Below are 57,671 nucleotides of genomic sequence, written 5' to 3' on the forward strand. Positions count from 1 at the left end.
TGTTGAATATCTTCTTCAACAACTATTTCTTCCTTTATTTCCTCTATTTTAACTTCAGGAACAATAGTTTCTTCTACTACTGTTGCAGCTATTTCTTCTTCAAATTTTTCTTCACTTGAAGAACTTATATTAAATACACTTTCTAATTCAGTTGCATCTGTAACCTCTTTTATTTCTAAACTTTCTAAGAACATAGTTTCTTTTATGCATTGTTCTATCGACTCTTTTTCCTCTTGTGTACTTAAATATATTCTAAATCCATCATTTATTATTTCATTATCACATTCAACTTCTAAGTTTTCGGGAATTGTTTTTATAAATGAACACTTACTTTCTATCATAGCAAGTACTCCTAGAGCCCTAATTCCCTCCATGCCGCAGCCATTTTCAAATGAAACTTTAGCATAAAACTGTTTTTCTCCATCCTTAGGCATTTTTATCTCAATTTTTTCTTCTAACTCACTACTTTGTGCTATATCTTTTTCTTCACTTTCAGACTCTTCTTTTAATAACCCGCCTACTCTTTCAAGTAGTTCATCTATACTGGCTTCTGGAAGTAATCCATCCTGAACATTTAATATTTCTTCCTTTAAAAAATCTATACTTACTAAAACTACATCAACTAGTTCTTCCCACTTATTGTTAGAAAGTTCTCTTCCATTTCGTATTTCATCAAAAACATCTTCTATGCTATGTGTAAGCTTAGTTAAACTATCATATCCCATCATAGCTGAAGACCCTTTAATAGTATGCATTGCACGGAAAATTTCTTCAATTTCTTCTTTTCCTAATTTTCCTGTATCAGATTGCCCAACAAGTAGAATTTCTTCTAATTGTTCTAGTAATTGCATATTTTCATGAACATAAAATTCATTTAAAGAATCCATTCCGCTCATACTCTGTCTCCTTTATTAATTAAACTTTTAAATTTTTAATCATTCTTAGCAAAATAATTTACTTCGTTTTTGTTAAAATCTATATTTTTATTTGAATCTCTTAAAACAAACTTATCTATAAGTGATTTTAGCATTTGAGCTTGTCCACTTAATTCTTCACTTGCTGCTGCACTTTCTTCTGATGTTGCTGAATTTGTTTGTACAACTTCAGAAATTTGATCTACACCTACTGTAACTTGAGCAATTGAATTAGCCTCATCTTCAGATGCTTTTGCTATATCATTAACTAGTGCAGTAGTTTTGCTTGTTGTATTTATTATTTTTTGAAGCGACTGAGCTGTGTTATCTACAATTTTTGTTCCATTTTCTACTGCTTCTATTGAATTTTCAATTAATGTAGATGTATTCTTCGCTGCTTCTGCTGATTTTGCTGCAAGATTTCTTACTTCATCTGCAACTACTGCAAATCCTTTACCAGCTTCTCCTGCTCTTGCAGCTTCTACTGCTGCGTTTAATGCTAATATATTAGTTTGGAATGCTATATCATCTATTGTTTTTATTATTCTTCCTATTTCATTAGATGTAAATGATATATCTTCCATTGCTTTAACCATTTCTTTCATTTGCTCATTACCATCTTTAACTTGATTAGCTGCATTTAAAGTTAATGAGTTAGCTTTTTTTGCATTTTCTGCAGTTCCTTTTATTTTTTCAGATATTTCATTTATAGTAGAAGATAATTCTTCAATTGCACTTGCTTGTTCTGTTGCTCCTTGTGATAACATTTGAGATCCACTAGCAACTTGATCCGATGCAGCTCCAACCTCTTCAGATGCTATGTTTATTTGTTCCATTGTTTCGCTTAAATCATTTGTTATCTTATTTATAGATTTTTCAATATATTTAAAAACTCCTATATATTCAGCTTTAGTATCTGTATTGAAATTTCCCGATGAAACATCACCTAAAACTCTAACAGTATCTTCTATAATATCTTTTATTTTATTGCTCATTTGAGTCATGCTATTTGATAAAACCCCTAATTCATCCTTTGACTCATAATTTAAATCAATATCAAAATCTCCAACAGCCATTTTATTAGCAGCTACTTCTAATTCTTCAATTGGTTTTTTTAAGCTCTTTGTAATGTAAATACATATAATAGCTCCGGATACTATACTAATCACATTTAAAGTTGTTGATATAATTTGTGAAGTTTTCACTGATGCAGATACATCCTTATCAAAATCATTCCCTATTTTTTCAGCCTCTTTAAAAAGATTTTCTGATGTTTCTGTACATGCAGTAAATACTTGTGCATATCCAGTAAGATCTATTTCAGTCATAGGTCCTTTAAAATTTGGTTGTTGAGTTGTATTATATATTTTTTCATACTCTTGCTTTAATTGTTTTGCATCTTCCTCGATACTATCAAGATATTGACTAATTTTTTTATTTTCTATAGCTTTTTCAGGTCCACTTCTTATATTTTGAATTGTTTTTTCAAGACTATCAAACTCTGCTAAAACTAACTTTCTTGTTTCTACGTGCTCATTATCTGCAAATCCGCCATTTATTCTTCTTGAAATTCCAACTAAATCTCTACGTATTCCCATGGCATCAGTTGTTAATTCATATGGTCCTTCAAATAATTCATGGCTTACTCTCCCTGCTTCTTTCAAATTATATAATGTATATAAATTTGAAACTGTTGTAAGCACTAATAAAATTACAAAACAGATACCTAACTTTTTACCTATTTTTAAATCCTTCATGTGTATGCCTCCCCGTACTTCATTTTGAATAAAGTTAATAAAATTAGTTCATTTAATAAAACAGTTTATCTTATTTTTTATACGGATAAATACATGCATACTTTAGAATATAATTATATAAATAAAAAATTTTTTCACTTTAAAATTAATTTTTCTATTCGCAAAAATAGAAGCCTCAAAGCTTCTATTTTTTAAAATATTTATTAAGAATATCTAATTTTTAATATTAATTTCGAGCTAAGCTTTGCTCATCATCTCTAGAAAAACTTATATTATTCTTAAGTTTATTTTCATCCTTTATTTTAAAATTCTCTATTAAAGATTTTAACATTTGAGCTTGTCCATTTAACTCTTCACTTGCTGCTGCACTTTCTTCTGATGTTGCTGAGTTTGTTTGTACAACTTCAGAAATTTGTTCAACACCTAATGTAACTTGAGATATTGAATTAGCTTCTTCTTCAGATGCTTTTGCTATATCATTTACCAATTTAGCTGTTCTATTTGCTGTATTTATTATTTTTTGAAGCGACTCTGCTGTATTATCTACAATTTTAGTTCCATTTTCTACTGCTTCTATTGAATTTTCAATTAATGTAGCTGTATTTTTTGCTGCTTCTGCTGATTTTGCTGCAAGATTTCTTACTTCATCTGCAACTACTGCAAATCCTTTACCAGCTTCTCCTGCTCTTGCAGCTTCTACTGCTGCATTTAATGCTAATATATTAGTTTGGAATGCTATATCATCTATTGTTTTTATGATTCTTCCTATTTCAGTTGATGTAAAGGTTATATCTTCCATAGCTTTAACCATTTCTTTCATTTGGTCATTACCTTCTTGAACTTGTTTTGCAGCATTTAAAGATAATGAATTAGCTTGCTTAGCATTTTCAGATGTATCTTTAATCTTTTCAGATATTTCAGAAATAGTTGAAGATAACTCTTCAATCGCACTTGCTTGTTCTGTTGCTCCTTGTGATAACATCTGAGATCCACTTGCAACTTGATCCGATGCAGCTCCAACTTCTTCAGATGCTATATTTATTTGTTCCATTGTTTCACTTAAATCAGTTGTTATTTTATTTATAGAGTTCTCAATGTGTTTAAAAACTCCTATATATTCTGTATTTGTCTCTGTATTAAAGTTACCTGATGCAACTTCGCCTAAAACTCTAACTGTATCTTCTATAATATCCTTTATTTCATTACTCATTTTAGCCATACTTCTCGATAAAGTTCCTAATTCATCTTCTGATTCATAATTAACATCAATATCAAAATCTCCACTAGCCATTTTATTAGCAGCTACTTCAAGCTCTTCTATAGGTTTTTTTAAACTTCTTGTTATATATACACATATAACCACACCTATTATTACCGAAATAATATTTAATGCTATAGATATTGATCTTGAAGTTGACGATGTTTCTTTGACACTTTGATTAAATTGAGTTCCTAATGTTTCTGCATTTTCATATAAATTTACAGATTGATCTATACAAGAACTATAAATATCCCAATACTTTGTACCTTGTGCTGTCATTTCTTCAGCATGTTTATAATCCTTTTTTTCTAAAAAGGCATAAACTTGTTCATATTCATTTTTTAAGTTGTCAATTGAACTTCTTAAATTATCAATTGATGTTTGGCTCTTTTTTGCAATTTCACTTTCTTCACCTGAAAAAGACTTTTCAATTAAATCAATTCTTTTATTTACACTATCAAAATCTTCTAAGATTGTCTTTCTATACTCTACTGGTTGTTCTCTAAGAATTGAATTTCCTATATTTCTGCCTATCGAAACCAAATCTCTACGAATTCCCATACTCTCTGTAGTGACCATATAAGGTCCTTTAAATAAATCATCATTTAGATTTTCAGCTTTTTTTAAGTTTGATATAGAGTAAATATTTGCAGCTACTGTAACTAATAGTACTGCAATAAAAGACAAACTTAATTTTTTACCTATTTTTAAATTTTTCATACATAACCCTCCTTGCTTTAACCTTGCTGATATTACAAATCAAAATAATTTGCTTAATCTTTATACGGATAAATATATGCATGCTTTAGAATTTAATTACCATAAATCATTTTTATTAAACATTAAAATCTTTTTATTCAATAACTTTTTTCTTTCAACTAGATACTAAGCCTGTAAACACTATGGATTTTAAGTAACAAAAAAAGAAGCTATAAAGCTTCTTTTTAAAATGATTTTATTTAATAATTGTTAAATGCTAATTCATTTTCTTCATCTTCATTAAAATTCATATCGCTATTTAGTCTATTTAATTTTTTCAAACTAAAGTTATCTATAAGTGATTTCAACATTTGTGCTTGTCCATTTAACTCTTCACTTGCTGCTGCACTTTCTTCTGATGTTGCTGAGTTTGTTTGTACAACTTGTGAGATTTGGTCTACACCTAACGTTACTTGATTTATAGAGTTTGATTCATCCTCTGATGCTTTTGCTATGTCATTTACTAAAGCAGTAGTTCTATTAGTAGTACTTATTATTTTTTGAAGTGATTCCGCTGTATTATCTACAATTTTTGTTCCGTTTTCTACAGCTTCTATAGAATTTTCAATTAATGTAGCTGTATTCTTTGCTGCTTCTGCTGATTTTGCTGCAAGATTTCTTACTTCATCTGCAACTACTGCAAATCCTTTACCAGCTTCTCCTGCTCTCGCTGCTTCCACTGCTGCATTTAATGCTAATATATTAGTTTGGAATGCTATATCATCTATTGTCTTTATTATTCTTCCAATTTCATTTGATGTAAATGTTATATCTTCCATCGCTTTAATCATTTCTTTCATTTGATCATTACCTTCTTGAACTTGTTTTGCCGCATTTAAAGTTAAAGAGTTAGCTTGCTTTGCATTTTCTGAAGTTCCTTTTATCTTTTCAGATATTTCATTTATAGTAGAAGATAATTCTTCGATTGCACTTGCTTGTTCTGTTGCTCCTTGTGATAACATTTGAGATCCACTAGCAACTTGATCTGATGCAGCTCCAACCTCTTCAGATGCTATGTTTATTTGTTCCATTGTCTCACTTAAATCAATTGTTATTTTATTTATAGAGTTTTCAATATATTTAAAAACCCCTATGTAATTTGCATTTGTCTCTGTGTTAAAGTTACCTGATGCAACATCTCCTAAAACTCTAACTGTATCAGTTATAATTTCTTTTATTTCTCTACTCATTTTATCCATACTAGTTGATAAAGTTCCAAGTTCATCTTTCGATTCATAACTTACAGAAATATCAAAATCTCCACTAGCCATTTTATTAGCAGCTATTTCAAGTTCTTCTATAGGTTTCTTTAAACTTCTTGTTATGTATATACATATTATTATCCCTACCCCTATAGCAAAAACACTACTAGCTATTGATATCGCAGTAGCTTTTGAAGAAATTTCTTTTACTTCTTTATTAAATTCTATTCCTCTAGCCTCTGCCTTTTCATTAAGAGCTGTTGCTGTTTCAACACATTTGTTATAAACTTCCCAGTATGGTGTATTTTTTTCAGTTATTTTTATAGCACCAGTGTAGTCCCCTCTTTCCATAGCAGATTGAACTATTTCAAATTGTTCCCTAAATTTTACAATAGATGATTCAATGTCATCTATTAACTTTTTATCTCCATCAAATGAACTTCTAAGCAACTTTATATTTTCCTCAACGCTATCAAAGTCTTCTCGTACTATCTTCCCATAATATTCTGGACTTTTTTCTATCATTGCATTTCCCATATTCCTACCAATAGAAACTAAATCCCTACGAATTTTCATAGTTTGATTTGTTGATTTATAAGGTCCTTCAAATAACTGATTACTTAGCTTTTCTGATTTTTTTAGGTTATTTATGGCATAAAAATTTGCACATGCTGTAATAATTAATAAAATACCAAAAGATATAATTAATTTTTTACTTATTTTCCAGTTTCTCATAAACGTATCTCCTTACCCCTTAATTTTTAATTTATTTGTAATTATGATACGGACAAACGTTTTAACACTTTAGATTTTATTTATCAAATAAAAATAAAAAAGGCTTATAAAGCCTTTTTTATTTTTTTCTCTATTTAGTTTTTATTCCAAAGAATTCTTTTGTATCATTCATAAATTTAGTAAAATCTGATTTTACATTTTCATCAACTTTTAATGTATCACTTAGTCCTTGTCTAAATTCAACTTCTGATTTAGACATTAAATCACTTGGTATTTCACCTAATTTTTTAATTCTAGTATCTAATTCTTTACTTAATTTTTCTGATTCAGATATTAGTTTATCATTCATTTCTTTTACTTTAGGATCTTTAGTATCCACTTTTTTTAGTGATGTTGTAAATTCATCGACTTGTTTCTTGCTTTCTTCATAATCTTTCTTTAAATCTGCTACATATTTTTCATTTCCTGGGTAATCTTTTGTAGCTTCATCTACTCTTATTTGCTCATAACCATTGTAGTTGTCTAATCTAGCCATATTAGTTTGATATAATTTACCAAACTCTGTTTTGTAATTTTCTAAAGTCATATCTGTATATTTTTTGTCTGAATTTTCAGTTGTTGATTGTGTTACTTTTTTTTCTTCTGTTTTTTCTGCTGTTTTATTTGTACATCCTACAGCTCCAAAAGTAAGTACTCCTATTAATCCTAGCATTACCAGTTTTGAATATTTCATGATTTACCTCCAAGTTTATTTGTTTAATTCTATATTTAAATAACTTTTTATACTTTTTATAGAATTTTCAAACTTATCCGTAATTCTTTCAGATATTTGAAAATTGGATTCTATATATTCTATAAAGTTCTCTGAATCTAAAGAATGTTTTTCGCTGGGGATGGATTCCAAAGCATTTATCTTACTATTTATTTCACTTATTAAAGTATTGCTATTTTCTACTAAATCATTATTCATATCAGTGAGCTTTAAATCTTGCATTACCAAATTATTCATATCTTTCTTAAATCCTGATATATGCCTTTCACATATTCCTAATAAATTTTTGTATTCATCAAGATAGTCTGCATTACTTGTTAGTTCTTGATTTTTTAAAAATTTTTCAGCATTATCAAATTCTTCTATATACAAAGGTTCTATATATTTTTTATATGAATTAGTAAATTGCTCATTATACTCAAAGATGCTTAATCCATTTTGATTAACACTTTCATTATTGTTTGAATTATGATTAGTACTTTTATAAAAACTACATCCACCTAATAAAACATTACCAATTATGATACAAATCATTGATAATATTTTAATATTCCGCATAAAAATTCTCCTTCCAACAGACTACATTCATATTATCCCTATAAAATCAAATTTTATTTATCTAAATGAAATATTTATTTTTTTACTTTAACAAAGTACTTTGTATGAAGAAGTTCATGTGCCTTATGACTCAATGGTTTTCCTAAATATTTATCATAAATAGCTTGTACCGCTGGGTTTTCCTTTGATACTCTTAAATCAGATGATTTATCTATGTTGTTTAATCCCTCTGCTCTTTTTTCTATACTTTCAATTCTTTTTTTAGCTTTAGGTTGACCTCCGCCACCTACACATCCACCTGGACACGCCATTATCTCTATTGCATGGAAAAATTCTTCTTTAGCTCTTATTTTATCTAGCATTTTACCAGCTTCCTTTAGTCCATATGCAACTCCTATTCTAAGCTTTATTCCGTCTACTTCTAAGTCACATGATCTAAATGAATCCCATCCTCTTAAGCAAGTAAATTCTACATTTTCTAACTTTTTACCAGTCATGTTTTCTATTGCTGTTCTAGTTGCAGCTTCAATTACACCACCAGTTCTTCCAAATATTATTCCAGCGCCTGTATATTCACCTAAAACTTGATCTATTTCTTGATCCTCAATTTCTTTTAAATCAATTCCTGAGTCTTCAAATATTTTTATAAGTTCTCTAGTCGTTATAACATAATCTACATCATAGTTTAGACCTCTTGAAAATTCATGTCTTGATGCCTCATACTTCTTAGCTATGCATGGCATTATAGCCACAGATGTTACTTCATCTCTACTAAGTCCTTTTTCTTCTTTAGCCCACAAATCTTTGGCAACTGTAGCAAACATCTGCATTGGTGATTTTGCACTTGATGGAACATCTAACATATCTCCGTAGTTTTGTTCTATAAATTTAACCCAAGCAGGACAACAAGATGTAAGTATAGGAAGCTTAACATCTTCATCCCCTGCGAAATGTTTTTCTAATCTTTCTTGTAGTTCCGCTGCTTCTTCCATTATTGTAAGGTCTGCTGCCCAAGTAGTATCAAATACATAGTCTACACCTAACTTTCTAAGTGCAGCAGCAATTTTCTTCTCAACATTTATCCCTGGTTCAAATCCAAATGCTTCTCCTATAGCTACCCTTATAGCTGGTGCCATTTGAGTAATTACAATTTTATTAGGAGTAGCTAAATCTCTTAAAAATTTAAGAGTATTATCTCCAGCAGTTATAGCATCAACTGGGCATGATGCTATACATTGCCCACAATGAGTACATCTATTGTAGTCAATATAGTGTTGTTCTTTTCTTTCTCCTACTATACAATCCACAGGACAAGCTCTTTTGCACGCTCCGCATCCTATACATTTACCTGTTATTGTAAGCTTAACAAGATTATTACATTGAGCTGTATAGCACTTTTCATCTTCTATATGTTCTTCTATTTCTCCATAAAACTTATCTATTATTTCTTGCATTATATTGTGTTTTTGATTTAAAGTATCTTTTACTTCATTTGCAAGTTCTCTTAATATGAAAATATCTCTCATATTAGATCTACCTTTACTAATTCTATCTAATATTTTCCACATTTCCATTATTTCGTTTTTAACTTTTGCATATTTTTTAAATTTATCATCTTTCATTTTTCCCATTAAGAAATCTATGTAGAATTTAGCATACTGAACTATACAGTCTTCTTGAGAAAGAATTATTATGGTTCTACTACACTCTGAGTTAAACAAAGTAAAGTCTAGTTCTTTGTCTAAACTATCTTCTGTTAAAAAACCTCCAAATGGAATTCCTAATTGAGCTGCTTTAAAATCCCTATTTTTTATTATTCCTCCAGCTAAATCTATAATATCCTTAAGTGTTGCACTTTCCGGAACTTCTATAATTCCAGGGTTATTTATTTTACCTGAAATAGCAATCTTTCTACTACTATCAGTAATTTGCTTTAGCTCTTCTTCACTAAACACTGTGAAAACAGATCCCAATGAACTTTGAATTATTGTTGATTTATTATCTCCCATTTTGAACTCTCCTTAAATAGAAATTAAATTTACATTATTAATTAACTTCTCCATTATTGTAACATAATATTCCAATTAATTTTTGTAAAAAAAAAGTTAAGTTGAAACATAATGTCTCAACTTAACTTTTTATTATTTATTAAATTTATCTATCTCATTCAACAGCTCTTCAACTAAGTTATCGCCCTTTATTTTTCTGATTATTTCACCTTTTTTAAATAATAATCCTTCCCCTTTTCCTCCTGCAATTCCTATATCTGCTTCTTTAGCTTCTCCAGGACCGTTAACTGCACATCCCATTATAGCAACAGTCATATCCTTATCTACTTTATTGATTTTTTCTTCAACTTCATTTACTACACTTATAAGATCTATATTACATCTTCCACATGTTGGGCAAGATATAACCTTTATTTTATCATTTAGTAAATCCAAGCTTCTAAGTATCTCTTTACCTACTATAACTTCTTCTGTAGGGTCTCCTGTCAGAGATATTCTTATAGTATCTCCTATTCCTTTTAATAAAAGAGCACCTACTCCTATAGAAGATTTTATAGTTCCTTTTTTTACACTTCCTGATTCTGTTATCCCTATATGAAGAGGGTAATCAACTTTTTTAGATATCAGTTCATATGCCTCTATAGTTTTGTAAATATCAGATGATTTAAGCGATATAACAATATTGCAAAAATCTAAATCTTCAAGTATTTTAACATGCCCAAGAGCACTTTCTACAAGAGCTTCAGCTGTAGCAGATCCATACTTTTCTAGAAGTTCTTTTTCTAATGAACCTCCATTTACACCTATTCTTATTTTAAGATTTTTTTCTTTACATTTATTTACAACCATCTTAACTTTCTCTATACTACCTATATTTCCTGGGTTAATTCTAACTCCATCAACCCCTTGGTCAATAGCCTCTAAAGCTAATCTATGGTCAAAATGTATATCTGCAATCACAGGTATATTTACATTTTTCTTAATTTCACCTATATTTTTAGCAGCTTCCATATCTGGAACAGCGACTCTAACTACATCACATCCAACTTCTTCTAATCTTTTAATTTGCTCTATTGTAGCTTTTGCATCCCTTGTATCTGTATTTGTCATAGATTGTATAGATATAGGATTATTCCCACCTATCTTTAAACTTCCTACACTAACCTCTCTACTAAGTCTTCTTTCGTAACTCATAATCTCACCTTCACTTTCTAGTAAAACGTTGCTACATTCCAACTAATCTAACTATGTCTTTATATGTTACAAATAACATAAACACCATTAATGCTCCAAATCCAATTAGATTTACCATACCTTCTTTTTCTGGATCTATCTTTTTCCCACCTCTTAAAAACTCTATAAATAAGAAGAATAATCTTCCTCCATCAAGAGCTGGTATAGGAAGTAAATTCAATACCCCTAAGTTTAAACTTATTACAGCTGCTAAATATAACACATTCATTACACCTACTTTTGTAGCATCTGCAACTATGCTTATTACACCTATAGGCCCTGCAAGTGAACCTTCTACACCACCTGGTAAAGTTCCTGTTATTAACTTTCCTAAGACTGCAATCATTTGACTTAACATAGCTATTGTTGATTTTATAGCCATTCCAAATGATCCCAGAATATCTTTTTTATTTTCTGGATATATACCTATTATATAGTTACCCTCTTTAGACTCTGGCGTAACCTCTACTTCTTTTTCTTTTCCATTTCTGTCAATAGTTAATTTTAACTCTTTTCCCTTAGAATCTTGAATATTTTTGCTTAACTCATTCCAATTTTTTATATCATTACCATTGATTTCAGTTACAGTATCTCCAGCTTGAATACCAGCTTTTTGAGCAACACTTCCATCTATAACTTCTTTCAATGTTGTACTTGGCATTCCTTGATACATATATATACCTGCTAAAATCACAGCTGTAAGTAATATATTAAAAAATGGTCCTGCAAATAATATACTTGCCCTTTGAAGTATACTTTTATTTCCAAATGCTCTTGGATCATGCGAGTCTCCATCTTCACCTTCCATAGCAACATATCCTCCAAGAGGAAGTAGTCTTATGCTATATACGGTTTCACCTTTTTTAAAGCTATATATTTTCGGTCCCATACCAATAGCAAATTCATGAATTCTAACACCTGCTTTTTTTGCAAATAAAAAGTGTCCAAGCTCATGAATAAAAACTATCACACCAAAAGCTAAAATAGCTATTAATATAGTTATTATATTCATATTTTCACCATCCTATTTTATACACTGTTTTACAAACTCACGGCTCCAATTGTCTATATGTAATATTTCTTCTAATGTCGGTTTTTCTATACTTTTATGTGCTTCTAACGTTTTTTCAATATACTTAGGAATATCGTAAAACTTAATTTTATCTTCTAAGAATTCATTTACTAAAACTTCATTTGCCGCATTTAATACTGCACAATATGTACCTCCCATTTTTAAACTATCATAAGCAAGTTTCAAGCATGGGAATGTATTTAAATCTGGCTTTTCAAATGTTAAACTGCTTAGTTTAGAAAAATCTAATCTTTCAAAATCATTAAGTAGTCTATTTGGATATGTTAGAGCATACTGTATAGGTAATTTCATATCAGGGCATCCCATCTGAGCAATTATAGAACTATCTACAAACTGAACCATAGAATGTATTATACTTTGAGGGTGAACCACTACATCTATTTTATCCGGTTCTACATTAAATAACCATTTAGCTTCTATAACTTCTAATCCTTTATTCATAAGAGTTGATGAGTCTATGCTGATTTTTCTTCCCATACTCCAATTCGGATGTTTTAATGCTTCATTTTTAGTTACATGTTGTAGTTCTTGCTTAGATTTACCTCTAAATGGTCCTCCTGATGCAGTTAAAATTATACTATCTATTTCTTTGTTATTTTCACCATTTAAGCATTGAAATATAGCACTATGTTCACTATCTACAGGAAGTATATCTACATTTCTTTTCTTCGCCTCTTCCATTACTAATTGACCTGCTGTAACTAAAGTTTCTTTGTTTGCAAGTGCTATAGTCTTGCCTTTTTTTATTGCCTCAAGAGTAGGCACTAAACCTATCATACCTACTATAGCAGTTAAAAGTACATCTATTTCATCTAAAGATGATATTTGTACCAAGCCTTCCATTCCACTTAAAACTTTTATGTCTATATCGCTTGGTATCATATTTTTTAATGCTTTAGCACTATCTTCATCATATACAGCAACATACTTTGGTTTAAATTCAGTTATTTGTTCTAATAATAAATTTATGCTACTATTTGCAGATATAGCTACTACTTCAAACTTATCTTTATTTTTTCTCACTACATCTAATGTTTGAGTTCCTATAGAACCTGTTGACCCCAATATTGATATTCTTTTCATTGCCTTTGTATTCCTTTCTGATAATTTAAATATTATACAATTAAAGCTTCAGAAACCCCTGAAGCTAAATAAATAAATATATTGCATAATAAACAAATGGTGCTACTAGTATAACACTATCAAATCTATCTAATATACCACCATGTCCTGGTATTAATTTTCCATAATCTTTTATTCCTACGTATCTTTTTATAGCTGATGCAAATAGATCTCCAAATTGTGCTACAATACTTCCTATGCTTCCCACTAAAACCATGTGAGGTATATCTAACTTGAATATATAGCCAAATATTACACAACAAATTGTAGATCCTAAAATTCCACCAATACTGCCTTCGATTGTCTTTTTAGGACTTATTGTAGGTATTAGTTTGTGTTTTCCAAATAAATACCCACTAAAATATGCAAATGTATCTGTCATGAATGATATAATAAATATCAACCATACATAAATTGCACCTAATTTAAAATCATTAATTGTTAAAACTATATAATCTAAGAATATAGGAACATAAAATATTCCTATAAATGTTATAGAAAAATCTATAATATTTTTCTTGCCTGATAAAATATAAATTATTCCTACCAAAAATAGTAAAAATACAATTACATATGTGTATTCATTTTTCAAATTTAAAATATGCTTTAAAGACAAGTATATGGCAAATAAATATCCTAAAATACTTATAGGTTGTATATTTTTACTTTTAAATGCCTTATAAAACTCATCCAATGCAATAATTCCTATAATAGCTTCTGCTATATATAGTGGTAGCCCCCCATATATTACAAATAGTAATAATGGTATTAGCGCTAATGCAGCAATGATTCTTACAACCATAAAATAATCTCCTTACTTAAGTCCACCAAACCTTCTATCTCTACTTTGGTAAACATATATAGCTTTCCTTACTTCATTCCCATCGAAGTCAGGCCAGTATACATCTGTAAAATAAAATTCTGAATATGCAATTTCCCATAATAAGAAGTTACTTATTCTCTGTTCACCACTAGTTCTTATAATTAAGTCTGGGTCCGGTATAGACTTAGTGCTTAAATATTTTGTTATAGTATCTTCAGTTATATCTTCTATATCTATTTTACCACTTTTACAATTTTTTACTATATCTACAACTGCATTTTTTATATCATTTCTACTACCATAATTTAATGCTATATTTAAGTTTAATCCAGTATTATCTTTAGTTATATCAATTGCATTTTTTATAGCATCTAGAGATTTACCAGGTAATACATCTATATCACCAATAGTTGTTATTTTTACATTATTTTTATGTAGTTCTTTAAGCTCTTTGTTTAGATATGTATATAGTAGGTTCATCAAAGCATCTACTTCTAACTTTGGTCTTTTCCAATTCTCTGTAGAAAATGCATATAAAGTTAAGTGCTTTACCCCTAATGCTGAACATTCTTTCGTTACAGCTCTTATAGCTTCAACTCCAGCTTTATGACCCACTGTTCTTGGAAGGAGTCTTTCTTTTGCCCATCTCCCATTCCCGTCCATTATTATTGCTATATGAGTAGGTACGTTACTTAAGTTTATGTCATATATAGTGTTTTTATTCATAAACTACCTCCCAATAAAATTTTCTGACTCCTATTTTAAGGAGTCAGCAAAGTATGTTTGTATTATTTCTATACTATTTCCTACTTTAGATATTTTAATAACTCTAGGAATAATTAAAGTATCTTGATCTTTATAGCCATTTATAGTAGTTATAGTATATTGTTTATTTTCTTTTTTAAAAAAGCTCTCTACTTCTTCAGTATGAAGTCCTAATAAGTTATAATAACTTTCCAATATTATACCGCCATTATATCTTGTTCTTTAGCTTTTAATAACGCATCTACTTCTTTTACAAACTTATCAGTTAATTTTTGAACTTCATCTTGAGATTTCTTTAAATCATCTTCAGTTATATCGCCATCTTTTTCCATCTTTTTAAGTTTATCATTAGCATCTCTTCTTTCATTTCTTAATCTAACTTTAAACTCTTCTGCCACTTTACCAGCTTGTTTAGCTAATTCTTTTCTTCTTTCTTCTGTTAAAGCTGGAACTGATATTCTTATAACTTGTCCATCATTAGTTGGGTTTAATCCTAAATCTGAGTTTCTTATAGCTTTCTCTATTTCAGCCATAGCAGTCTTGTCCCAAGGATTTATCATTAAAGTTCTAGGCTCTGGAACTGATATTGCTCCTACTTGATTTACAGGAGTTGGTGTTCCATAGTAATCAACTCTTATTTTATCTAACATTTGAGCATTAGCTCTTCCTGCTCTTATTGTAGTGAATTCTGCTTTAAGAGCTTCTATTGTTTTGTTCATTTTTTCTTCTAATTGTTTTTTTACTTGTGCGCTCATTATATTTTCCTCCTTAATAGTTTATTATTTTACAGTAGTTCCTATATTTTCACCCATAACCGCTTTTATTATATTCTCTGTAGAAAGTTCAAATACCTTTATTGGTATCTTATTATCCATACATAAAGATGTAGCAGTTGAGTCCATAACTTTAAGTTCTTTTTGTAAAACTTCTATATAACTAAGTTCTGTAAACTTTTTAGCATCCGCATGTACCTTTGGATCTTTATCATATACTGCATCAACATTTTTTGCTAATAATATAACTTCTGATTCCATTTCTGCAGCACGAAGTGCAGCTGCTGTATCAGTTGAGAAGTAAGGATTTCCTGTTCCCGCTCCGAATATAACAACTCTAGATTTTTCTAAGTGTCTAACTGCCTTTCTTCTTATATAAGGTTCTGCTATTTGTCTCATTTCTATAGCAGTTTGCACTCTTGTTAATACATCTATGTTTTCAAGAGCATCTTGTAGAGCCATAGCATTCATAACTGTAGCTAACATTCCTATGTAGTCAGCAGTAGTTCTGTCCATACCTTCTGATGTTCTTCCTCTCCAGAAGTTACCTCCTCCAACAACTACAGCTACTTCTACACCTATACCTTGAATTTGTTTTATAGCATTAGCTATCTCATTTACAACGTCATTGTTTATACCAAATCCCTTTTCTCCAGCTAGTGCTTCTCCACTTAATTTAAGTAATACTCTTTTATACATCGGCTTTGTCATTTGAAATCCTCCTTAGTTAATCCACTTTTTAAAAAAGAGAACACCGAAGTGTTCTCTTTTGGTTAATTACTTAAGTTGCTTAGCAACCTCTTCAGCAAAGTTTTCTTCTTTCTTTTCTATACCTTCACCAACTTCGAATCTTACGACTCTAGCAACCTTTATTTCAGAACCTACTTTTTTAGCAACGTCTGCAACTAATTGCTTTATAGTTAAATCTGGGTTTTTAACGAAAGCTTGCTCTACTAAACAAACTTCTTTTAATTGTTTTTCTAATCTTCCCTTTATCATCTTTTCAACTATATTAGCTGGTTTTCCTTCATTTAATGCTTGTTGAGTTAATATTTCTGTTTCATGAGCTATGTAGTCTTGGTCTACGTCATCTTTAGAAACATACTTAGGATTCATAGCAGCAACTTGCATAGCTATATCTTTTCCCATTGCTAATACGTCAGCATCTCTTGCTTCTGTTTCTAATTCAACTAATACACCTATTTTACCACCACCGTGGATGTATCCTGCAACTTGTCCGTTAGTAGATACTTTCTCGAATCTTCTTATATCTAACTTTTCTCCTATAGTAGCTATTCTGTTGTTTAATACTTCAGATAAAGCTCCTTCTTTATGAGATTCAGTTAATAATCCAGCTACATCTTCTTTCTCAGTAGCTAAAGCCATTTCAGCTACATCTTTAACGAAAGTTTTGAAATCTTCGTTTTTAGCAACGAAATCTGTTTCTGAGTTTATCTCAACTATAGCACCAACTGTGTTATCAGCGTTCATTTCTATAGCAACTAATCCTTCAGCAGCTATTCTATCAGATTTCTTAGCAGCTTTAGATAATCCTTTTTCTCTTAATAAATCTATAGCTCTTTCCATATTTCCTTCAGCTTCTTGTAAAGCCTTTTTACAGTCCATCATTCCGGCACCTGTAGTTTCTCTTAACTCTTTAACCATTTGTGCAGTTATAGCCATTGGTATTCCCTCCTATATATTACTAATGGTAAGGGTATGCCCCCTTACCATTAAATTATTTTATTATTCTTGATCTTCAGTTACTTCTTCTTGATCATCAGCTATAGCTTGTCTTCCTTCTATTATAGCAGTTGCCATAGCACCAGTTATTAACTTAACAGCTCTTATAGCGTCATCGTTACCTGGTATAGCAAAGTCTAATTGCTCAGGATCACAGTTTGTATCAACTATACCTATTACTGGTATACCTAATCTGTGAGCTTCTTGTATAGCTATGTTTTCTTTTCTTGGGTCTACTACGAATATAGCAGCTGGTAATTCAGGCATATCTTTTATACCGTTTAAGTATTTCTCTAATTTTTCTTTTTCAGCTCTTAACTTTATAACTTCTTTCTTAGGAAGAACGTTGAATACTCCTTCTTCTTCCATTTTTTCTAACTTTCTTAACTTGTCTATTCTAGTCTTTATAGTTTTGTGGTTTGTTAACATTCCACCTAACCATCTTTCGTTAACGTAGAACATTCCACATCTTTCAGCTTCTTCTTTTATAGCTTCTTGAGCTTGCTTCTTAGTTCCTACGAATAATATAGGTCTTCCAGTTTCAGCTACTTCTTTAGTGAATCTGTAAGCTTCCTCAACTTTTTTAACAGTTTTTTGTAAGTCTATTATATATATTCCATTTCTCTCTGTGAATATATATTGAGCCATCTTAGGGTTCCATCTTCTTGTTTGATGTCCGAAATGAACACCAGCTTCTAATAATTGTTTCATTGATATTACTGCCATTTTTACCTCCTGGTTTTACCTCCGACTTGATCAACTCTCTAAAAAACCCTCTAGGCACCTTTTAGAGATCACATAGTCGTGCGTTATTTTATTTTTTACCTCAGTTAGTATATCATAGCCCATTATAAATTACAATATCTTTTATAAATTTTATATCCTTATTATATATGTACTATTATTTTCTATTTTTCTTCATTTCCCTAAGTAATTATTGCCAAATTTTCAAAAATATATTCAACTTAAATCATAAATCAATTTTTCATTTTTTACCCATAAAAAAAATAAGATAGAGTTAATACTCTATCTTATTTTTTATTATTTTGAAAACAACATTTTAACTTTAGTGATTAAAGAAGCATTATCCACATCTTTCGCACTAACTATATCAATACTACCCAAGATTTCTCCATTATCAGTATAGTATTTAATTACACCTAGTACATCACCCTTTTTAATAGGATATTCTAATTCTTTTAAAGTTAACTGTGTATTTAAATTTTCTTCATTTCCTAAAATTGTATATAATTCATCTTTAGTTCTAAGCTCTACTTCTAATTCTTCTAATCCCTTTATATATTTTTTACCTATTAAATCATTTTTACGTATTACTTTTTCTGTATGATAATTCTCTTTCCCATAATTTAGCATATCTAATGATGCTGATAATCTTTTATTTTTATGATTAGCTCCCAAAGATACACCTATAACTCTATATTTTCGCATATCATTTTGTTTTTTTACATTCATTGAAAATGATAAACAATATCCTGCATTGCCTGTGTATCCAGTCTTAATTCCATCAACATCAGGTATTATTCTTAATAAAGGGTTAGTGTTATTTTTTTCAAATCCTCTATTTGGATTTGAATAGGTTACCATATCAGTAACAGATGTAACTTGTTTTTCATAATTATCAAACATATACTTACCAAGGGTTGCAATATCTCTAGCTGTTGATATATTTTGTTTTGGTTGAGCCTTAGGATTTTGTAAGTCATATATAGGTAGTCCATGAGGATTCACAAAATGGGTATTGCTCATTCCTATATCTTTAGCCTTTTTGTTCATAATTTTTACAAACTGCTCTGGACTTTTACCTATATGAGTAGCTATAGCAATTGCTGCATCATTCCCAGAAACTATCATTAATCCTTTCATCAGCTCAATTAACTCTACTTCTTCATTTTCTTTCAAATGATAACTTGATCCTTTTACAGATGCTATTTTTTTAGTTATTTTAATTTTATCCTTAGGACTTACCTGCTTGTTTTCAATAGCTTCTATAGCTATTAAAAACGTCATCATTTTACTTAAACTGGCTAATGGTCTTTTTTCATCTGGATTTTTAGCATATAAAACTCTATTTGTATCTTGGTCTATTAGTATAGATGATAGAGAATACTTATCTACTTCTTTTTCTTTTTCTGTTGCAAATATAGTATATGGAGTTACAAATGCTAAAATTAAAATAAATGATATGATTTTCTTTACTCCTAATGTCATTTTTTCACCTTCTTAAGTTAATAAGTATATATTAATTTTTCACTTATTTACTTAAATATATATCTAGTAATTATTTACTATCTTGACATTTTCCTAAAAATTACAGAAGCCCATGATGCTCCCATAGTTACTCCAAGAAAAACTTCTATACTTACTAGAGCTTTTCCAGCCATATTAATTACTGTCATATCTCCATATCCTACCGTACTGAATGTAATCATACTAAAATACCATAAATCAATATAATTTTTAATTAACTCATATATATTTTTAACTTCACCTATTTTTATTATTTCATCATTATATTTAACTCCCGTTACCATATATAAAGTAGCAAACAAACTTATTATAAAAAAAGATATTATAAAAATATTTAGAGGCTTTTCTCCATATCCAATTATTATTCTTGATAGAAAATCTATAAATTTAGCATTTATATATTGAATATTACCTCTAAATCCACTTCTTTTTATGCATTTACCTCCATAATATCTTTCCATGTAATAATAGTGTCCAAGTTTTTCATAATCTCCAGTTATACTACATTGATTTTTTGCTATTCTATAATTAATCTTTGCATTTTCATAATTGTTTTTACCATACTTTATATCTTTTAATAAAACCTTTGTACAATTACTAAAAATAATTCCATCTAATCTAGGCAAGTTTTTTATATTTTCAAACGAAATCTTTTGACCTTTTATTTTTGAATGTATAAAAATTTTCTCACTAGTTAATTCTCTACTAAACTCTACATTTTTAAAGATACAATCTCCACAAAAAACACAATTTTTAAAAGATACCTTATTTTCAAAGGTAATATTTTTAAAAGTAATATTTTTTTCAAATCTACAATTATCAAATATCACATCTTTTTTAAATAAAGCATCGGAAAAATCTATATTTTTGTTTTTACTCAATTCATGTAGTTTATCACTATTTATAATAACAACTTCATCAAATATTAAATTAGTATAATCTATGCATTGTTTTTTTTTAAAGTTTATATTTTGTTTAATCATCGACTATACGTCCTCCAATTTTTATAGTTATTATTTTTTGATATTAATTAAATTTTATTCATAATATAATAACTTCATTAGTTGTATAAAAAAACTGTTTCAAAGATTAACTTTGAAACAGTTTTATTTTATAGTCATCCCAAGCACTAAAAAAGAAACAATGGCAATTGCTCCTAATGCTGCAAATTTACTAAATCTATGTATGTGTTTTTTATTTTTTACATATTCATCTTTATGTACTATTAAATCTTGTTCAATATTTTCATTTTCTTCATCTTTTTCACATATATTTTCAACTTCATATAGATATTCACTTAAGTCTATCATAACTTCTTGAGGCGTTTGATATCTATGCTTTCGACTTAACAGTTTTTTTACTATATTTATGATTTTTTCTGGACTTTTTCCGGTGTCAATTTTTCTCCAGCATATACCCTTGTCCATTCTTCTTATGAGTTCCTCTTCATTTTTTGCTTCTCCATAAGGGTGTTCTCCAAATATCAATTCAAACAAAATTACTCCTAGAGCATGAAAATCGCTACTTTTATCTGTATACCCTAGACAAATTTGATGAGGACACATATACTTTAAGTTTTTAGAAAATCTTTTTATTCCATTATTAAAAATTTTATTATTAGATTTTATAATTCCAATGTTACTTAACTTTACATTATATCCTTCATCTATAATTATGTTACTTGGCTGTAGACATCCATGATATATATCATAGCTATGTATTACTTCTAGTGCATTTAATATTTGTCTAAAAATTATAATTATTTCATCCATATTCAATTTATGAAATTTAGTTAATTGGTTCAAAGTGCTACCTTCCATATACTCACTTATAACATAGTATAATTCCGTTCCATTTTCAAGCTTATCCATCCCTACATCTTTTACTTTAAGTATATTTGGCGAGTTAATTTCATTTATAGATGTTGATTCATCAATTAAGTTAGATATAAATTTTTCACTTCTAATTATTCCTTTATCTATGATATTTATAATGACCAGCTGCTTATCGTAAGAATCTCTGCCTTTATATAGACACGAATTAGAACATCTTCCTATTTCTTCTACAATTTCATACCTTTTTCCTATATATACCAAATAATCTCCCTCCCAATATGCGTGCAAACATTTTCTATCCTTAGTTATATTATAACAACTTTGGAAATAATTGTAATTAATAAGTATTGCATGACCACATTTATATTTTTTTGTGTTATTGTATCGTTTCAGTGTTATTAGTTTATTTTTGTGGTCATACCCAATTATTATTACCTTTAAACTTTTTAAAAATTCTTGAAAATCAATATAGAGGTGCTTTAGTCTTTACAAAAATATCCGTATACAATTTAATAGATTCATAGAAGTCAAACAACTATAATCCTTAAAATTATATACGGATATATATATATATTATTTAGTATATTATTATTAATTTTATTTTTTCTTGTACGAACTCGTTGTTATGTACTCTTTTTCTGTTACTTTACCGTTAGAATCTTTAAATTCTCTATAAGTCTTAACTACGTTACTACTTCCCACATTTTCAGTTACCACACTTATATTTTGCTTATCCTTTGAACTACCATATATAGTGCTTGTTACTGTTCCATTATACGCTGAGTTTTTTATATATACAGGGTGTTTATATGGATTTTTAAATTTTAAATCTATAGATCCATAAGCAACTGTTGCATCTTTTCCCTTAGGAGCGTACGTAGATGGCAATGAATGATTTCTAACATTTGTTATATCAAGCCCTGAGTAAAGAGCTGAATTATATATAGTTGTAGATACTTGACATACTCCACCTCCAGATCCATCTTGTACTTTACCATTTACAATTACAGGGGCATCTTTATACCCATTAGATCTACTTCTAGGTCCTGTTGATGTATTGTATGAAAATTCTTCTCCTGGCATAAGTACTATGTCACTAGTACTATTAGATGCCTTAACTATATTGTAAGCTCTATTAGCTGATGAATTTGTATATCTAGTACTGTGAGTAGCCAATAATGAATCTACACTTTTTAGCATACCCGCGGTTATACTTGGTTTCTGACTTTTTATTGAAAGTGCCATCCCAATAAATTTGTTTTCAGATAAATATTTTTTTATATTTTCCTTACTAGATTTTTTATCCAGTTCTTGTCCTATAACCTCTGGAGTTATATTAAAGCTTCCTGAATCTGATATATATAACTTTGCATCAGCAACTTTTTTATTTGCCTTATTACTTATTTCATCTAATGCTGAGTCTAATTTTTTTTCATTGTATGTCGGATTTATAGCTATTACTTCTTTTTTTCCTCTTTGAAGTGCAATAACTCTTTCTACATTCTTGAAATACGAATCAGTTTTGTTAAATTTATATGCATTATCAACAAACTTATTTACATCGTATTTTAAATCAATTTGGTTCGGATTTATTGTAAAATTTTTATCATTGTAATCCACATCTATACTCTTGGGCTTGTATTCATTGGCTACAGCTAATTTAGCCTCATTAGGTGTAAGATCTGAAACATTTACATTTCCAATATACATATTGGTAGCTATCTTGCCGTTGTAAATATACTTGTTATTAAATGATTTTATGCCTATAGATGCTATTATTATAAGTGTTAAAATAATTGCTGCTATAATACTTAAATTTTTTTTTGATGTAATATCAAGTCTTACTCTTTGTTTTTTTTCTTCCACTGCTACATTTTGTTGCATTTCATTCCCCCCTACTTTGCTTAAGATAATTATATTTAAATGAACTTTATAAAACAACGTTTCTTAAGTATATGTAACTTTATTGTCACAATTGTAGAGGCTTGTATATTTATATAATAAATTCTCCTATTACAGGATAATGATCAGATAAATTAATAAATTCAACTTTATATCTACTCGGTCTTAAATTTTTAGACATAAATATATAATCTATTCTAGATTTACTAGGTTGAAATGTTTCTATATTTTCACAACTAAACAATATAGATAAGTCATAATAATCTTTTATTTTTATATTTGTTTGGTTAAAATCACCACATATAATAATTTTTCCTCTTAAATTATTTACATAACTATAAATTTCCTCAATCTGTATTTTTCTTTCTTCCTCATTTAAGCCTAAATGAGTATTTATTATATTAACTAATTTGTTATTTATAAAAAATTGAGTATGAATAAATCCCCTTTGCTCTTTTTTACTACTTAAATAAAATCCATATGTGTCCTTTACATATTCAATAAAATATATAGCAATTCCATAATTATCACCTTTTAGCTCTACAGTTTTAAAAAAGTAACCTTTTATATTTAAATCATTTAAAATTTTATAATGTATACTCTCTAAAACTTCTTGAAGGCATATTACATCTGCATTTATCTTTTTTAAAAAACTTAATAATCCATTTAAGGTATCTTTATTGTGTGCATCCATACCTTTATGAATGTTGTAAGTTATAATTTTCATTTATCCTCCTAAATTTCAGTTGCATAAATTTTAACTTCTTTCTTTTTTTATCCTTGTACATTTACCTTGATTTATAACAAATAAGAATCCCATTTTTTTATATAATTCATCTAGTTCTCCTATGCTAACATCTCCCTTTCTTAGGTTATTTATAGTTATTTCCTCTAGTCTTCTATTTGATATCATCATTGGTTTTTCTCTCCTTCATAAATTAATAATTTATACTATTTATATTCATGTATGTCATTATTTATTACTAAACTTCAACCGAACAACTGTTCCTTCAATACTATTATAAATCAAACACCTGTTCGTTTTCAATAGAAAAATATTATTTTTTATATTTTTTTGTCATTTTTTGTGAATAAAAAAAAGAGTGCTATATAATAATTTTTAATATTATATAGCACTCTAATTAACTAAGCATTTATTTATTTTATCTATTTTAAGGAATTTTCATATTGTATACAATATACTATATATCATAAATCATATTTTGTCAACACAATAAACTATACTTTATATATATAGTGTACACATTTTAAAATTTTATAAATTCAAATCTAATTTTTAGTTTTTTTATTATTTAAAAACATGTAATACGATGCTGAAAATATTATTAGATACCCTATAAAACTGTACTTATCCGGAATCACATTAAATACTAATATACTTATAATAGCTGAGAATATTATATTTGAATAATCAAATATAGATATTTCCTTAGCCGGTGCATATTTATATGCAAGTGTTACTCCGAATTGTCCAATACTTGCAAAAACTCCTCCTAAAACTAAATATACAAATTGTATAATTGTCATAGATTTGTATGCCATAATGGCAAATGGAAATATTGAAACAGTTGAAAATAACGAAAAGAAAAATACCACAGTGTAAAATTTTTCTTTTCCACCAAGAACTCTTAGGCAAGTATACGCTGCTGCTGCAAATATTGCCCCTAAAATCCCTGCAACATATGGTATTATAGCAAAATTCAGAGTAGGTTTTATTATAAACAAAGCTCCTATAAATGCTATTATTACCGCTATAGCTTGATTTGACTTAATTTTTTCTTTTAAGAATATAGCTGAAAAAATTATTACAAAAAATGGACTTAGTTTATTTAACATGTTTGCATCTGATAAAACCAATCTATCAATAGCATAAAAATTTAGTATTATTCCTAAAGTCCCAAATATAGACCTTAAAATTAATATTTTTCTATTTTCTTTATTTCCAAACGCGCTTTCTTTATATTTTAGTATTAATGAAAATGCAATTATACATGATACTAAATTTCTAAAAAAAGTTTTTTGGATACTAGGTAAATCACCCGATAGCTTTATAAAAGCTGACATCATCGCAAACCCAAATGCAGATAAAATTATAAATACAATTCCTTTATTTCTATCACTTAAATTATTTAATTTTCCCAAATTTAACACCTCCGTAGCTAAATATATATTGTATACAGTATAACATATAATAAAAGGTGTTTTTACAATATCTTCTTAGCTTCTATTATTCTTTGTATTATCGTTATAAATATAATAACCGAAAATAAATTTGTAAAAATTACTATATAGTTTGGAACTAGTATCATTAAACTAAACATTAAAAATCCTTCACTTCTTTCAGCAACTCCAGCTTGATAATAAAAAGATTTCATACCTTTTTTTTCTACTAAAGCTCCTACTGTCAAAAATATAGTCATAGAAATTATAATACATATAAGTAGCACAATAAAATTAATTCTTGCATTTGAGTACCTCATTGCTAATGATAATATTATAGAAGTTTCAACAATTCTATCAAAAGTTATATCCATTAACGTTCCAAATAAAGATGTTGTTTTTGTTTTCCTAGCTATACAACCATCTACAGCGTCTAGGTATCCTGAAATCCAAAGAGTTATAACTGCAAGTATATTCATATCTATATATATAAATACACTTGTCAATATTCCTAAAATCAAAGCTATAATAGTTACATTGTTTGCAGTTAAATTTAGTTTAATAAAAAAATTAGCTCCACAATTTATAATTGGATCTACATACTTTCTACCGTGTGTATCTAACATAATTTCACCTACTTCTTCTGTGTATTTATAAACTTATTTTTTAAAACTATTGACGATAAAATTAGCAGTATAAGTGCCATTATTGATAGATAAAAACTATTGCTACCTATATCAACCGATTGAGCCCCAATATTTGTAAAGACAAGAATGCCCGGAATAGTACCTACTATAGTTGCAAATATAAAATCTCTATATTTTATATTTGTAAGACCCGCTCCATAACTAATCACATCAAACGGAAACAACGGTATAAGCCTAAGTAATAAAATCACAAAAAAACCTTTTGTGTTTATCATTTCTTCTATATAATCTAATTTTTCTTTAGTAATTTTTTTCACAAAATTTCTTCCAAGTTTTCTAGATATATAAAAAGATAAACTTGCCCCTATAAGAGCACCTACCAGAGTATATATGTACCCTTTGTATAAGCCAAATATAATACCTCCTCCAATTGCTAAAATTGAATCTGGAAAAAGAGTTAAAGGTACTAATGCAAACATTACAATGTATACCAACGGTGCTAGTTTCCCAAATGAAGTAACATACTTTTGTATATCATTTGGTCCTATATCCATGTTTAAAATTTTGTATATAATACTTCCAATTACAAAAATTATAATTGCCGATAACAATACTTTTAAAAATTTGCTAAATTTATAATTCATCCCAACCTCCAATTAATTATTTGCATAGTGTAGTTGTTTTATATCTTGTAATCCATTTATTAAGTGTTTTTGTCTTAGATTGTGTAAATAAATTTTTGTTTATAACTTCTTCATCGAATAGTAAATCTAATATATGGAGTATATTTTTATTTGAATTTAACAATGATTCACAGCATGATTCACAGTAACAAACTATATTTTCACACACAGTCTCATCAGCCCTACTATTCATCTGTTTTAAAGCAAGTTTATAATTCGTTACTCCCACCATACCTCCAGCTCCACAACAAACAGTATCTTTTTTATTATTTTTAAACTCGATTATATTTAACCCTAGCTCTCTTAATATCCATCTAACACTTTCATGTATTTGGTTTTCATGCCTTGTTGAACATGAATCATGGATTGCTACCTCTATTCCTTCATAATTATGTTTCAAATTGTCTGGAACTCCAATTTCATTTATAACTTCATATAGAGTCTTTATCTTAACATTTTTACTGTAATTTTTTATAGTATTGTAGCAATTCGGACATGCAACTATAATTTCGTCTATTCCTTCTTTTTTTATATACGTTTCTAAGCTAGAATAATATTTTTTAAACTTATCTTCATCTCCCATTGATAATGTGGGTTTTCCACAACACTTTAAAGTCATTCCAATATTAGTGTAATACTGCTTCAAGTATTCATATGTCTTTAAAACAATATCTTCACTATAACTGCTTAAACTACATCCTGGTAAAAATACAGTTTTATTATTATTAATTTTTAAGCTTTTTGAAAATATAGGTGAAAAACTATTCATTTGATGAAACCTAACAACTTTATATCCATCTCTTTTTACTTCTTGTTTATTATTTAAAACTGCATATTTTCTTATTTTATAAAATGTGGATTTTAGGTCTATTCCTTTAGGACACTTACTCGTGCATAAGCCACAAAGCATGCATGAATATGCAACTTTTCTTATATCTATATTATCGGATAAAATCCTATTCATTAAATCCTTTGGTGAGTTCTCAAACTCTTTCATCATAGGACAGTTATGAAAACATAGCTTACAATTTATACATTTATTTTCATCATCTTTAACTTTATTTTTTAAATTTTCATTTAGCTCCATTCATCCTCACCTCTCATATATACAAAATGAAATATCCCAAAATTTGATTACCAAATTTGGGATATTTCTTATACTAAATATTAACTAACTTTATTTTTATCATTATATATTTTCTTTAGTACATATATCAAAACACTTATAGCACTAAGTGTAAGAATTCCCATCATCATTAATTTAGCCCCACCAGTAAGCATATCCCCAACATACGAATATATTATAGTTGCTGGAAGCTGTCCAATTCCAGTAGCTATCAAAAATGATACAAAGCTCATAGATGTTAATCCTGCTGCATAACTAACTAAATCAAATGACATAAATGGAAGTAATCTCGCTATTAATATTGTATGTTTTCCATATTTATTAAAAAATCCATCTACACTATCAATTGCAAACTTACTTGTAAGTTTTTCTACTGTATCTCTTCCTAAAAATCGTGCTATATAAAAGCATAGTGCTGCCCCTGCCATAGCACTAGTCCAAGAAAGAAGCGCCCCTTTTACCCATCCAAACAATGCTGCATTTGCAAATGTTATTAAAAATGCAGGCAAAGGAGCAGCTACAGACTGAAGTATCATTAAAATAAATGATATAATTGGCGCCCAAACTCCAAATGATAAAATATATTGTTTTAAACTTTCTAAATTTAGCATGCTTAAATAAAATATCATTTGATTTATAAATCGATTAACAGGTCCTACAAATAAATATATACATATAACTAAAAGTAAAACTCCTATTTTTACAATTAAAGATTTTTTCTTTTTTTGATTCATACTTTACCTCTTATTTCTCAACAGAATTAGTTTTATCTCCTGCCCATTCATAGTAAGATGCATCATAATTTTTAACATTATCATATCCTATTGATTTTAATATTAATGCCATATGCCCCGATCTAATTCCAGATGTACAGTAAGTAACTATTTCATCATCTTTATTTATACCTGCATCTTTGAATAACTTTTCTAAATCTGCTTTAGATTTTATAGTTCCATCTTCATTATACACTTCATTAAATGGTATATTTATAGATTTAGGTATATGTCCACCTCTAGCTTCTCCAAACTTAGTAGCGCCATCATACTCATCTTTTTCTCTTGTATCTATTATTTTAACATCATTCATTTCTTCTTTTAAAGTCTTTGTATCTATGTTTATATCATTTTTAATCTCTTTTATAACATACTCTGATTTCTTAGGATCCACTTTTTCTTTAGATATTTCTTCTCCGTTAGATTTCCAAAGGTCCATTCCTCCGTTTAACATTCTAACATCTACTCCTGTTTCTTTGAACATCCAAGCTAGTCGTCCATCTTCACCCCATCCATTTTTCTGAGCATAAACGATAACTTTTTTATCTTTATCGATTCCAAGGTCTGAATATATCTTAGATAATTGTTCTTTATCTAAAAGAGTTCCCCAATCCTTGTCTCCTGCTTTACCTTCCATTTTGCAAAAACTTTGCCAAGCTACATTTATAGCTCCTGGTATATGACCTTTATTATAGTCATCTTCGCTTCTAGCGTCTATTATTAATATATCTTTATTGTTTAAATTTTTATTTAACCAGTCTACACTTGTGAAGTAATCATTATTTTCATATGTATAATCCTCTTTTGTTGTTTGTACGCTTTGTTCCTTATTTGCAGTATTACTATTTTGTTCATTTTTTTTATCAGCACAACCTACTACTAGCCCACTAGTTATTAATAATGAACTAACTATTAATATTGCTTTTTTGCTTCTAATCTTCATATGAATCCTCCCAAATAATTTTCAAGAATTTTTTGTCACTTTTTGTATTACATCTTGGATTATATCATAATACATATTATATCAATTATAGAAAAAATCTATATACTTATTATTTTGTATAGTTTAAATCTATTCAACTTGCTAAACCTGAAGTTTAAATAGCAATAAAAAAGATCAGATTCAAATCTGATCTTTTTTATTGCTATTTAAACATTTTTTTACTAGCTTTTTTCATATCTTTTGCAACTTTTTCTCCTGCATGTTCTACTGAGTTCGAAAAAGATTGTATACCTTTTGACATATCATGACCTAGTTCTTCCATTTTATGTCCCATTTCTTTAAACATTTTATTTTTCTTAGCCATCATTTTCACCTCTTTATTATTTTATAAATTATTTTGCTCACAATTTATATTTCTATTCTTCATAAAGAGACAAGGCTTTAAATATCTATATTAAAAATTTAAGTATAAATACAAATCCTATAATTACTGTAGTTATGCTTATTTCTTTAGCTCTACCAGAGAACAATTTTAATATTATATAAGATATAACACCAAATACTATACCATCAGCTATAGAGTATGATAAAGGCATCATTATTATAGTTAAAAATGCTGGAATAGCTTCTGTAAAATCTTCTAAATTTATTTCTTTTATAGGCTCTATCATAAATAGTCCAACTAATACTAGTGCCGATGCTGTAACAGCTGGAGTTATTATAGAAAATAAAGGTGCAAAGAATAATGCTAAAAAGAACATAACTGCAGTTGATACAGCTGTAAGACCTGTTCTTCCACCCTCTGCAACTCCTGATGCACTTTCAACAAAAGTACTTACTGTACTTGTACCTAGACAAGCTCCTATAGTAGTTCCTACTGCATCTGCAAATAATGCTTTTTTAACGTTTGGTACTTTACCATTTCCATCTAACATTTTAGCTTTTGTAGCAACTCCTACTAAAGTTCCTATAGTATCAAACATATCCATAAATAATAATGTAAATAACACTATAACCATATCTAAAGAGAATATGTTATGCCACTCGAAGCTAAGTACAGTTGATGAAATTGAAGGAGGCATGCTCATTACTTTTGTTGGTATGTCTATAACACCCATAGGTATTCCAATTATAGTTGTAACTATCATTCCTATAAATAATGCACCTTTTATGTTTTTAGCTAATAATACAGCTGTTATTAATATACCTATTAAAGCTAATAATCCAGTTCCTGAAACTATATTTCCAAGAGCTAATATAGTTCCTCCACCTTCAGGGTGAACTATAACTCCAGCTCCTTCTAATCCTATTAGTGAAATTAATAGTCCTATACCTACCGAAATAGCTTTCTTTATGTTATTTGGAATAGAATCAACAATAGCTTCACGCACATTAAATAATGTTAACATTATGAATATAAGTCCTTCTAAGAATACTGCTGTTAATGCAAATTGATATGAATATCCCATTCCTATTACTATTGTATATGCAAAAAATGCATTTAATCCCATACCTGGGGCTAAAGCAAATGGTAATTTCGCATATAATCCCATCATAAGAGTAGCTATAACTGCAGATAAAGCTGTAGCTGTAAATACCGCTCCATAGTCCATTCCTGCTGCAGATAATATACTAGGATTTACTATTAATATGTACGCCATTGTCATAAAAGTAGTAATACCTGCTAAAATTTCTGTTTTTATCGTAGTATTATTTTCTTTAAGTTTAAAATACTTCTCCATTTACGTCCTCACTCTTTCTGTCGAATTTTGTTTTTTCACAGAACTCTATCATATCATATTTTAAATTTTTATGCACATTTTTTCGAATATTTTTTTGTTTTTGTATGTTTATGTATGTGTTTTCATTTTATACTTTGTATTATTATGTAATTGAAAATGTTTTTATATTCATCTATAATTAAATATTGAACTTAATTTTTTAATGTTATGGGAGGAAATTGTAAAATGGAAATAAAAAGATATGAAGGAACTGGTAGAATGAGTAGGGCAGTTGTACATAACAACACAATATATTTATGTGGTCAAACACATGGAGAAGGTGATGTTAAGGAACAAACTAAGATGGTATTACAAAAAGTAGAAGATTTACTAAATAAATATGATTCTGATAAAGATCATATATTATCTGTAACTATATATTTAAGAGATATGAAAGACTTTGCTGATATGAACTCTGTTTGGGATGCTTGGGTAAACGAGGGTTCTGAGCCTGCTAGAGCTTGTGTTGAAGCTAGATTAGCTAGAGAAGCTTTATTAGTTGAGATGTCTGTTACTGCAGCAGTTAAATAATTAAGAATAAAAGCTATAAAACACAAATTTATTTGTATTTTATAGCTTTAAAATTAAATTTCATTATTTTTTAATATAAAGTTTATACTATCCTCAGGTTTATCCTCTATATATTCTCCCATATACAAGGTATTCCCATTTTTTTCATCTACTACAACTATAGTATTTTTCAAATCCTCATCACCAGAGTACTCTCCTCTAATTGGCTTATAACTTCCCATACAAAGATACAGCTTTTTATTTATAACTCTAAAAGATTCTATATGTGACATTTCATTTAATTTTTCAACTTTATACTCTTTATTTTTATCTATTTTGTTATTTTTCAAATCGATTGTGTATTGAATTATATTTGTATAACTCTCATCTCTATCATTTTTGTTAAGTAAATATAATTTTCCATTTTCTATGCTATATTGAATTGTATCTGTATCGATTGATTCAATATCCTTATTGTTAATTATAGGTCCTTCCATATATTCAAACTTATTTTTTTTCATATCATAATAAATTAAATATACTTCTCCATTTTTCTTTTTATCATTGGGATAAGTTTCTATTGTTGAATACAATTTATCCTCATATTCAAAACATATTTGATTATTACTTATTATTATTTCACTATCTTTTTTCTTTTGAACAAATTCTCCAACTTTATCAATTTCTTTTTTATTTAAATTAAATTTATAAATATCAATTGCTACATCACCGCTACCTGTAATATTTCCTTTTGCAGAGTACTCAACATCTTCAGATACACTAGATAATATATATATATCTTCATTTTTAATACCAACAGTTAGTCCATAAGAAAAATTACTTTCTCCATCAAAACTTTTTGGTAAATTTAAATCATATTCTTCAACATTACCACTCCTAAGGTTTTTATTAACTATTTTAAAACTTAAGTTAGCATCCCCTGTACCTGTATAGTTTATTCCCGTATCCTCTATGTATCCTATATTTTCTTCACTACAATATCTCTGGTTATCTTGATGTACATTTTTAAACATTTCTTTATGTTCATCTTTCACCTTAATGTTTTCGCTTAGGTTGTATATTGACTTTGAATTCTTTTTCACTGTAAATTTATCTTTTGATGTTATAGTTTGAACATTTCCATACAATCCATTTTGAGTTTGAGATATAAATAATACATCTCCGATTTCATTCCTATCTCCCTTTATATCTACTAATTCATGCTTTGGTTGATTTATAATAACCCCTAATAAAACTAGTATAAAAGAGAATACTGCTAATCCTAAAATTGTAATTGATAATTTTTTATTCATATAAATCCTCCTTTATACACAAACCCTTTTATTTATTAATCTATACGAAATCAAGATGGATACCATAAGCAATAAAATATAATACATTATGTGATTTAATAGTAAGTTTCCTAAAATACCACTATCTAATCCTATTATAAATACATATCCTATTATAGTAATTAAAATGTATCCAACCCCTAATAATACTCCCGCTTTTTTAAATGATCTTTCTATTAACACTCCAGTAAATATAACTACAACAGCAAGTATTACCCCAAATAAATCTATCATAAAAAAATCTAATAAGTATGGTGATACTACATTTATTTGATTAACTGACTGCATCATATTAGAGTATACGTTCGCAAAATTTGGAGAACTTATTCCAGCAAGTATTTTTATAATATTTAAATCAATATACCAAAATAAAAATTGACATGCGATTACTCCATATATCATAACAAGCACCATAATTAACTTAGCTAAATATATGTTGAATCTCGGTTGTGGAAGGCTTAATAATGTATATATGGTTTTACTCTTTGAATAATAATCTCTATACCATATAATAGTTGCATATAATAAGCAAAATAATACCGCTACTCCTAAAGCCATACTCCCATATACGTATATATCATTTTTTGTAAATTCATTTACAAAACTATAACCTAAATTCGTTTTCAATATATCTATATTCATAGGCAAATTATTTTCTAAACTAATCCTTTTTACAGAATCATATAAAGTTTTCATAACTCCAGCTAAGTTAGCTATCAATAAGGTTCCTATAAGCAAGAAGTACAGTTTGTATATTCTTTTAAATTCTATATTATATAAAGTGAGTATCCTATTCACCTTTATATACCTCCCTCATTTTATCTATTATTGATTTTCCTTCTTCTTCACGAGTCTTTTCTGCATTGAAAACTAGAGAAAGGTTCCCCTCATCGATAAGAATTACGTCATCTGCTATCATTTCAATTTCAGCAATTTCATGAGTAGTTATTATTATACTTTGTTCATCACCTACATACTTAGTCATTACACCTAAAAAATCTTCTCTTTTAAATATATCTATTCCTGAAAATGGTTCATCTAATATAGTATACTTAGCATTTTGAGCAAATCCTAGTATAATTTTAACCCTAGCAATATTTCCCTTTGAAAGCTCTGAAATTTTTTTATCATCAGTCAAATTGAACAATTTCAGCATATCATATGCTTTTTCTCTATCCCATTTTTTATAAAATTCTTTCATAAATTCAAAACTTTCTTTTATTGTAAGTTGTGCAAAATAGTTGTCCACATCTGGGACAAAAGCTACTTTTTCATATGTTTTATAATCTATTTTTTCTCCATCTATTAATATTTCACCTCTATCTAATTTTACAAGTCCGCATATAGATTTCAAAATGGTCGACTTTCCAACACCGTTTATTCCTAAAATGCAAGTTATCTTTCCCTCATGGATTTCAAAGGATATATTGTCTAATGCTTTTACTTTTTTGTACTTTTTACTAGCATTTTTAATTTCTATCAAATTTACCCCTCCTAAAACCTATCATTTATTATGTTTATAACTTCTTCTTTTTTAACATTTATAGCTTTCATGCTTTCTATAAACGAATCCATGGATTCATTTATTAAATCTTCCTTTATTTTTATTATTATAGAACTATCATCCGTTATGTTACTTTGATAGTTTCTATGAGTCGTTATTATCCCCATTTCTTCCATTTCTTTATATGCTTTTTGAACAGTATTTGGGTTTACCTTTATCATAACCGCCATATCTCTCCTTGACGGTATGCTATCTCCTATTCCTAATTTTCCTATTACAATTTGTTGCTTTATATATCGTATAATTTGAATATATACTGGTTCTTTATCGTTTGGAATAAAGCTCATAATTTTCACCTCCGTATCACTGTACCATGCAAATAGTACACCTCTAAGTGTATTATATATATAGTACACTTAGAGTTCAACTGTAAATTTAAGTAATAAAGTCATTTATATATATAAATACATTTAATTTGTTAACCTATACATAATAAAGCCCTCATATTTATATAAATGAATTAAGGAGGTGATTTTATTTTAGATAAACTTAAATCCTCTATGAAGAATCAATTTAATATATACGAAAACTATAAAGTGTCTAACTATAATTTTGATTTTATGGGGGAGTATATACTTACTAATTCAAAATACTTTTTAAATAAAAAAAGAGTAATTTGGTCTTATGATAATAAAGAGTATGTATTTGCAAAAGAATTAGATTATCTGTCAATTGATTACTTAGAAAAAAACTTGTTGTCTTTTACTGATTTTGCTATGAAAAACCTTGTACAGGTCAATGAAAATCACATGTCTACAACCATCACTCTCTTTATATCTACAAATCATATCGATAAAATTTTAAGATCTAAAATACCCAAGATAAAAAAAAGAAAAAGCTATATGTTAGGACTTAAAGGCTATTCATCACTCAGAATAATTCTTTTTGATAAATCCACAAATGAATTTATCTATAACTGCGATTCTAAAGATGTTATTCATTTTTATAAGGAGGTTTTATTATGAATTCATTAACACTACTTTTAATAAGTGCACTTATTCTTTTTATAGGATATGTATGTTATGGTGGATATTTAGCTAAAAAATGGGGCGTAGATGATACAAGAAAAACACCCGCTCATACTAAATATGATGGGGTTGACTATGTTCCTGCTAAATCGCCAGTATTACTCGGACATCACTTTGCTTCAATTGCTGGTGCTGGCCCTATAGTAGGTCCTATCCAAGCAGCTATATTTGGTTGGATACCAGTTGCCCTTTGGGTATTAATAGGTAGTATTTTCTTTGGTGGTGTTCAAGACTTTGGTTCTTTATTTGCATCTATTAGGCATGAGGGTAAATCTATAGGTGAAATAATAGAATCCAACATGGGTAAAAAGGGTAAAAAACTTTTCGCATTATTTGCTTGGTTAACTCTAGTTTTAGTTGTTGCAGCCTTTGCAAATATAGTGGCTGATAACTTTGTTTCTACCCCACAAGCTGCTAGCGCTTCAATATTTTTTATAGTTTTAGCAATTTTGTTTGGTATAGCAGTTTATAGATTTAAAATGCCTTTAATTCCAGCTTCTGTAGTAGGTGTTCTAATGTTATTTGGATGTATTTACTTAGGTTTTTTATTTCCTATAGCTTTAAGTAAACAAACTTGGATAATATTACTTATGATCTATATTTTCATAGCTTCTGTAACTCCAGTTTGGATATTACTTCAACCTAGAGATTATCTTAACTCTTATCTATTATATGCAATGATAATTGGAGCCCTTTTAGGTATTGTTATATTAAGACCAGAAATACAAATGGATGGATTTGTAGGCTTTAATGTCGGAGGCCAATACTTATTCCCTGTACTATTTGTAACCGTTGCTTGCGGAGCTATTTCAGGATTTCATTCACTTGTTGGATCTGGTACATCTTCAAAACAATTGTATAAAGAATCAGATGCTAAAAAAATAGGTTATGGAGCTATGCTTATAGAAGGTCTTCTTGCAATTGTTGCGCTTATAACTGTAGCTTATATTTCTAACAAACAATTTGGAAGTTTATTAGGAAACGGTGGACCTGTCAATGTATTTTCTGAAGGAATCGCTAATTTTATGGCATCATTTGGTATACAATTTGGCATAGGTAAAACATTTACATCACTTGCTATATCTGCATTTGCGCTTACATCTTTAGATACTGCTACTAGACTTGGTAGATTTATATTCCAAGAGTTTTTCGATACAAATGGATTGAACAACAAAGAAGCTACAAAAGCCAATCCACTTAGCAATATGTATGTTTCTACAACTATAACAGTTGTATGCTCTGGCCTTTTAGCTGTTATGGGGTATGAAAAAATATGGCCTATATTCGGATCTGCAAACCAACTTTTAGCAGCAATAGCATTAATGTCCATAGCTATATGGCTTGCTAATTCAAATAAGAGCTTTAAAGAATTTATAATTCCTATCATTTTTATGTTTATAGTTACTATAGTATCATTATGTTTTAATATAAAGGCTAATATAGGGGTCAATTATGCACTTGTAATAATAGCAGTTCTTTTACTTGTTTTAGCTATTATATTAATAAAAGAAGCTATTATGTTTATAAGAAAAGAAAAAATAAAAAACTTTAAATAAATAAAAAATAAGCTATCTTAAAAAAGATAGCTTATTTTTTATTTATTTAAATAGTTAAAACTTAAATCTCTATAAAAGTTTGCTTGAGTTAAACTTATATATGGAATTAGCCATAAAAAACCTATTCCAAATGTAAGTGCAGATAAAATAGCCCAGCCTATAAAGCTTAACTCTATAACAAAAAATTTCCATTTATTACCCTTCATCATTTTTATACTTAATCCCATAGCTTCTATAGTACCTAAGTGCTCATGTTCTATTATTATATATGGAGTTAGCATTAAAGCTAGTTCAAGTATAGTTAAAAGTATTAACAGTACCAATATCACCAAAATTCCAAATATAAATCCTGCTCCGAATCCTGATTCTGAAAAAGTAAATACAACTGTTCCACCTAGTGCTATACCTATTATAATAAATGTAGCTACAAATACAATTGCAGATAATATAACTGTATATATTAATGCCTTTATAAATTTACTTTTAGAAACTACAACATCTGAAAAAGAACCATTCCCCATTTTTTCAATAAACATTAAGTAAAAGTTAGGAATTCCTATAGTTATAAATACTCCAAATCCAAATGACACTACAAACATTACTAAAGCTAATAACATAGAGTCTGATTGTCCTTGCAACATACTTATTATTATAGATGCTACACTATAAGATAGTGTCAATAATACAGGTATCTTCCAATTTCCCTTTAGTTGACTTTTTGATAATTCTTTTAGTTGAACTCTATCGATTTTAAACGCCCCCTTATTTTTAATTTGTATGCCATTTAAAACTACATACATTATATTATATTAAAAACTTTTTATTTATTGATTAAATTATTAATTTATTGATATATATATTATATAAAAAATTTTTTCGAGGTGATTTTTAATGATAACAATAATTTCCCCCGCAACAACTATGAATTTTGATATAAACACTAATTTCAAGTCTTCTACTCCTTTTTTTGAGTCTGAAGTTAAGTATCTTATATCTATTTTAAAAAAGTTAACTAGAGATGAAATAAGCGCTATAATGAATCTAAGCAATGACTTAACTAATTTAAATTTTGATAGATATCAAACATTAGGTAGTGAATCTAGCAAATACTTACAAGCTTTACTTGCTTTTGATGGTCAAGTGTTTAATTGCATTAAAGTAAATGAATTTGATGAGTCAGACTTTGAATTTGCAAATGCTCATTTAAGAATCTTATCAGGTTTGTATGGTGTACTAAAACCTTTAGATATGATACAACCTTATAGACTTGAAATGAAAGCTAAATTAAAAAATGAACAAGGAAATGACTTGTATAAATTTTGGAAAGAAAAAATAACTAATTATATTTATAATGAACTTAATAATCAGGAAAATAAAATTTTGCTTAATTTATCATCAAATGAATATTCTAAAGCTATAAATTTTAAAAAATTATCTAAAAATTTTCAAGTTGTAAATGTAGAGTTTAAAGATTTCAAAGAAAGCAGTAATACTTATAAAGTTATAGGTATTTACTCAAAAAAAGCTAGAGGTCACCTAACTAGCTACATAATTAAAAACAAAATAGATTCTATAGAAGGTATTAAAAGCTTTAATTACGATGGATATACTTTTAATGCAAATTTATCTGATAGTAATTCAATAATATTTACTAGATAGTAACAATTATTATTTTTAGATTAAAAAGTATTATTTTGGGTATATATCATTTGACTTAAAATTTGGAGGTTTCTGACTATGAAGTATAACTACACGCAAGAGTTAAATAATATATTAAATAAAACATATAAAGAAATTATTTTTAGAATGGCTGTAAGTAATGAAAACATAGATTTTTCAAAAGAAAATTTAGATAAAACAAAAAAACTACTTTTAAGTGAAAAAGTTTTTATTGGAAGTGATTTAGATAAGTTTATTATAAACTGTATCCCATCAGATCATGAGGGGAACTTATTTAGAGTATCAATATCAAAACATCATGACAGACTTCATCCAAGATTTGAAAACTACAAAGGAGAGCCTGTATCTGATTCTAGTTATTCTAAATTTGGACTTTTACTTTGGGAAGAGCATATGAACAATTTATTAATATCAGATATTCAATCATTATTTAGCCAAGAAGGGTTTGTAAACTTTGTGAATAATGATTTAGATAGTTGTTTGAACGAGTTATCAATTAAGTTAGATAAATATAAAAATAATTCAATAAAAATAGAATTTAAAAACAAAGAAAGCTTATTGAGCACAATTGCTGATATGATAGTTAATGAATCTATTGATTTTGAATTTGCTCATATATTAGTTGATATGGATAAACTTAGAGATGATATGGCTAAAATGTCTACTACATTTGACGTTTATAATGAATTCGATAAATTAGAAGACGATACTAAGTATTGCATAATAAATTATCCTAAATACAATTATGATGAATTAATTGAAGTATTAACAAAGGATTATGGATTTAAATTATTAAATGAAAATTGTTTATCAAAAAACAAGTAAAATAAAAGGGTAACTATATAATTTTAGGAATAAAATTTTTATAGTTACCTTTTTGATTGATTTATTATCTTTTTATTACACTACCAAAGAAGTCAACGTCTATATGATCAAACTCTACATTTGTTTTTCCTTCATAAGTAATGTATATACCATCAATCCATTTACCTTTGTAATCTCGTTGAAGTAAACTTTCAACAATTGTGTATGTTGTCACACTAGCTCCTGTACTTCCTTGAAAAAATTTATTGCTCCACAATTTGTTTTCTTTATCTTCTTTAATATTTATGTAAGCTATATTATTCTCTATTTTAATTAACTCTATTGGGGCATTTTTAAATTGTAATTTTGATACTTCTTTGATAATTATATTTACTTTATCATTCATAGATAAATTATCATCGATTTTGATATCACTTATTATTTTCTTTTCACTTGTATTAGAATCCATACTTATTATTTTAGCGTCATAAGTTTTTGAGTTTTTTTCCTCATTTTGCTTATCAGTATTTAAATTACTAGATACTTGCATCTCAGATTTATTATCACCTTTAACATCAACCTTGCTGTTGCATCCGCTTAAAACCAACATACATATAAATATTAAGTAAAAAATTTTTTTTAACTTTTTCATATTTATACCTCCATATTTTACATATAACATCTATTTTAATTATATGAATCAAATATAGAAATATTTTATATATTTTTAGTTGTTTATACTGCTTAATTCATTCGCCAATTCTTCATCTTCTTTAGCCCATAAGAGAGTTCTATCAACTGCTCTTTTCCATCCTTTATATAAAATAGTTCTTTTTCTATCATCCATACTTGGTGTAAATTCCTTGTCTATTTCCCATTTTTCTTTTATTTCTTCTATACTTTTGAAAAATCCTACTGAAAGACCTGCAAGGTATGCAGCCCCTAAAGCTGTAGTTTCTATTATTTTAGGTCTATCAATATTCACATTTAATATATCTGATTGGAATTGCATTAAGAAGTTATTTGCACTTGCTCCTCCATCAACTCTAAGACATTTTAACTGCATTTTAGAATCCTCTTGCATAGCCATTAAAACATCTTTTGTTTGATATGCTATAGATTCTAATGTAGCTCTAACTATGTGTCCTCTTTTTGCTCCTCTTGTCAATCCAAATATAGCTCCTCTAGCATACATATCCCAATAAGGAGCCCCTAATCCTGTAAATGCAGGAACTACATAAACTCCATTAGTATCTTGAACTTGATTTGCATAGTATTCCGATTGTCCTGAATCATATATTAGCCTAAGTTCATCTCTTAACCATTGAATCGATGCTCCTCCAACAAATATACTTCCTTCTAAAGCATAGTTAACTTTTCCATCTACTCCCCACGCTATAGTAGTCAATAATCCTTTTTCTGATTCAACTATCGTATCACCTGTATTCATTAATAAAAAGCACCCAGTTCCGTAAGTATTTTTAACACTACCTTGCTCAAAACATGTTTGCCCAAATAATGCAGCTTGTTGATCTCCTGCACACCCTGCTATAGGTATTTGTGCACCAGCTAACATTTCCGAATCTGTGTATCCATAAATTTCACTAGATGGTCTAACTTCAGGCAACATACTCTTTGGTATGTTTAATTCACCTAGAATTTCTTCATCCCATTTCAAATCTTTTATATTGAAAAGCATTGTTCTTGATGCATTTGAATAATCTGTAACATGAACTTTTCCTCTCGTTAAATTCCATATAAGCCATGTATCTACAGTTCCAAATAAAAGTTCTCCATTTTCAGCTTTATCTCTTGCACCTTCTACATTTTCTAAAATCCAATTTATTTTAGTAGCTGAAAAATATGCATCTACCAAAAGTCCTGTTTTTTCTTTTATAGTAGCTTCTAAGCCTTTATCTTTTAACTTATCGCATATGTCTGCTGTTCTTCTACATTGCCACACAATAGCATTATATACCGGTTTACCCGTATTTTTATCCCATACAATTGTAGTTTCTCTTTGATTTGTTATACCTATTGCTGCAATTTCATCAGGTCTTATAAAAGATGTTTCTAGAACTTCTCTTAGTACACCACTTTGACTTCCCCAAATTTCCATAGGATTATGTTCAACCCAAGAAGCCTTTGGGTATATTTGAGTAAACTCCTTTTGTGCAGTTGAAACTATATTACCATATTTATCAAATAATATTGCCCTTGAACTAGTAGTTCCTTGGTCTAATGCTATTATATATTTCTTTTCCATAATACTTCTCCTTAAGTTCCTTTGTTAACATATTGTTCTTTAAGTAAATATTAGCAATAAAACAAACCTACTACAATAATTTTAAATAAAGTTATTTTTTAAACAACTTATCTGATATATATTTCATATTCACATTTTTTGTAAGTTATAGGAGTTCCATTTGTTTTATCATTATCAAATTGAACAACTTCAATTTTGTGTTTACCTTCTTTTAAATCATTATCACATATAGTTAACGTAACAGAACTTTCTTTCCCTAGCTTTTCAACTGTATTTAACTTGCCATCTATATATATATAACTTGCTCTAGAGTCATCAAAGTCTTTTGAACTAAGTCCAACTTGTCCTAAACCTTTTTTTTCATCTCTATATACAGTAGGAATAGAGCCATCTTCTGAATTTGAAACATGAGTAGTAACTATTATACTTCCCTTACCTATATCCCCTTCCACTCCAGATGGGATTGTTTTTTCAACTTCAACTCTATTTTCAACAACTTCCTTAGAACATCCAACAGTAAATACCATTATTAAACACAATAAAAATAATAATTTTTTCATTACATCCTCCAAAATCTCAATATTATTACTTTTTAGTGTTCCCAATTTTATACAAAAAAAGCATGAATTAATATATTAATTCATGCTTTTAAAAGAATTATTTTAATAAATAATTATTAACGTAGCATTTTATATTGCCTTTTTTGACAATTATGCAAAGAAAATAACTATTTACTAAAGTTTTATTATGCAGCTTCTAATTCTTCTTCTTCATCTTTTTCTTGTCTAGATTTTATAAATTTAAATACATAATGAACTGCCATACCTACTCCAATAGCAAATACTAAGTCAAATACTACTGTAAATGTAAAAGTTATAAGCAGTACTAAAACATCTGATTTACTTGAAGATAATAGTTCCTTAAAATGAGACCATTCTCCCATATTATATGAAACAATAATAAGTATAGCTGCTAAAGTAGTCATTGGTATTAGCTTTGCAAAAGGCATAAGAATAACCATTATAAGTAATAATGTTATAGCATGTACCATTCCTGATATAGGGCTTCTTCCCCCATTTTTTACGTTTGCAGCAGTTCTTGCTATAGCTCCAGTTGCAGGAATTCCTCCAAATAAAGAAGATGCGATATTTCCTAATCCTTGTGCTACAAGTTCCATATTTGAATCATGTTTATCATCTATCATATTATCTGAAACTACACAAGAAAGTAGTGATTCTATAGCTCCTAATAATGCAATTGTAAGTGCTGGTTTTATTAAGTTTATAATTGTTTTTACATCCATATGTGGTATTTGTGGCTTAGGTATTGAAGATGATATCTCACTAAATCTAGTACCTATTGTGTCTGTTGGTAAGTTCAATAAATTTACAGCTAATGTAGAAACTATTAGCGCTATTATTGAAGCTGGAATCTTTTTATTTACCTTAGGCCAGTAAACTAAAATTAAAATACAAGATAGACCTATTAGAAATGATGCTATATCAAAAGTAGATATGTTTTGTATATAGCTTTCAACTTTGCCTATAAACTCTGCTGGCACATCCGCTATTTTAAATCCAAAAAAATCTTTTAATTGAGTTGTAAGTAATGTTACTGCTATTCCGCTTGTAAATCCTACTGTAATTGTTTGTGGTACATATTTTATTAAAGATCCAAATCTAAGTAGTCCCATAACTACTAATATAATTCCTGCCATCATTGTAGATGTTATAAGTCCAGTTATTCCATAAGTTTTAACTACTCCATAAACAATTACAACAAATGCTCCTGTAGGTCCTCCTATTTGAACCTTACTACCACCTAGAAGAGAAATTACAAACCCTGCAAATATAGCAGTTATAAGACCTTTCTCTGGTGATACTCCTGAAGATATAGCTAATGCTATCGAAAGCGGTAAAGCTATTATAGCAACTATTATACCTGCTATTATATCTTTTCCAACTTGATCTTTAGTAAGCTCATTATCTTTAATCATTTTAAATAACTTTGGTGACACGAAAACACTTCCTTCCAAAACTAAATATTGCAACATTTAATATATTAATCCTATTTTTTGATAAAGTCCATACATAATTTTTAAAATTTGTGTTAAAAACAAAAAAGATACTCCGCAATCGAAGTATCTTTCATATTTTTTAAATTTCATTCAGTTTTTGAAGTAGTTCTTCTAAATCTATACCATGTATATATGCAGCTTGTTCTAAAGTTTCCATTTGTGCTGAAGGACAACCTAAACATCCCATTTCATAAGACATTAAAACATTTACTGAGTTTGGTTTTTTATTAATTAAATCTCCTATTAAGGTATTTTTATCTATTTTCATTTTAAATTCTCCTTTAATAATAGTTCGTATTTTTCTAATTTTATTATATCTTAATATTATAATATTTTTAAACTTTTTTCCGTAACATACGTTACATTTTTAATTTTTTTGTTAATAATTAAAAGCATGAAAATCTTTATTATGGTAAAATTTTATTTTACATTAAAATTTTACATTCCCATTTATTTTCTTTTTAATGTTTTTATGATAAAATATGTTATATATTTATGCTTGCTTGAATATAAATTTAATTGTGAAACTTGTACATACTATAAATATATTTTAAATTTCAAGCATAACTTGTTATCATAATTTAAATTTGAAATAATCTAGGAGGATTAATATGAGCTTAAAAGACAAATTCGCAGCATCATACGCTAGATCTAAAACAATGTCTGGCCCTGAAAAAAAAGCTAATGAAATAATGGGGAAATTATTACTTAAAAAGAGTATTATTCCTATGATCATAATGTTAGTTGTTTGGATGACAGGTATATACTTTAAAGTTAATGGTTGGGTATTATTCGGAATCGTACTTGTTATCGCTGTTGGTACTTATTTTTACATCAAAAAACAAGGTGACAAATATCAAAACTTCAAACCTTTTGTTGGAAATTTAATAAGCCTTGAGAAAAAGGGTAAAAAAGAATATGTAGCTATAATAAAACAAGGTAAAAGAGTTGATAAGTTACAAATAAAATATGGTGGCGAAGAGTTAGAAAAAGTTAAAAAGAACCAATTAGTTCAAATAAGTTATAATAAAGATGAAAAAATTGCAATCGTTGTAACTAAATAATTTTTCAAAGGAAAAGCTTCTACTAAATTAATGTAGAAGCTTTTTTATATTACTCTTTTAATACATACTTTTTATATATTTTAAGCGCATTCGCAAGCTGATCTGGGCAAGATGATTCTCTATTTTTACATGGAATTTTTTCAAATGCTTCTATAATTTCATCAATATTCTTTCCTTCAATCAAATTTTTAATTCCGATTAAATTTCCTGCACAACCCCCTTCAAATATTACATCTTTTAACATATCTCCTTCTATGTCTAATAAAATTGATTTTGAACAAACACCACTAGTATAATATCTATACATACACATCACCTTATTTTAATATTTTATACATATTTATTTATAAACAGTATAATTTATGAGGATTTTAAATATTTTTTTATAATTTATATTTTATATATATCAATTAGTAGTTATAATTATAATAATAGCTATATTTGCTCTGAATATATTAGATAGATTGTGTATATAATCTATTAGATTATCTTTTAGGATGTGATACTTATGAGTGATGTGTTAAAAGAAAACAAACTAAACTTATTTAATAATTTATTTAAATTTTTATTTCTTATGTTTTGGGTTATGTTTTGGTTTATAGGAATAATCCTTACAGATTATAAATTTAATAAAATAGCAATATACTTTTTTATTGCATATAGTTCAGTTTGTATAATATATATTATTAGTTATGTAATTTATATGAAAGCTTCAAATAATTTTGAAAAAAAGATAGAAGTTTTTTATAAAATTTCAACGCTTTTATCATTTATTTTCTCCACATTAAGTTACTATATATTTCCTATTAGCATTATGTGGTTTTTAATTAAGCTATCATTATTATTTACATATATGTATATTTCTATATTAAAAGTTTATAAATACAAACTTGAAGAAGGCGTTGTTGGTATACTAGCATCTGCTTTAATGCTATTTATGTTTCTTAGATACTAAAATTATTAGTTTTTTGAAATATTAGACATATTTAGTATTTTTTGATATTATTTATCTTAGTAGTAAAATACTATTAATAATCAAATAAAAAGGAGTTATTATAATGGAAAGAACAGTTTTAGCCACTATCGGTGAAAAAGAAATAACTAATATTGATATCGAGAATGCTTTAAAAAGCTTAGACCCATACCAAGCTATGCAATTTAATACAGAAGAAGGTAAAAAAAGATTACTAGAAGATTTAGTAAATCAAGAGTTATTCTACCTTGAAGCTAAAGACGAAAATTTACATAATGACGAAAACTTCAAAGCTGAAATGAAAAGAATAGAGGAAAATATGTTAAAACAATATTCTATAAATAAAGTTTTAGCATCTGTTAAATTAACTGATGAAGAAATAGCTAACTTCTATGAAGCTAACAAAACTAAATTTGTTAAACCTGAAACAGCATCTGCTAAACATATATTAGTTGATACTGAAGAATTAGCTAATGACTTATTAAACAAAATAAATAGTAATGAAATATCATTCGAAGAAGCAGCTAGAGAGCATTCTTCTTGCCCATCTAAAGATGCTGATGGAGACTTAGGTACTTTCCCTAGAGGACAAATGGTTCCTGAGTTCGAAGAAGCTGTATTTAATATGAATAGAGGCGACGTACAAGGTCCAGTTAAAACTCAATTCGGATATCACTTAATAAAAGTAGAAGATAGACATGAAGGTGGTCAATCTGAACTTGATGAAGTTAAGGAAGAAATAGCTAAAAGCTTAATGTACCAAAAACAAAATGAAGTTTACTCTTCAAAAATAAATGACTTAAAAGCTAAGTATAATAATTTAGTAAAATTAAACGACTAATAAAAAAAGATAACTAATGGCTAAACATTAGTTATCTTTTTTATGATTTTATCTTTTTATAACAATATTCAATTATATCTCTTCTTTTAATTATCCCAATAAAAATATTTTGATCATCTATAACTGGCACAAAATTTTGGTTCATAGATTTAGATATCAAATCTTCTATATTTGCATTTATAGATACAGGTTTATTGTCCATTCTTCTTTTTACATCACATACATATACATCTTCTATGGCTTTTAATTCTAAATTTAAATCATTCTTTAGATACCATAGTAAGTCCCCCTCTGTAATAGTCCCTACATACGCGCCTTCACGATTTATAATAGGTATAGCAGAATATCTATGATACTCCATCTTCTCTAATGCCTGTCTCATTGTATAGTCATCATATATATATGCTACTTCACTTTTGGGTGTTATAAAAAATAGTATATTCAAATACTACACCTCCTATTAAGTAGTATAAACTTAAAAATACATCTATCCATATTTTATCATATATTTAATAAGATTTGAATAAATTAGATTTTATTTCTAATTAAAAAAATTTACTTTGCTTAAGCGACTTTTTAATATCTTAAAATAAAAAAGCTATTTTTATTTTACTAAAAATAGCTTTTTTACTATTAATAATTAACTTTTATTAAATGGAACTTTATAGATTTATCACTCCAACCTAAATCCCAAGGAACTAATAACCTATCAGTATTGTGACACGTTACAAGTGGATATCCTTTAGAATCTACTCCTGTGACCGTAGATACATGAGTTATTCTACCATTTTTCTCATAAGCAACTATATCTCCAGGAGTCATGTTATATGCTAGCTTGTACACTTCTTCGTACGAACCTTTTCCTATTAATGATCCTCTTCCACTATATACCAAATAATTTTTAAATCCTTGGGCATTTACCCAAGCTTTAGTTCCTTCTGTTCCTTCGTAATTCCATGTTCCATTTTTCTTGAATCTTCCACTTTCAAACATAATTTGAGATGCATAATTTGCACAATCTCCTCCATCGGGATTGAAATCTTTATATTTTGAGTTAAATTTCATTCCATGCTCTTCATCTGCTGCAGCTCCACAATATTTATGTGCATAGTCAATTGCTTTAATCTGTTCAGTAGTTAAGTTTGCACCCTTCTTTTCTTGAGCTAATATATAATTTCTAATATCATCTGATTTTATGTTATCTAGATGAAGAGAATCTGCAAATGGATCAGTATACCATTCTTTTGTAATTATATATTCATTATCTACAATTCTCATATTAAGATAATGATATGTTCCTATCCTAAACATATTTTTCATATCTGGTTGATTCTCATAAGAATAATTGTATTCAGTAGATACAGAACATATAATTCCATATAAATTTTCCTCTTTTTCTTTTACTTTACTAATTTTAACTCTAGTTTTTATATCATTAAATTTAACACCTTGCTTATATGACCAGTTTTCTAAATATTTCATTTTAGTCACTTCTTGTTCATATGCCCATAATCCAAATTTATGATTTACATCATATAATTTTTTCAAAACATCATCATTTTTAGTCAATATAGCCTCATTTCTATGATCAAACAAATTTTCAAGTAAAAGTTGAAATTGTTCTTTTTCTGGATCTTTATTAGCTTTTACAATTTCATTTCCTCTTATAAATGCATTCAACTTTAGGTCATTTTTATTGTTTAAAATAATTGTAGTAATAATACAAATTCCTGCTAATACTAATATTCTCCTTAGTTTTTTGCCTTTTGTATTTTTTATGTTCAAGTTTGTTCCTCCTATCAAATAATAGACTTTATCTTAAGAATATAGAGTATTTCAAAGCTAATATAATATTTTATATAGTTTTTACATTTTTTTAGCCAAATATAATTAAATTTATGGTATAATTGTCTAACATTAAATTAAAGGAAAGAGGTGCTCAGTTGCTAACAAAAATGAAACTGTCTAAAGTAAATAATGTTCTTACTAATAATATATATGCAAATTTTCGTTTTTTAAGTGAGGAAAATTTTGGTGATGTCTCAAAACTCTACGAAGAAGTGAGTAATTCTATGGATAATAAAAATTGGTTAAAAAGTAGAGATCATGCCGGATTAAAAAAAACCGTCGATAATGGTGGTTTTATAATTGGTTGTTATGTAGGTTTAGATCTTATTGCTTGTGCTCTTTGTGATGTCCCTAGCATAAAGGATTTAGAACTTTTATCTTCTTTAGGAGTTTCTGTTGAAGACTTTAAAAGCACTTATATATCAGGTTTTGTTATGGTTCATCCTATGTACAGAGGAAATTCGCTTCAAAGTAAATTACTTGATTTAAGAATAGATATAGCTAAATCTCAACGTAAAAAATATATATTAACAGTAGCTGCTGTAGATAATATTCACAGCATAAACAATATTTTAAATAAAGGATTTGAATTCAAAACTCAACAGGAAAATGAATATGGAATTTTAAGAAACATATTCTTAAAAGATTTATTCCCTTGTGATGAAAATGAAAATTTCATAGATAACAACATTATGACTGATGTAATATAAAAGAGACCTTTAAAATAAAGGTCTCTTTTTCCACGTTGTAAGGTTCTTATATGTCTTTGTACTTCATAGTATATATTATTCATAATTGTTAATTTTGCTACACTTTAATTTGAAAGATAAGTAACACTTATTATTTATTTTTATAATATATTATTAAGTTAGTTTATACTTTTCAAGGGGGTATTTTATGAATATTAATGATAAGGCAAAAGATTTGGCATTATGCATAAGAAATACTAGTGAGTTTAAAACTATGAATAAAGCAAAGAAAGATCTTGATAGAAATTCAACTTTACGAAAACAATTTGATGAATATGTAAAAAAGAAAAACCTTATATATTCTAGATATAAGATAGAGGATGCATCAAAAAAAATAAGCCAATTAAATAGAGATTATGATAAATTTTTTAATCATCCTCTAGTTTCTAATTATATGAATGCAAATAGGAATTTTAATACGATGATGGAAAACTTATATAAACAAATAGAATCTGAATTAACTAAATAAAAAATAAAAGAGACGATTACGTCTCTTTTATTTTTCAAAGTGTTGATAGTCTTTTAAATTAGACCATTCTCCACCCCATGTCCACCCTCTTTTAGTAAAGGCATTATAGCATGCATCACCCTTTTTTATCATCCCCTTAATATTTTCATTTCTTTCTATGTAATCTTGACCTTTCTTAGGGCTTACAACTCCATTTTTGACCATAGGATTAATAAGAGGATTTATATCTATAGCTAATCCTTTTGAATGGTTTGATAATACTTTTGATCCGTCTACAACTCTATAACAAAACGAAGATGTATTATTATCGGACATAGATAATTCATCATCTGCACCATAATTATCAATTATACTTACTTTTTCTATAGGATACTTATTTTCATAAAGTTCTTTAAATATATCTATAACTTCTTTCGATACCTTTTTACTAACTACCATATCTCCTATGTGTGGCTTATTATCAAATCCATAGTATGTTATTTTTAAATAATCCAAAGAATCTTTATCAACAGAATCTTTATCAGGAATAGAGTTCCCAATCATCTTTTCATATATATTATCTGGAATATTTTGAACTTCAAATAAAGGTTTAAATTCTTCTTTCTCTATTTTTTTAGTTACTTTTACATTATTAGATTCTTTCTTTTCATTAAATGTATTACACCCAATACAAGCTAAAATCACGCAACTAATTATAGCTACGTATAAAATTTTTTTAAAAAACATTATAACTTTTCCTTTCTCTACTTAAAATTAACTATACATATATTATATTATTATTTTACGCCAAAAAAATCAAAGCTCATAGCTAATAACTATGAGCTTTGATTTTTTTATTTAATTAATCCTCTAAATTATACATCATATTGTTCATCATATTTTGCATATACATATAATAGTTCATCCACATATCTTGCATTTCTTCCATTCCCATATTTTCCATATACATATATGGCTCATCCATTGATGGATATTTATTTGCAAACTCACCCATATATTGCATTGGTTCCATATTATATATAGGATTTATATATAATCCAGTTTCCTCTTCTTTGATTAACATTATATCGTCTAAATTACAATATTCATCATCATTTTTATTATTGTTTTGTCCATTGCAGAAGTTAAATTCACATCCACATGATTGTTTCATTTCTTTTTTAGGTTTACAATAAGTTGGACTTACATATTTAGGTTCGCATGTACAACTTGGTTTTTCTTCTTTACATGTATTAATTGGTTTACATGATTTTTCTTCTTTGCATGTATGCATTGGTTTACATGATTTTTCTTCTTTGCATGTATGCATTGGTTTGCATGGCTTACATGATTTCTTTTCTTTACATGGTTCTTCTATTCCTAAATCCACGTAGCAAGATTTTTTCGGCTTACAGTCTTCCATTTCATAACATCCTGCAATTTTTTCTTGACATTTTTTCATCATATCTTCACATTTTTTAGATTTACCTTCGTATTCTTTTATCTTTTCTCCAGCAACTTTGTAGCACTTCATAGCCTTTTCATCACACTTCATAGCTTGAGAATATAGACATTTTGCTTGTTCATTTACATTTTGAGATTTTTCATATAAGCATTTTGCTTTTTCACAGTATTGTTCTGCTTCATCTCCTGCTTGCTCTGCTTCTTTGTATAAACATTTCGCTCTTGCACAAAGGTCTTCCGATTTACATAAAAGTTGATTTGCTTGTTTTCTAAGTTTCTCAGCTTCTGTTTCATTGTCCATAGACTCTTTAGCTAATTTTTTAGCTTTAGCTTCTAACGCTTTAGCTTTTTTATCAAATTCTTTAGCTTCTTCATATGACTCTACAGCCAAGCATTCACAATCTAAAGCTTTTTTAAATAATCTCTCAGCTTCTTGTGCTAACTTAACACATGTATCATCAAATTTTATTTCACAGTCATCACATGGCCCTGGAGGACAGCAAGTTGGTTCTAATTTTTTTACCGGTTCACATTTTTTATAAACTGTTTTTTTGCATGGTTCACAGTAGCTTTCTTTTTCTTTTTTTGGATTGCAACCTATATTTGCAGAACAGCTATTATAACATTTTTTCTTTTTTCTCATTGTACTCATAGCTAGTCAAAACCCCTTTGTTGTATTTTATTTTAACTAAGCAAATTAATATGCTTAATACTAATTATATGAAAGTATCTTTGTGTGGTTACTAATAATGTCTAAAATATATACAAAAATTACCTTTAAATTTATTTTTTTCTTACTATAAATTTTCTTTTATTACATAAGATATATATGATTAAAATTTATATCAAAACACTAAATTATAGTTGATTGGAGTGATTAATTTGAATAATAACAAAATAAATAATGAAAACATTAATAATCAAATTGATGATTATACTAAAAAAGGACAAGAGTATATAGAAAAAGCTGAACAAAAAGCTAATGAACTTTTGTCAAAAGCTAATGGTGTTGCACATGATGTGGCTGATAAAACAAACGACATGGCTGAAGATGTGGAAAATGCAGTAAAAAAAAAGACAACTATGAGTCTAAAGTAGACTATCCTTATGATGAATGTTGCTGTGGTACAAATTTTGAGTGTTTTGATGACCCAAAAACTACAGTTGACTATATAAAGGATTATGCTAAAGAACATCCTGTAATGACAGCTACAGCAGTTTCTGCTACAGTTCTAACAGGACTTAGCTTAGTTAGTCCAAAAACAAGAAAAGTAACTGTACCTGTTGCTAAGTATGCAGTTAAGCAACAAGCAAAATTCACATTAGGAGTTGGAATGTTAGCTATGGCTACTTACTTATCAAGTAAATCTGACTTTAACTCTTATAACTAATAAAAAAGGAGCTTTTAAAGCTCCTTTTATTTTAAATATTTCTAATGTTTATTATTTGTGATTTTATATCTACATTATATTTATTTTGATTTTCTTCATTTTGTTTTATAGTTCCATTAAATTTTTTCATAGGGTCCTGATTATTATCTTGTTCATCTTCAAAGTATATATTCTCAGATGCATCTAAATTAAATTCTATATTATATTTATCCGTAGGTAAATCTAAATACGTCATTCCATTTTTATTGTCTATATTTAATTTTTTTGCAATAGGAACTGTAGATTCTATGTTTATACTAGGTGAATATTTTGTTGCTATTATATTAAATGTTTCTGGTATAAAGTTTTCTATATTTTCAATAAATACATCATCAGGCATAGATTGTAAATATACTCCTGCAGTAGTACTTATATTTATATTCTTTATTCCTAATATTTCACTAGCTTTTAGATTTATATCTCCATTTGAACTTATAGTTAAGTTCTCTAAACTTTTAACTTCTTTTGGCAATGTTATTTGACTGTATTCAGTTGAAAAAGTTACTCTTTCATTTAATACATCCTTATCCGTTATAATTAGATCTCCATATCTAGTTTTAGCTTGTATATCTACATTATTTGGAACATACACAATTATTTTATTTGAACCTAAGTTTAGCATGTTTATTACAGCATCCCCAAATCCCTGAATTTCCATATCTATATGTCTATTTTCTTCATTCTGTTTTATATTAAATATGTTTTCTTTGTTATCTATAGTTAGCGTATTATTATTTAAAGTACCTACTTGAACAATTTTAAGTTTGTCAGAGTTACTTTTTTTAACTTCTACATTTATGTTTTTAGTGTCTATGTCTAATTGTTTTACATCAATCTGCTTTTCATATATTGTAACTTTTTCACTTGCTTTTTTTGCACATTCATTTATATAGTTAGTTGCAAATGGTACTGCAGCTATCGATGATGATATAGTCCCTATAATTCCTATAGCAATCAATATAACTGCAAATATAGTTATTTTTTTATTCATCTATATCATCTCCTTTGTAATTTATTTTGTTTTCTTTTGCATGGATATATTTTTTCTTATTTCTTAACCAATTTATATATTGCTTATATATTTTTTTTCCTAGCTTCATAATATATAAATAAACCTGTACTACTAATATATCAAATCCTATAATTCCTATACTAGAAAATACTATAAGTGAAGCTATAGAGCTGTCTAATCCAAATAATGGTCCTGAAGTTCCTAATAACGCGATAAATGCTATGTTTAATGCCCCAATAGTTAATCCTGCACTTGCCATCATTAATATAAATAAAACCCAAATACACATTAATCCAAAACTCAAACAAGCTAGTAGTACTTTTATAAGTTTAGTTGATAATCCCTCATCATCATTTTTTAAATTTGGAGTTAACTTATTATTTATAACATCTTTAGTTTTATAGTAACTGTCTTTTAATCTTATTTTGACTTGGTTTACACCGTCATGAAATTTATCAAATTTTTTGTTACTATTATTAATTTTGCTTTCTTTCATCTCTCCTACTAAATCTCTAACTATAGATTTAGGTGATCCTAGGGATTCTATAATTTGTAAATCACTTTTTCCTTCTATTTCTCCATCTATAAAGTATTCTTCATAATCTCTTAATATATCATTAACCTCATCATCAGAAAAGTGATTAGATAAATAGTCTTTTAATATTTCTAAAAATTCTCTTTTATTCAACCTTAATACCTCCTTAATCTAAATTAATAAGATAATCTACTGCGTTGGTAAAGTTTTTCCATTCTTTTATAAGACTTATTAAATTTTCTTTACCTAACCCCGTTATCTTATAATACTTTCTAGCTGGCCCTTCATTTGATTCTAATATATATGTCTCAAAATACCCTTCTTTAGTCAAACGTCTAAGTAAAGGATATATAGTTCCTTCATTTACTTCTATAACCTTAGAAATGTTTTGAACTATTTCATATCCATACATATCTTTTTTAGATATAAGAGCTAGAACACATATCTCTAAAACACCTTTTTTGAATTGTGTATTCATTTACTCCATCCTTTCTATAAAAATAACTACTATGCTTTATATAGTACCTTGTTTAATCATCGTCATAATCATATGATAGCACACTACTGTGCGCTACACAATACCTTGTTAAATTTTTTATTTATCTCCCCTTGCTCCCTCTAATTAAAAAAGTCGTACTATTCGTTTTCACAGATCAAGTATAACTAACTAATTTAAGCGACATTTACAGGTTGATTTTATACCTGTATGGAGCAAATTAGGTAGTTATACTGATCAAGGCTTACGAAAAGTACGACTTTTTAATTTTTATTATTTAACGTATTCTGTTACTAATTTTATAGTTTCTATAATAGACTCTAAATTAGTTCTTTCATATCCATGAGATGCAAATATTCCAGCACCTATTAAAGCTGTTTTAACGTCATATCCAGCTTTTAACATAGCCCCTGCATCTGATCCGTAATTAGGATAAGTATCAACTTTATATCCTATATTGTTATCCTTAGCAATTTGAATAAGTCTATTTGTTAATTCATAATCATATGGTCCACCTGAATCTTTTGCACATATACATACATCGTATTCAGTTGAGTTTTGACCATCTCCTGGGCACCCCATATCAATAGCTATAAACTCTCTAGTTTTTTCTGGCACAGCTGCTGATGATCCATGTCCAACCTCTTCATAATTACTGAAGAAAAAGTTTACAGTATGTTTTGGTTTTATTCCAACAAGCTTTAAATACTCTATAACATATAAAGCTGCTGCAACTGAAGCTTTATCGTCTAAATGTCTAGATTTTACAAATCCAGAATCAGTTATTTTAACTCTAGGGTCAAAAGATATAAAGTCTCCTACTTCTATTCCTAATTCTTTAGTATCTTCTTTAGAACAAACTTGCTCATCTATAACAACTTCATAGTTAGCTGGAACTCTTGGAAGTTCTCTACAATCAGAGTGTATATGCACAGATGGTTTTATAGTTTGAATAGTGCCTTCATAAACCTTTCCACATCTTGTATGTATTTTACAACATTCACCCTCAACTGAAGTCATCATATATCCACCAACTTGAGTTAATGCCAATCTTCCATTTCCTTTAACTTCTTTTACCATTGCCCCTAATGTATCTACATGGCAAGATAAAGTCTTTTGATATTCATCGTCATCACCTTTTATTGTAGCAACTACAGCACCCTTATTTGTTACTTTATAATCAACATTTAAAGTTTTTAAAACTCCTGTTATATACTCCATTATATTTTGAGTATAACCAGATGGACTTGGTATATTTAACACTTCCGTTAAATATTTTTTTACTAACTCAGATTTATATTCCATAACCTAAACCTCCCTATTTTTATAAGTTTCCTATAATTAAATAGTAAAATAAATAAATTATTGTCAGAGATATTAATATTTTTTCTATTCCAATCACTAAAAGTTCCATTTTTTTAATCGGAATATCAGTACTATCTACATATACCATATTAGTACTAATTGATATCGTTTGCACTATAGATATTATAAATATTATAAGACCAGATATATCTTTTATATCATTATTTATAAGTTCTATATACCTACCTCCATTAAACATGCCTAAACATAAAGCTTCGTTTATTTGAACTTTTGATGGCAAATTAAACATTTCTATAATTGGATAAGTAATTTCACCTATAGTGTCAATCAATCCTGTATTATTTATTAAAAACTCTCCTACAAATATAATTATAACTAAATTGGGTAATATTGTCATAATTATATTAAATGATTCTTTAAAATTTTCAAACATATAAAATATTAACTTATTATTTTTTTTAGTAGATACATGTCTCCTTATCGCATTTTTAAACTTATCCTTTTTAAAACTACATTCTTTGTAAGCGCTTTTGTATAAGTAAGATTTTTTCTTAACTTTTAAAGGCCATATCCTACACATTAAACAGTTAACAACTAAGGATAAATTTATAACCATAAAAATAGTAAATGCTACAGACTTTAAGCTTAATTCATCTGCTAAATAGTAACAATTTAAAATGCTAGTAAAAGAGAAACAAGAAATCATTATGCACGCTTCACTTTGTCTAAGTTTTCCTTTTTTATATAGATGGCTAGTCATAAACATCCCACTAAATATATCTACAAATAAATACACTAATATATTTAATACACATTTTCCACTTAGTTTAAAAGCTTTTTTAGTGTATTTTTGAAAATATGCTTCAAAAATTTCTAATAGACCATACTCTGTTATAAGAGGTAAAAAGAAAGAACTTATTGATAGAATAATAACTGATTTAAACAAAAAATCTCTCATAAATAGTAAACTGCTATTATTATATGCCCTAA

62 protein-coding genes (2 of these 62 cut by a window edge) are annotated in these 57,671 nt (G+C 27.9%); 11 read left to right on the forward strand and 51 right to left on the reverse strand.

The genetic code is table 11. The features are described 5' to 3' along the window. The 31 genes from ACN6I1_RS09755 to ACN6I1_RS09905 form a co-directional block, all read right to left on the reverse strand. Window positions 1-896: the 5' end (the start) of a chemotaxis protein CheW gene (locus tag ACN6I1_RS09755; RefSeq protein ID WP_419741784.1), read on the reverse strand. The gene continues 1,279 nt to the left of window position 1, outside the view; only the first 896 of its 2,175 coding nucleotides appear in the window; it begins with the start codon at window positions 894-896; the stop codon falls past the left edge of the window. Window positions 897-931: 35 nt separating this feature from the next. Next, entirely contained in the window at window positions 932-2,671 is a 1,740-nt protein-coding gene (locus tag ACN6I1_RS09760) for a methyl-accepting chemotaxis protein (protein ID WP_419741785.1), read from the reverse strand. 226 nt (window positions 2,672-2,897) lie between these two features. Continuing rightward, on the reverse strand, window positions 2,898-4,652 hold the full coding sequence (locus ACN6I1_RS09765; RefSeq protein ID WP_419741786.1) for a methyl-accepting chemotaxis protein: 1,755 nt from the start codon (window positions 4,650-4,652) through the stop codon (window positions 2,898-2,900). A gap of 239 nt (window positions 4,653-4,891) precedes the next feature. Then, complete coding sequence (locus ACN6I1_RS09770; RefSeq protein WP_419741787.1) at window positions 4,892-6,628, reverse strand: HAMP domain-containing methyl-accepting chemotaxis protein; 1,737 nt, start codon at window positions 6,626-6,628, stop codon at window positions 4,892-4,894. Between the two features lie 130 nt (window positions 6,629-6,758). After that, a complete protein-coding gene (locus tag ACN6I1_RS09775) occupies window positions 6,759-7,361 on the reverse strand; it encodes a hypothetical protein (protein WP_419741788.1) in 603 nt (200 codons plus the stop codon). A 15-nt stretch (window positions 7,362-7,376) separates the two neighbouring features. After that, window positions 7,377-7,958 (reverse strand): hypothetical protein, encoded by a 582-nt coding sequence (locus ACN6I1_RS09780; RefSeq protein ID WP_419741789.1) that lies wholly within the window; start codon window positions 7,956-7,958, stop codon window positions 7,377-7,379. A gap of 74 nt (window positions 7,959-8,032) precedes the next feature. Continuing rightward, entirely contained in the window at window positions 8,033-9,967 is a 1,935-nt protein-coding gene (locus tag ACN6I1_RS09785; protein WP_419741790.1) for a [FeFe] hydrogenase, group A, read from the reverse strand. Between the two features lie 132 nt (window positions 9,968-10,099). After that, window positions 10,100-11,161: a flavodoxin-dependent (E)-4-hydroxy-3-methylbut-2-enyl-diphosphate synthase gene (ispG, locus tag ACN6I1_RS09790; RefSeq protein WP_021433569.1), complete on the reverse strand. Its 1,062-nt coding sequence runs from the start codon at window positions 11,159-11,161 to the stop codon at window positions 10,100-10,102. A 31-nt stretch (window positions 11,162-11,192) separates the two neighbouring features. Next, window positions 11,193-12,212 carry an RIP metalloprotease RseP gene (gene rseP, locus ACN6I1_RS09795; protein WP_419741791.1) on the reverse strand — a complete coding sequence of 340 codons (1,020 nt, stop codon included), beginning with the start codon at window positions 12,210-12,212 and terminating at the stop codon, window positions 11,193-11,195. 12 nt (window positions 12,213-12,224) lie between these two features. Next, a complete protein-coding gene (locus ACN6I1_RS09800; protein ID WP_419741792.1) occupies window positions 12,225-13,376 on the reverse strand; it encodes a 1-deoxy-D-xylulose-5-phosphate reductoisomerase in 1,152 nt (383 codons plus the stop codon). A 64-nt stretch (window positions 13,377-13,440) separates the two neighbouring features. After that, on the reverse strand, window positions 13,441-14,217 hold the full coding sequence (locus tag ACN6I1_RS09805; protein ID WP_419741793.1) for a phosphatidate cytidylyltransferase: 777 nt from the start codon (window positions 14,215-14,217) through the stop codon (window positions 13,441-13,443). 12 nt (window positions 14,218-14,229) lie between these two features. Continuing rightward, entirely contained in the window at window positions 14,230-14,964 is a 735-nt protein-coding gene (locus tag ACN6I1_RS09810) for an isoprenyl transferase (RefSeq protein WP_021429498.1), read from the reverse strand. Window positions 14,965-14,994: 30 nt separating this feature from the next. Then, window positions 14,995-15,198 carry a hypothetical protein gene (locus ACN6I1_RS09815; RefSeq protein WP_021429454.1) on the reverse strand — a complete coding sequence of 68 codons (204 nt, stop codon included), beginning with the start codon at window positions 15,196-15,198 and terminating at the stop codon, window positions 14,995-14,997. Between the two features lie 2 nt (window positions 15,199-15,200). Then, entirely contained in the window at window positions 15,201-15,758 is a 558-nt protein-coding gene (gene frr / locus ACN6I1_RS09820; RefSeq protein ID WP_419741794.1) for a ribosome recycling factor, read from the reverse strand. Window positions 15,759-15,782: 24 nt separating this feature from the next. Further along, the gene (gene pyrH / locus ACN6I1_RS09825; RefSeq protein ID WP_021429515.1) at window positions 15,783-16,487 is read right to left on the reverse strand and encodes a UMP kinase; all 705 of its coding nucleotides are present in this window, start codon (window positions 16,485-16,487) and stop codon (window positions 15,783-15,785) included. A 66-nt stretch (window positions 16,488-16,553) separates the two neighbouring features. Then, window positions 16,554-17,459, reverse strand: a complete 906-nt coding sequence (gene tsf, locus ACN6I1_RS09830) for a translation elongation factor Ts (protein ID WP_021429471.1) — start codon at window positions 17,457-17,459, stop codon at window positions 16,554-16,556. A 63-nt stretch (window positions 17,460-17,522) separates the two neighbouring features. Continuing rightward, a complete protein-coding gene (rpsB, locus tag ACN6I1_RS09835) occupies window positions 17,523-18,245 on the reverse strand; it encodes a 30S ribosomal protein S2 (RefSeq protein ID WP_021433574.1) in 723 nt (240 codons plus the stop codon). 315 nt (window positions 18,246-18,560) lie between these two features. Further along, window positions 18,561-19,748 (reverse strand): D-alanyl-D-alanine carboxypeptidase family protein, encoded by a 1,188-nt coding sequence (locus ACN6I1_RS09840; RefSeq protein WP_025161578.1) that lies wholly within the window; start codon window positions 19,746-19,748, stop codon window positions 18,561-18,563. A gap of 77 nt (window positions 19,749-19,825) precedes the next feature. Then, window positions 19,826-20,770, reverse strand: coding sequence for a potassium channel family protein (locus ACN6I1_RS09845; RefSeq protein WP_419741795.1), 945 nt, complete (start codon window positions 20,768-20,770; stop codon window positions 19,826-19,828). A gap of 123 nt (window positions 20,771-20,893) precedes the next feature. Next, window positions 20,894-21,883, reverse strand: a complete 990-nt coding sequence (locus ACN6I1_RS09850; protein ID WP_419741796.1) for a protein kinase domain-containing protein — start codon at window positions 21,881-21,883, stop codon at window positions 20,894-20,896. Window positions 21,884-22,219: 336 nt separating this feature from the next. Then, entirely contained in the window at window positions 22,220-23,506 is a 1,287-nt protein-coding gene (locus ACN6I1_RS09855) for a VanW family protein (protein WP_419741797.1), read from the reverse strand. Window positions 23,507-23,615: 109 nt separating this feature from the next. After that, window positions 23,616-24,251, reverse strand: a complete 636-nt coding sequence (locus ACN6I1_RS09860; RefSeq protein ID WP_419741798.1) for an endonuclease/exonuclease/phosphatase family protein — start codon at window positions 24,249-24,251, stop codon at window positions 23,616-23,618. A gap of 30 nt (window positions 24,252-24,281) precedes the next feature. Continuing rightward, window positions 24,282-24,440 (reverse strand): hypothetical protein, encoded by a 159-nt coding sequence (locus ACN6I1_RS09865; protein ID WP_021429484.1) that lies wholly within the window; start codon window positions 24,438-24,440, stop codon window positions 24,282-24,284. 374 nt (window positions 24,441-24,814) lie between these two features. Beyond that, window positions 24,815-25,687, reverse strand: coding sequence for a DMT family transporter (locus ACN6I1_RS09870; protein ID WP_419741799.1), 873 nt, complete (start codon window positions 25,685-25,687; stop codon window positions 24,815-24,817). A 62-nt stretch (window positions 25,688-25,749) separates the two neighbouring features. Continuing rightward, entirely contained in the window at window positions 25,750-26,331 is a 582-nt protein-coding gene (locus ACN6I1_RS09875) for a CDP-alcohol phosphatidyltransferase family protein (RefSeq protein WP_419741800.1), read from the reverse strand. A gap of 8 nt (window positions 26,332-26,339) precedes the next feature. Further along, a complete protein-coding gene (locus ACN6I1_RS09880) occupies window positions 26,340-26,996 on the reverse strand; it encodes a TVP38/TMEM64 family protein (RefSeq protein WP_419741801.1) in 657 nt (218 codons plus the stop codon). A gap of 16 nt (window positions 26,997-27,012) precedes the next feature. Then, window positions 27,013-28,122, reverse strand: coding sequence for a (Fe-S)-binding protein (locus ACN6I1_RS09885; RefSeq protein ID WP_419741802.1), 1,110 nt, complete (start codon window positions 28,120-28,122; stop codon window positions 27,013-27,015). A gap of 80 nt (window positions 28,123-28,202) precedes the next feature. Further along, on the reverse strand, window positions 28,203-28,895 hold the full coding sequence (locus ACN6I1_RS09890) for a TVP38/TMEM64 family protein (protein ID WP_419741803.1): 693 nt from the start codon (window positions 28,893-28,895) through the stop codon (window positions 28,203-28,205). Between the two features lie 10 nt (window positions 28,896-28,905). Continuing rightward, window positions 28,906-29,877: a sulfurtransferase gene (locus ACN6I1_RS09895; RefSeq protein WP_419741804.1), complete on the reverse strand. Its 972-nt coding sequence runs from the start codon at window positions 29,875-29,877 to the stop codon at window positions 28,906-28,908. A 202-nt stretch (window positions 29,878-30,079) separates the two neighbouring features. Continuing rightward, a complete protein-coding gene (locus tag ACN6I1_RS09900) occupies window positions 30,080-30,241 on the reverse strand; it encodes a hypothetical protein (protein ID WP_156344347.1) in 162 nt (53 codons plus the stop codon). A gap of 85 nt (window positions 30,242-30,326) precedes the next feature. Then, window positions 30,327-31,619, reverse strand: a complete 1,293-nt coding sequence (locus ACN6I1_RS09905) for an NCS2 family permease (protein WP_419741805.1) — start codon at window positions 31,617-31,619, stop codon at window positions 30,327-30,329. Between the two features lie 225 nt (window positions 31,620-31,844). Here ACN6I1_RS09905 and ACN6I1_RS09910 point away from each other — a divergent pair, with 225 nt between their 5' ends. Next, on the forward strand, window positions 31,845-32,189 hold the full coding sequence (locus ACN6I1_RS09910; RefSeq protein ID WP_025161588.1) for a RidA family protein: 345 nt from the start codon (window positions 31,845-31,847) through the stop codon (window positions 32,187-32,189). A gap of 53 nt (window positions 32,190-32,242) precedes the next feature. Here ACN6I1_RS09910 and ACN6I1_RS09915 read toward each other — a convergent pair whose 3' ends face one another. From ACN6I1_RS09915 to ACN6I1_RS09930, 4 genes are read right to left on the reverse strand one after another with little or no spacing between them, the layout of a single operon-like run. After that, window positions 32,243-33,481, reverse strand: coding sequence for a hypothetical protein (locus ACN6I1_RS09915; RefSeq protein ID WP_419741806.1), 1,239 nt, complete (start codon window positions 33,479-33,481; stop codon window positions 32,243-32,245). Window positions 33,482-33,493: 12 nt separating this feature from the next. Beyond that, the gene (locus ACN6I1_RS09920) at window positions 33,494-34,318 is read right to left on the reverse strand and encodes a hypothetical protein (RefSeq protein WP_419741807.1); all 825 of its coding nucleotides are present in this window, start codon (window positions 34,316-34,318) and stop codon (window positions 33,494-33,496) included. Beyond that, on the reverse strand, window positions 34,311-35,003 hold the full coding sequence (locus ACN6I1_RS09925) for an ABC transporter ATP-binding protein (protein WP_419741808.1): 693 nt from the start codon (window positions 35,001-35,003) through the stop codon (window positions 34,311-34,313). Before ACN6I1_RS09925 ends, ACN6I1_RS09920 begins: the two co-directional genes overlap by 8 nt. An 11-nt stretch (window positions 35,004-35,014) precedes the next feature. Beyond that, window positions 35,015-35,371, reverse strand: a complete 357-nt coding sequence (locus ACN6I1_RS09930) for a GntR family transcriptional regulator (RefSeq protein WP_419741809.1) — start codon at window positions 35,369-35,371, stop codon at window positions 35,015-35,017. A gap of 674 nt (window positions 35,372-36,045) precedes the next feature. Here ACN6I1_RS09930 and ACN6I1_RS09935 point away from each other — a divergent pair. Continuing rightward, window positions 36,046-37,668 (forward strand): carbon starvation protein A, encoded by a 1,623-nt coding sequence (locus ACN6I1_RS09935; RefSeq protein WP_419741810.1) that lies wholly within the window; start codon window positions 36,046-36,048, stop codon window positions 37,666-37,668. A 38-nt stretch (window positions 37,669-37,706) separates the two neighbouring features. On the opposite strand, the gene ACN6I1_RS09940 is transcribed toward ACN6I1_RS09935, so the two are convergent. Beyond that, complete coding sequence (locus tag ACN6I1_RS09940; RefSeq protein ID WP_419741811.1) at window positions 37,707-38,468, reverse strand: DUF975 family protein; 762 nt, start codon at window positions 38,466-38,468, stop codon at window positions 37,707-37,709. 91 nt (window positions 38,469-38,559) lie between these two features. Here ACN6I1_RS09940 and yaaA point away from each other — a divergent pair, with 91 nt between their 5' ends. Further along, window positions 38,560-39,327, forward strand: coding sequence for a peroxide stress protein YaaA (gene yaaA / locus ACN6I1_RS09945; RefSeq protein WP_419741812.1), 768 nt, complete (start codon window positions 38,560-38,562; stop codon window positions 39,325-39,327). A gap of 78 nt (window positions 39,328-39,405) precedes the next feature. Next, the gene (locus ACN6I1_RS09950; protein ID WP_419741813.1) at window positions 39,406-40,173 is read left to right on the forward strand and encodes a hypothetical protein; all 768 of its coding nucleotides are present in this window, start codon (window positions 39,406-39,408) and stop codon (window positions 40,171-40,173) included. Between the two features lie 64 nt (window positions 40,174-40,237). Here ACN6I1_RS09950 and ACN6I1_RS09955 read toward each other — a convergent pair whose 3' ends face one another. The 5 genes from ACN6I1_RS09955 to ACN6I1_RS09975 form a co-directional block, all read right to left on the reverse strand. Further along, a complete protein-coding gene (locus ACN6I1_RS09955; RefSeq protein ID WP_419741814.1) occupies window positions 40,238-40,804 on the reverse strand; it encodes a hypothetical protein in 567 nt (188 codons plus the stop codon). A gap of 75 nt (window positions 40,805-40,879) precedes the next feature. Continuing rightward, window positions 40,880-42,418, reverse strand: a complete 1,539-nt coding sequence (gene glpK / locus ACN6I1_RS09960) for a glycerol kinase GlpK (RefSeq protein WP_021433598.1) — start codon at window positions 42,416-42,418, stop codon at window positions 40,880-40,882. Between the two features lie 107 nt (window positions 42,419-42,525). After that, on the reverse strand, window positions 42,526-42,978 hold the full coding sequence (locus tag ACN6I1_RS09965) for a hypothetical protein (protein ID WP_419741815.1): 453 nt from the start codon (window positions 42,976-42,978) through the stop codon (window positions 42,526-42,528). Window positions 42,979-43,163: 185 nt separating this feature from the next. Continuing rightward, complete coding sequence (locus tag ACN6I1_RS09970; protein ID WP_021429778.1) at window positions 43,164-44,435, reverse strand: SulP family inorganic anion transporter; 1,272 nt, start codon at window positions 44,433-44,435, stop codon at window positions 43,164-43,166. 139 nt (window positions 44,436-44,574) lie between these two features. Beyond that, entirely contained in the window at window positions 44,575-44,763 is a 189-nt protein-coding gene (locus ACN6I1_RS09975) for a DUF1858 domain-containing protein (RefSeq protein ID WP_035115013.1), read from the reverse strand. Window positions 44,764-45,106: 343 nt separating this feature from the next. Here ACN6I1_RS09975 and ACN6I1_RS09980 point away from each other — a divergent pair, with 343 nt between their 5' ends. After that, window positions 45,107-45,559: a hypothetical protein gene (locus ACN6I1_RS09980; protein ID WP_021429741.1), complete on the forward strand. Its 453-nt coding sequence runs from the start codon at window positions 45,107-45,109 to the stop codon at window positions 45,557-45,559. A 49-nt stretch (window positions 45,560-45,608) separates the two neighbouring features. Here the strand turns inward: ACN6I1_RS09980 and ACN6I1_RS09985 are convergent, their stop codons facing one another. After that, window positions 45,609-45,866, reverse strand: a complete 258-nt coding sequence (locus ACN6I1_RS09985; protein ID WP_021429622.1) for a TIGR03905 family TSCPD domain-containing protein — start codon at window positions 45,864-45,866, stop codon at window positions 45,609-45,611. 201 nt (window positions 45,867-46,067) lie between these two features. Here ACN6I1_RS09985 and ACN6I1_RS09990 point away from each other — a divergent pair, with 201 nt between their 5' ends. Then, window positions 46,068-46,514, forward strand: a complete 447-nt coding sequence (locus ACN6I1_RS09990; RefSeq protein ID WP_053831569.1) for a hypothetical protein — start codon at window positions 46,068-46,070, stop codon at window positions 46,512-46,514. Between the two features lie 103 nt (window positions 46,515-46,617). Then, a complete protein-coding gene (locus tag ACN6I1_RS09995) occupies window positions 46,618-47,373 on the forward strand; it encodes a peptidylprolyl isomerase (protein ID WP_021429681.1) in 756 nt (251 codons plus the stop codon). Between the two features lie 40 nt (window positions 47,374-47,413). Here the strand turns inward: ACN6I1_RS09995 and ACN6I1_RS10000 are convergent, their stop codons facing one another. Next, entirely contained in the window at window positions 47,414-47,818 is a 405-nt protein-coding gene (locus ACN6I1_RS10000; RefSeq protein ID WP_021429554.1) for a CBS domain-containing protein, read from the reverse strand. 188 nt (window positions 47,819-48,006) lie between these two features. Continuing rightward, the gene (locus tag ACN6I1_RS10005) at window positions 48,007-49,152 is read right to left on the reverse strand and encodes an amidase domain-containing protein (protein WP_419743304.1); all 1,146 of its coding nucleotides are present in this window, start codon (window positions 49,150-49,152) and stop codon (window positions 48,007-48,009) included. A gap of 164 nt (window positions 49,153-49,316) precedes the next feature. Here ACN6I1_RS10005 and ACN6I1_RS10010 point away from each other — a divergent pair, with 164 nt between their 5' ends. Then, window positions 49,317-49,931: a GNAT family N-acetyltransferase gene (locus ACN6I1_RS10010; protein ID WP_038285323.1), complete on the forward strand. Its 615-nt coding sequence runs from the start codon at window positions 49,317-49,319 to the stop codon at window positions 49,929-49,931. A gap of 187 nt (window positions 49,932-50,118) precedes the next feature. Next, on the forward strand, window positions 50,119-50,439 hold the full coding sequence (locus tag ACN6I1_RS10015) for a YlbF family regulator (RefSeq protein WP_021433607.1): 321 nt from the start codon (window positions 50,119-50,121) through the stop codon (window positions 50,437-50,439). 27 nt (window positions 50,440-50,466) lie between these two features. Here ACN6I1_RS10015 and ACN6I1_RS10020 read toward each other — a convergent pair whose 3' ends face one another. Then, window positions 50,467-51,165: a M15 family metallopeptidase gene (locus tag ACN6I1_RS10020; RefSeq protein WP_419741816.1), complete on the reverse strand. Its 699-nt coding sequence runs from the start codon at window positions 51,163-51,165 to the stop codon at window positions 50,467-50,469. A 115-nt stretch (window positions 51,166-51,280) separates the two neighbouring features. Then, window positions 51,281-52,534: a hypothetical protein gene (locus ACN6I1_RS10025; RefSeq protein WP_419741817.1), complete on the reverse strand. Its 1,254-nt coding sequence runs from the start codon at window positions 52,532-52,534 to the stop codon at window positions 51,281-51,283. A gap of 230 nt (window positions 52,535-52,764) precedes the next feature. Between ACN6I1_RS10025 and ACN6I1_RS10030 the strand changes: the two genes are divergently transcribed. Both ACN6I1_RS10030 and ACN6I1_RS10035 read left to right on the forward strand, forming a co-directional pair. Continuing rightward, window positions 52,765-52,980: a hypothetical protein gene (locus tag ACN6I1_RS10030; RefSeq protein ID WP_419741818.1), complete on the forward strand. Its 216-nt coding sequence runs from the start codon at window positions 52,765-52,767 to the stop codon at window positions 52,978-52,980. Between the two features lie 104 nt (window positions 52,981-53,084). Then, the gene (locus ACN6I1_RS10035; protein WP_021429692.1) at window positions 53,085-53,273 is read left to right on the forward strand and encodes a hypothetical protein; all 189 of its coding nucleotides are present in this window, start codon (window positions 53,085-53,087) and stop codon (window positions 53,271-53,273) included. Between the two features lie 31 nt (window positions 53,274-53,304). On the opposite strand, the gene ACN6I1_RS10040 is transcribed toward ACN6I1_RS10035, so the two are convergent. The 5 genes from ACN6I1_RS10040 to ACN6I1_RS10060 form a co-directional block, all read right to left on the reverse strand. Next, entirely contained in the window at window positions 53,305-54,303 is a 999-nt protein-coding gene (locus tag ACN6I1_RS10040) for a DUF4097 family beta strand repeat-containing protein (protein ID WP_419741819.1), read from the reverse strand. Next, window positions 54,296-55,012: a DUF1700 domain-containing protein gene (locus tag ACN6I1_RS10045; protein WP_419741820.1), complete on the reverse strand. Its 717-nt coding sequence runs from the start codon at window positions 55,010-55,012 to the stop codon at window positions 54,296-54,298. The genes ACN6I1_RS10040 and ACN6I1_RS10045 overlap by 8 nt, the downstream gene beginning before the upstream one ends. Before the next feature lie 13 nt (window positions 55,013-55,025). Then, a complete protein-coding gene (locus tag ACN6I1_RS10050) occupies window positions 55,026-55,337 on the reverse strand; it encodes a PadR family transcriptional regulator (protein ID WP_021429543.1) in 312 nt (103 codons plus the stop codon). Window positions 55,338-55,628: 291 nt separating this feature from the next. Further along, complete coding sequence (locus tag ACN6I1_RS10055) at window positions 55,629-56,660, reverse strand: M42 family metallopeptidase (protein ID WP_035115031.1); 1,032 nt, start codon at window positions 56,658-56,660, stop codon at window positions 55,629-55,631. A gap of 19 nt (window positions 56,661-56,679) precedes the next feature. After that, window positions 56,680-57,671: the 3' portion of a YjiH family protein gene (locus tag ACN6I1_RS10060; RefSeq protein WP_419741821.1), read on the reverse strand. The gene runs 343 nt beyond the window's last position; the window shows 992 of its 1,335 coding nt (coding positions 344-1,335); its start codon lies beyond the right edge, outside the window; it ends in the stop codon at window positions 56,680-56,682.

The organism is Paraclostridium dentum, assembly GCF_048568265.1.
Taxonomy (GTDB): Bacteria; Bacillota; Clostridia; order Peptostreptococcales; family Peptostreptococcaceae; genus Paraclostridium; species Paraclostridium dentum.

What these genes read in the sequence shown, in the direction of transcription:
- ACN6I1_RS09760 (WP_419741785.1), bottom strand. Translation starts at nt 2,671, where the DNA reads ATGAAGGATTTAAAAATAGGTAAAAAGTTAGGTATCTGTTTTGTAATT.
- ACN6I1_RS09765 (WP_419741786.1), bottom strand. Translation starts at nt 4,652, where the DNA reads ATGAAAAATTTAAAAATAGGTAAAAAATTAAGTTTGTCTTTTATTGCA.
- ACN6I1_RS09770 (WP_419741787.1), bottom strand. Translation starts at nt 6,628, where the DNA reads ATGAGAAACTGGAAAATAAGTAAAAAATTAATTATATCTTTTGGTATT.
- ACN6I1_RS09775 (WP_419741788.1), bottom strand. Translation starts at nt 7,361, where the DNA reads ATGAAATATTCAAAACTGGTAATGCTAGGATTAATAGGAGTACTTACT.
- ACN6I1_RS09780 (WP_419741789.1), bottom strand. Translation starts at nt 7,958, where the DNA reads ATGCGGAATATTAAAATATTATCAATGATTTGTATCATAATTGGTAAT.
- ACN6I1_RS09785 (WP_419741790.1), bottom strand. Translation starts at nt 9,967, where the DNA reads ATGGGAGATAATAAATCAACAATAATTCAAAGTTCATTGGGATCTGTT.
- ispG (WP_021433569.1), bottom strand. Translation starts at nt 11,161, where the DNA reads ATGAGTTACGAAAGAAGACTTAGTAGAGAGGTTAGTGTAGGAAGTTTA.
- rseP (WP_419741791.1), bottom strand. Translation starts at nt 12,212, where the DNA reads ATGAATATAATAACTATATTAATAGCTATTTTAGCTTTTGGTGTGATA.
- ACN6I1_RS09800 (WP_419741792.1), bottom strand. Translation starts at nt 13,376, where the DNA reads ATGAAAAGAATATCAATATTGGGGTCAACAGGTTCTATAGGAACTCAA.
- ACN6I1_RS09805 (WP_419741793.1), bottom strand. Translation starts at nt 14,217, where the DNA reads ATGGTTGTAAGAATCATTGCTGCATTAGCGCTAATACCATTATTACTA.
- ACN6I1_RS09810 (WP_021429498.1), bottom strand. Translation starts at nt 14,964, where the DNA reads ATGAATAAAAACACTATATATGACATAAACTTAAGTAACGTACCTACT.
- frr (WP_419741794.1), bottom strand. Translation starts at nt 15,758, where the DNA reads ATGAGCGCACAAGTAAAAAAACAATTAGAAGAAAAAATGAACAAAACA.
- pyrH (WP_021429515.1), bottom strand. Translation starts at nt 16,487, where the DNA reads ATGACAAAGCCGATGTATAAAAGAGTATTACTTAAATTAAGTGGAGAA.
- tsf (WP_021429471.1), bottom strand. Translation starts at nt 17,459, where the DNA reads ATGGCTATAACTGCACAAATGGTTAAAGAGTTAAGAGAAACTACAGGT.
- rpsB (WP_021433574.1), bottom strand. Translation starts at nt 18,245, where the DNA reads ATGGCAGTAATATCAATGAAACAATTATTAGAAGCTGGTGTTCATTTC.
- ACN6I1_RS09840 (WP_025161578.1), bottom strand. Translation starts at nt 19,748, where the DNA reads ATGACATTAGGAGTAAAGAAAATCATATCATTTATTTTAATTTTAGCA.
- ACN6I1_RS09845 (WP_419741795.1), bottom strand. Translation starts at nt 20,770, where the DNA reads ATGATTAAACAAAATATAAACTTTAAAAAAAAACAATGCATAGATTAT.
- ACN6I1_RS09855 (WP_419741797.1), bottom strand. Translation starts at nt 23,506, where the DNA reads ATGCAACAAAATGTAGCAGTGGAAGAAAAAAAACAAAGAGTAAGACTT.
- ACN6I1_RS09860 (WP_419741798.1), bottom strand. Translation starts at nt 24,251, where the DNA reads ATGAAAATTATAACTTACAACATTCATAAAGGTATGGATGCACACAAT.
- ACN6I1_RS09865 (WP_021429484.1), bottom strand. Translation starts at nt 24,440, where the DNA reads ATGATGATATCAAATAGAAGACTAGAGGAAATAACTATAAATAACCTA.
- ACN6I1_RS09875 (WP_419741800.1), bottom strand. Translation starts at nt 26,331, where the DNA reads ATGTTAGATACACACGGTAGAAAGTATGTAGATCCAATTATAAATTGT.
- ACN6I1_RS09880 (WP_419741801.1), bottom strand. Translation starts at nt 26,996, where the DNA reads ATGAATTATAAATTTAGCAAATTTTTAAAAGTATTGTTATCGGCAATT.
- ACN6I1_RS09885 (WP_419741802.1), bottom strand. Translation starts at nt 28,122, where the DNA reads ATGGAGCTAAATGAAAATTTAAAAAATAAAGTTAAAGATGATGAAAAT.
- ACN6I1_RS09890 (WP_419741803.1), bottom strand. Translation starts at nt 28,895, where the DNA reads ATGAATCAAAAAAAGAAAAAATCTTTAATTGTAAAAATAGGAGTTTTA.
- ACN6I1_RS09895 (WP_419741804.1), bottom strand. Translation starts at nt 29,877, where the DNA reads ATGAAGATTAGAAGCAAAAAAGCAATATTAATAGTTAGTTCATTATTA.
- ACN6I1_RS09900 (WP_156344347.1), bottom strand. Translation starts at nt 30,241, where the DNA reads ATGGCTAAGAAAAATAAAATGTTTAAAGAAATGGGACATAAAATGGAA.
- ACN6I1_RS09905 (WP_419741805.1), bottom strand. Translation starts at nt 31,619, where the DNA reads ATGGAGAAGTATTTTAAACTTAAAGAAAATAATACTACGATAAAAACA.
- ACN6I1_RS09910 (WP_025161588.1), top strand. Translation starts at nt 31,845, where the DNA reads ATGGAAATAAAAAGATATGAAGGAACTGGTAGAATGAGTAGGGCAGTT.
- ACN6I1_RS09915 (WP_419741806.1), bottom strand. Translation starts at nt 33,481, where the DNA reads ATGAATAAAAAATTATCAATTACAATTTTAGGATTAGCAGTATTCTCT.
- ACN6I1_RS09930 (WP_419741809.1), bottom strand. Translation starts at nt 35,371, where the DNA reads ATGAGCTTTATTCCAAACGATAAAGAACCAGTATATATTCAAATTATA.
- ACN6I1_RS09935 (WP_419741810.1), top strand. Translation starts at nt 36,046, where the DNA reads ATGAATTCATTAACACTACTTTTAATAAGTGCACTTATTCTTTTTATA.
- ACN6I1_RS09940 (WP_419741811.1), bottom strand. Translation starts at nt 38,468, where the DNA reads ATGTATGTAGTTTTAAATGGCATACAAATTAAAAATAAGGGGGCGTTT.
- yaaA (WP_419741812.1), top strand. Translation starts at nt 38,560, where the DNA reads ATGATAACAATAATTTCCCCCGCAACAACTATGAATTTTGATATAAAC.
- ACN6I1_RS09950 (WP_419741813.1), top strand. Translation starts at nt 39,406, where the DNA reads ATGAAGTATAACTACACGCAAGAGTTAAATAATATATTAAATAAAACA.
- ACN6I1_RS09955 (WP_419741814.1), bottom strand. Translation starts at nt 40,804, where the DNA reads ATGAAAAAGTTAAAAAAAATTTTTTACTTAATATTTATATGTATGTTG.
- glpK (WP_021433598.1), bottom strand. Translation starts at nt 42,418, where the DNA reads ATGGAAAAGAAATATATAATAGCATTAGACCAAGGAACTACTAGTTCA.
- ACN6I1_RS09965 (WP_419741815.1), bottom strand. Translation starts at nt 42,978, where the DNA reads ATGAAAAAATTATTATTTTTATTGTGTTTAATAATGGTATTTACTGTT.
- ACN6I1_RS09975 (WP_035115013.1), bottom strand. Translation starts at nt 44,763, where the DNA reads ATGAAAATAGATAAAAATACCTTAATAGGAGATTTAATTAATAAAAAA.
- ACN6I1_RS09980 (WP_021429741.1), top strand. Translation starts at nt 45,107, where the DNA reads ATGAGCTTAAAAGACAAATTCGCAGCATCATACGCTAGATCTAAAACA.
- ACN6I1_RS09985 (WP_021429622.1), bottom strand. Translation starts at nt 45,866, where the DNA reads ATGTATAGATATTATACTAGTGGTGTTTGTTCAAAATCAATTTTATTA.
- ACN6I1_RS09990 (WP_053831569.1), top strand. Translation starts at nt 46,068, where the DNA reads ATGAGTGATGTGTTAAAAGAAAACAAACTAAACTTATTTAATAATTTA.
- ACN6I1_RS09995 (WP_021429681.1), top strand. Translation starts at nt 46,618, where the DNA reads ATGGAAAGAACAGTTTTAGCCACTATCGGTGAAAAAGAAATAACTAAT.
- ACN6I1_RS10015 (WP_021433607.1), top strand. Translation starts at nt 50,119, where the DNA reads ATGAATATTAATGATAAGGCAAAAGATTTGGCATTATGCATAAGAAAT.
- ACN6I1_RS10020 (WP_419741816.1), bottom strand. Translation starts at nt 51,165, where the DNA reads ATGTTTTTTAAAAAAATTTTATACGTAGCTATAATTAGTTGCGTGATT.
- ACN6I1_RS10025 (WP_419741817.1), bottom strand. Translation starts at nt 52,534, where the DNA reads ATGAGTACAATGAGAAAAAAGAAAAAATGTTATAATAGCTGTTCTGCA.
- ACN6I1_RS10035 (WP_021429692.1), top strand. Translation starts at nt 53,085, where the DNA reads ATGACAGCTACAGCAGTTTCTGCTACAGTTCTAACAGGACTTAGCTTA.
- ACN6I1_RS10040 (WP_419741819.1), bottom strand. Translation starts at nt 54,303, where the DNA reads ATGAATAAAAAAATAACTATATTTGCAGTTATATTGATTGCTATAGGA.
- ACN6I1_RS10050 (WP_021429543.1), bottom strand. Translation starts at nt 55,337, where the DNA reads ATGAATACACAATTCAAAAAAGGTGTTTTAGAGATATGTGTTCTAGCT.
- ACN6I1_RS10055 (WP_035115031.1), bottom strand. Translation starts at nt 56,660, where the DNA reads ATGGAATATAAATCTGAGTTAGTAAAAAAATATTTAACGGAAGTGTTA.